General features: G+C 61.0%; 52 protein-coding genes (2 of these 52 cut by a window edge). 21 read left to right on the top strand and 31 right to left on the bottom strand.

What is annotated here, in order from left to right; translation table 11 throughout:
• Positions 1-12: the 5' end (the start) of a homogentisate 1,2-dioxygenase gene (hmgA, locus tag Q1B40_RS07170; RefSeq protein ID WP_299811862.1), read on the bottom strand. The gene continues 1,374 nt to the left of window position 1, outside the view; the window shows 12 of its 1,386 coding nt (coding positions 1-12); the start codon lies at positions 10-12; its stop codon lies off the left edge, out of view.
• Between the two features lie 270 nt (positions 13-282).
• On the opposite strand from hmgA, the gene Q1B40_RS07165 reads away from it, so the two are divergent.
• Positions 283-588, top strand: coding sequence for a hypothetical protein (locus tag Q1B40_RS07165; RefSeq protein ID WP_299811860.1), 306 nt, complete (start codon positions 283-285; stop codon positions 586-588).
• 64 nt (positions 589-652) lie between these two features.
• Positions 653-1,054 carry a GFA family protein gene (locus tag Q1B40_RS07160; RefSeq protein ID WP_299811858.1) on the top strand — a complete coding sequence of 134 codons (402 nt, stop codon included), beginning with the start codon at positions 653-655 and terminating at the stop codon, positions 1,052-1,054.
• 30 nt (positions 1,055-1,084) lie between these two features.
• Here the strand turns inward: Q1B40_RS07160 and Q1B40_RS07155 are convergent, their stop codons facing one another.
• Positions 1,085-2,560 (bottom strand): ATP-binding protein, encoded by a 1,476-nt coding sequence (locus Q1B40_RS07155; RefSeq protein WP_299811856.1) that lies wholly within the window; start codon positions 2,558-2,560, stop codon positions 1,085-1,087.
• Between the two features lie 273 nt (positions 2,561-2,833).
• On the opposite strand from Q1B40_RS07155, the gene Q1B40_RS07150 reads away from it, so the two are divergent.
• The gene (locus Q1B40_RS07150) at positions 2,834-3,499 is read left to right on the top strand and encodes a cupin domain-containing protein (RefSeq protein ID WP_299811854.1); all 666 of its coding nucleotides are present in this window, start codon (positions 2,834-2,836) and stop codon (positions 3,497-3,499) included.
• Here Q1B40_RS07150 and Q1B40_RS07145 read toward each other — a convergent pair.
• A complete protein-coding gene (locus Q1B40_RS07145; RefSeq protein ID WP_299811852.1) occupies positions 3,458-4,012 on the bottom strand; it encodes a DUF2867 domain-containing protein in 555 nt (184 codons plus the stop codon). The genes Q1B40_RS07150 and Q1B40_RS07145 overlap by 42 nt on opposite strands.
• A gap of 109 nt (positions 4,013-4,121) precedes the next feature.
• Positions 4,122-4,706 carry a nitroreductase family protein gene (locus Q1B40_RS07140; protein WP_299811851.1) on the bottom strand — a complete coding sequence of 195 codons (585 nt, stop codon included), beginning with the start codon at positions 4,704-4,706 and terminating at the stop codon, positions 4,122-4,124.
• Positions 4,707-5,043: 337 nt separating this feature from the next.
• On the opposite strand from Q1B40_RS07140, the gene Q1B40_RS07135 reads away from it, so the two are divergent.
• Positions 5,044-5,673, top strand: coding sequence for a hemolysin III family protein (locus tag Q1B40_RS07135; protein ID WP_299811849.1), 630 nt, complete (start codon positions 5,044-5,046; stop codon positions 5,671-5,673).
• Positions 5,674-5,870: 197 nt separating this feature from the next.
• On the opposite strand, the gene Q1B40_RS07130 is transcribed toward Q1B40_RS07135, so the two are convergent.
• Positions 5,871-6,602 carry a L,D-transpeptidase gene (locus tag Q1B40_RS07130; protein WP_299811847.1) on the bottom strand — a complete coding sequence of 244 codons (732 nt, stop codon included), beginning with the start codon at positions 6,600-6,602 and terminating at the stop codon, positions 5,871-5,873.
• Positions 6,603-6,752: 150 nt separating this feature from the next.
• On the opposite strand from Q1B40_RS07130, the gene Q1B40_RS07125 reads away from it, so the two are divergent.
• Complete coding sequence (locus Q1B40_RS07125; protein ID WP_299811845.1) at positions 6,753-7,820, top strand: dipeptidase; 1,068 nt, start codon at positions 6,753-6,755, stop codon at positions 7,818-7,820.
• 500 nt (positions 7,821-8,320) lie between these two features.
• Positions 8,321-9,088 carry a GntR family transcriptional regulator gene (locus tag Q1B40_RS07120; RefSeq protein WP_299811843.1) on the top strand — a complete coding sequence of 256 codons (768 nt, stop codon included), beginning with the start codon at positions 8,321-8,323 and terminating at the stop codon, positions 9,086-9,088.
• A 27-nt stretch (positions 9,089-9,115) separates the two neighbouring features.
• Here the strand turns inward: Q1B40_RS07120 and Q1B40_RS07115 are convergent, their stop codons facing one another.
• The 5 genes from Q1B40_RS07115 to Q1B40_RS07095 all read right to left on the bottom strand — a co-directional run bounded on the left by Q1B40_RS07115 (position 9,116) and on the right by Q1B40_RS07095 (position 15,236).
• The gene (locus Q1B40_RS07115) at positions 9,116-10,741 is read right to left on the bottom strand and encodes an ABC transporter ATP-binding protein (protein ID WP_299811841.1); all 1,626 of its coding nucleotides are present in this window, start codon (positions 10,739-10,741) and stop codon (positions 9,116-9,118) included.
• 10 nt (positions 10,742-10,751) lie between these two features.
• Entirely contained in the window at positions 10,752-11,870 is a 1,119-nt protein-coding gene (locus Q1B40_RS07110; protein ID WP_299812573.1) for an ABC transporter permease subunit, read from the bottom strand.
• A gap of 21 nt (positions 11,871-11,891) precedes the next feature.
• The gene (gene oppB / locus Q1B40_RS07105) at positions 11,892-12,815 is read right to left on the bottom strand and encodes an oligopeptide ABC transporter permease OppB (RefSeq protein ID WP_299811839.1); all 924 of its coding nucleotides are present in this window, start codon (positions 12,813-12,815) and stop codon (positions 11,892-11,894) included.
• 88 nt (positions 12,816-12,903) lie between these two features.
• Complete coding sequence (locus Q1B40_RS07100) at positions 12,904-14,490, bottom strand: peptide ABC transporter substrate-binding protein (RefSeq protein ID WP_299811837.1); 1,587 nt, start codon at positions 14,488-14,490, stop codon at positions 12,904-12,906.
• 221 nt (positions 14,491-14,711) lie between these two features.
• Positions 14,712-15,236, bottom strand: coding sequence for a BA14K family protein (locus Q1B40_RS07095; protein WP_299811835.1), 525 nt, complete (start codon positions 15,234-15,236; stop codon positions 14,712-14,714).
• 216 nt (positions 15,237-15,452) lie between these two features.
• Between Q1B40_RS07095 and Q1B40_RS07090 the strand changes: the two genes are divergently transcribed.
• Together Q1B40_RS07090 and Q1B40_RS07085 are read left to right on the top strand one after the other, a co-directional pair.
• Positions 15,453-17,264 (top strand): ABC-F family ATP-binding cassette domain-containing protein, encoded by a 1,812-nt coding sequence (locus tag Q1B40_RS07090; RefSeq protein WP_299811833.1) that lies wholly within the window; start codon positions 15,453-15,455, stop codon positions 17,262-17,264.
• A 391-nt stretch (positions 17,265-17,655) separates the two neighbouring features.
• Positions 17,656-18,318, top strand: coding sequence for an FAD-binding oxidoreductase (locus Q1B40_RS07085; RefSeq protein WP_299811831.1), 663 nt, complete (start codon positions 17,656-17,658; stop codon positions 18,316-18,318).
• Between the two features lie 613 nt (positions 18,319-18,931).
• Here the strand turns inward: Q1B40_RS07085 and Q1B40_RS07080 are convergent.
• The 4 genes from Q1B40_RS07080 to Q1B40_RS07065 all read right to left on the bottom strand — a co-directional run bounded on the left by Q1B40_RS07080 (position 18,932) and on the right by Q1B40_RS07065 (position 22,269).
• Positions 18,932-19,495, bottom strand: coding sequence for a GNAT family N-acetyltransferase (locus tag Q1B40_RS07080; protein WP_299811829.1), 564 nt, complete (start codon positions 19,493-19,495; stop codon positions 18,932-18,934).
• On the bottom strand, positions 19,492-20,049 hold the full coding sequence (locus Q1B40_RS07075; protein ID WP_299811827.1) for a helix-turn-helix domain-containing protein: 558 nt from the start codon (positions 20,047-20,049) through the stop codon (positions 19,492-19,494). Before Q1B40_RS07075 ends, Q1B40_RS07080 begins: the two co-directional genes overlap by 4 nt.
• 435 nt (positions 20,050-20,484) lie before the next feature.
• Positions 20,485-21,747, bottom strand: coding sequence for a beta-ketoacyl-ACP synthase II (gene fabF / locus Q1B40_RS07070; protein WP_299811825.1), 1,263 nt, complete (start codon positions 21,745-21,747; stop codon positions 20,485-20,487).
• 102 nt (positions 21,748-21,849) lie between these two features.
• Positions 21,850-22,269, bottom strand: a complete 420-nt coding sequence (locus Q1B40_RS07065) for a MarR family winged helix-turn-helix transcriptional regulator (protein ID WP_299811823.1) — start codon at positions 22,267-22,269, stop codon at positions 21,850-21,852.
• Positions 22,270-22,406: 137 nt separating this feature from the next.
• Between Q1B40_RS07065 and Q1B40_RS07060 the strand changes: the two genes are divergently transcribed.
• The gene (locus tag Q1B40_RS07060) at positions 22,407-22,970 is read left to right on the top strand and encodes an HdeD family acid-resistance protein (protein WP_299811821.1); all 564 of its coding nucleotides are present in this window, start codon (positions 22,407-22,409) and stop codon (positions 22,968-22,970) included.
• Positions 22,971-23,236: 266 nt separating this feature from the next.
• A complete protein-coding gene (locus Q1B40_RS07055) occupies positions 23,237-24,358 on the top strand; it encodes a TauD/TfdA family dioxygenase (RefSeq protein WP_299811819.1) in 1,122 nt (373 codons plus the stop codon).
• Positions 24,359-24,493: 135 nt separating this feature from the next.
• Here Q1B40_RS07055 and Q1B40_RS07050 read toward each other — a convergent pair whose 3' ends face one another.
• From Q1B40_RS07050 to katG, 7 genes are all read right to left on the bottom strand, one after another.
• Positions 24,494-25,198 carry a pseudouridine synthase gene (locus tag Q1B40_RS07050; RefSeq protein WP_299811817.1) on the bottom strand — a complete coding sequence of 235 codons (705 nt, stop codon included), beginning with the start codon at positions 25,196-25,198 and terminating at the stop codon, positions 24,494-24,496.
• A 1-nt stretch (position 25,199) separates the two neighbouring features.
• Positions 25,200-26,243: a class I SAM-dependent methyltransferase gene (locus tag Q1B40_RS07045; protein ID WP_299811815.1), complete on the bottom strand. Its 1,044-nt coding sequence runs from the start codon at positions 26,241-26,243 to the stop codon at positions 25,200-25,202.
• 58 nt (positions 26,244-26,301) lie between these two features.
• Entirely contained in the window at positions 26,302-26,880 is a 579-nt protein-coding gene (locus Q1B40_RS07040; protein ID WP_299811813.1) for a GDYXXLXY domain-containing protein, read from the bottom strand.
• Complete coding sequence (locus Q1B40_RS07035; protein WP_299811810.1) at positions 26,877-28,238, bottom strand: DUF2157 domain-containing protein; 1,362 nt, start codon at positions 28,236-28,238, stop codon at positions 26,877-26,879. The genes Q1B40_RS07040 and Q1B40_RS07035 overlap by 4 nt, the downstream gene beginning before the upstream one ends.
• A 322-nt stretch (positions 28,239-28,560) precedes the next feature.
• Entirely contained in the window at positions 28,561-31,221 is a 2,661-nt protein-coding gene (locus tag Q1B40_RS07030) for a DUF3141 domain-containing protein (RefSeq protein WP_299811808.1), read from the bottom strand.
• Between the two features lie 9 nt (positions 31,222-31,230).
• The gene (gene fabI / locus Q1B40_RS07025) at positions 31,231-31,995 is read right to left on the bottom strand and encodes an enoyl-ACP reductase FabI (RefSeq protein ID WP_299811806.1); all 765 of its coding nucleotides are present in this window, start codon (positions 31,993-31,995) and stop codon (positions 31,231-31,233) included.
• A 444-nt stretch (positions 31,996-32,439) separates the two neighbouring features.
• Positions 32,440-34,617, bottom strand: a complete 2,178-nt coding sequence (katG, locus tag Q1B40_RS07020) for a catalase/peroxidase HPI (protein ID WP_299811804.1) — start codon at positions 34,615-34,617, stop codon at positions 32,440-32,442.
• A gap of 275 nt (positions 34,618-34,892) precedes the next feature.
• Here katG and Q1B40_RS07015 point away from each other — a divergent pair, with 275 nt between their 5' ends.
• The gene (locus Q1B40_RS07015) at positions 34,893-35,837 is read left to right on the top strand and encodes a hydrogen peroxide-inducible genes activator (RefSeq protein ID WP_299811802.1); all 945 of its coding nucleotides are present in this window, start codon (positions 34,893-34,895) and stop codon (positions 35,835-35,837) included.
• A 6-nt stretch (positions 35,838-35,843) separates the two neighbouring features.
• Here Q1B40_RS07015 and Q1B40_RS07010 read toward each other — a convergent pair whose 3' ends face one another.
• Complete coding sequence (locus Q1B40_RS07010) at positions 35,844-37,010, bottom strand: MFS transporter (RefSeq protein WP_299811800.1); 1,167 nt, start codon at positions 37,008-37,010, stop codon at positions 35,844-35,846.
• A 129-nt stretch (positions 37,011-37,139) separates the two neighbouring features.
• Positions 37,140-37,787, bottom strand: coding sequence for a bifunctional 2-polyprenyl-6-hydroxyphenol methylase/3-demethylubiquinol 3-O-methyltransferase UbiG (locus tag Q1B40_RS07005; RefSeq protein ID WP_299811798.1), 648 nt, complete (start codon positions 37,785-37,787; stop codon positions 37,140-37,142).
• Positions 37,788-37,881: 94 nt separating this feature from the next.
• Between Q1B40_RS07005 and Q1B40_RS07000 the strand changes: the two genes are divergently transcribed.
• Positions 37,882-38,793: a LysR family transcriptional regulator gene (locus Q1B40_RS07000; RefSeq protein WP_299811797.1), complete on the top strand. Its 912-nt coding sequence runs from the start codon at positions 37,882-37,884 to the stop codon at positions 38,791-38,793.
• Positions 38,794-38,909: 116 nt separating this feature from the next.
• Here the strand turns inward: Q1B40_RS07000 and Q1B40_RS06995 are convergent, their stop codons facing one another.
• Positions 38,910-39,818, bottom strand: coding sequence for an alpha/beta hydrolase (locus Q1B40_RS06995; protein WP_299811795.1), 909 nt, complete (start codon positions 39,816-39,818; stop codon positions 38,910-38,912).
• 425 nt (positions 39,819-40,243) lie between these two features.
• Between Q1B40_RS06995 and Q1B40_RS06990 the strand changes: the two genes are divergently transcribed.
• From Q1B40_RS06990 to Q1B40_RS06975, 4 genes are all read left to right on the top strand, one after another.
• Positions 40,244-40,948 (top strand): ParA family protein, encoded by a 705-nt coding sequence (locus tag Q1B40_RS06990; protein WP_299811793.1) that lies wholly within the window; start codon positions 40,244-40,246, stop codon positions 40,946-40,948.
• Positions 40,949-41,279: 331 nt separating this feature from the next.
• Positions 41,280-42,236 (top strand): HlyD family efflux transporter periplasmic adaptor subunit, encoded by a 957-nt coding sequence (locus Q1B40_RS06985; protein ID WP_299811791.1) that lies wholly within the window; start codon positions 41,280-41,282, stop codon positions 42,234-42,236.
• A gap of 8 nt (positions 42,237-42,244) precedes the next feature.
• Positions 42,245-43,171 carry an ABC transporter ATP-binding protein gene (locus Q1B40_RS06980; RefSeq protein WP_299811789.1) on the top strand — a complete coding sequence of 309 codons (927 nt, stop codon included), beginning with the start codon at positions 42,245-42,247 and terminating at the stop codon, positions 43,169-43,171.
• On the top strand, positions 43,168-44,313 hold the full coding sequence (locus Q1B40_RS06975; RefSeq protein WP_299811787.1) for an ABC transporter permease: 1,146 nt from the start codon (positions 43,168-43,170) through the stop codon (positions 44,311-44,313). Before Q1B40_RS06980 ends, Q1B40_RS06975 begins: the two co-directional genes overlap by 4 nt.
• A gap of 36 nt (positions 44,314-44,349) precedes the next feature.
• On the opposite strand, the gene Q1B40_RS06970 is transcribed toward Q1B40_RS06975, so the two are convergent.
• From Q1B40_RS06970 to phnD, 5 genes are all read right to left on the bottom strand, one after another.
• Positions 44,350-45,270, bottom strand: coding sequence for a DMT family transporter (locus Q1B40_RS06970; protein WP_299811785.1), 921 nt, complete (start codon positions 45,268-45,270; stop codon positions 44,350-44,352).
• A 330-nt stretch (positions 45,271-45,600) separates the two neighbouring features.
• Positions 45,601-46,398 (bottom strand): phosphonate ABC transporter, permease protein PhnE, encoded by a 798-nt coding sequence (phnE, locus tag Q1B40_RS06965; RefSeq protein ID WP_299811783.1) that lies wholly within the window; start codon positions 46,396-46,398, stop codon positions 45,601-45,603.
• Complete coding sequence (phnE, locus tag Q1B40_RS06960; RefSeq protein ID WP_299811781.1) at positions 46,398-47,192, bottom strand: phosphonate ABC transporter, permease protein PhnE; 795 nt, start codon at positions 47,190-47,192, stop codon at positions 46,398-46,400. The genes phnE (Q1B40_RS06965) and phnE (Q1B40_RS06960) overlap by 1 nt, the downstream gene beginning before the upstream one ends.
• Positions 47,189-47,962, bottom strand: a complete 774-nt coding sequence (phnC, locus tag Q1B40_RS06955; protein WP_299811779.1) for a phosphonate ABC transporter ATP-binding protein — start codon at positions 47,960-47,962, stop codon at positions 47,189-47,191. The genes phnE (Q1B40_RS06960) and phnC overlap by 4 nt, the downstream gene beginning before the upstream one ends.
• 62 nt (positions 47,963-48,024) lie before the next feature.
• Complete coding sequence (phnD, locus tag Q1B40_RS06950; RefSeq protein ID WP_299811778.1) at positions 48,025-49,002, bottom strand: phosphate/phosphite/phosphonate ABC transporter substrate-binding protein; 978 nt, start codon at positions 49,000-49,002, stop codon at positions 48,025-48,027.
• 351 nt (positions 49,003-49,353) lie between these two features.
• Here phnD and Q1B40_RS06945 point away from each other — a divergent pair, with 351 nt between their 5' ends.
• Positions 49,354-50,085 (top strand): response regulator, encoded by a 732-nt coding sequence (locus Q1B40_RS06945; RefSeq protein ID WP_299811776.1) that lies wholly within the window; start codon positions 49,354-49,356, stop codon positions 50,083-50,085.
• Complete coding sequence (locus Q1B40_RS06940) at positions 50,082-52,595, top strand: ATP-binding protein (RefSeq protein ID WP_299811774.1); 2,514 nt, start codon at positions 50,082-50,084, stop codon at positions 52,593-52,595. Before Q1B40_RS06945 ends, Q1B40_RS06940 begins: the two co-directional genes overlap by 4 nt.
• Before the next feature lie 21 nt (positions 52,596-52,616).
• Here the strand turns inward: Q1B40_RS06940 and Q1B40_RS06935 are convergent, their stop codons facing one another.
• Entirely contained in the window at positions 52,617-52,982 is a 366-nt protein-coding gene (locus tag Q1B40_RS06935; RefSeq protein ID WP_299811772.1) for a hypothetical protein, read from the bottom strand.
• Between the two features lie 309 nt (positions 52,983-53,291).
• Here Q1B40_RS06935 and minC point away from each other — a divergent pair, with 309 nt between their 5' ends.
• The 3 genes from minC to minE are packed head-to-tail and all read left to right on the top strand — an operon-like array spanning position 53,292 to position 55,251.
• Positions 53,292-54,116, top strand: coding sequence for a septum site-determining protein MinC (minC, locus tag Q1B40_RS06930; protein WP_299811770.1), 825 nt, complete (start codon positions 53,292-53,294; stop codon positions 54,114-54,116).
• A gap of 56 nt (positions 54,117-54,172) precedes the next feature.
• Positions 54,173-54,994 (top strand): septum site-determining protein MinD, encoded by an 822-nt coding sequence (gene minD / locus Q1B40_RS06925; protein ID WP_299811768.1) that lies wholly within the window; start codon positions 54,173-54,175, stop codon positions 54,992-54,994.
• Positions 54,991-55,251: a cell division topological specificity factor MinE gene (gene minE / locus Q1B40_RS06920; protein WP_068413226.1), complete on the top strand. Its 261-nt coding sequence runs from the start codon at positions 54,991-54,993 to the stop codon at positions 55,249-55,251. Before minD ends, minE begins: the two co-directional genes overlap by 4 nt.
• A gap of 204 nt (positions 55,252-55,455) precedes the next feature.
• On the opposite strand, the gene Q1B40_RS06915 is transcribed toward minE, so the two are convergent.
• Positions 55,456-55,639, bottom strand: the 3' portion of a protein-coding gene (locus Q1B40_RS06915; RefSeq protein WP_299811763.1) for an MFS transporter. Its footprint extends 1,007 nt past the window's final position; the window shows 184 of its 1,191 coding nt (coding positions 1,008-1,191); its start codon lies off the right edge, out of view; its stop codon occupies positions 55,456-55,458.

Here is a 55,639-nt window from a genome sequence, read left to right as displayed (position 1 = left end):
TCTCTGGTCCATGATGTCCTCCCGGTCCGGAGAAATAATTAGTTACAGATGTAACTTTTTGCCTTTTGATCGTCAAGACGGTTTCAGCCCAGCTCTCCGTTGTGTTCCCGCTTGGATGCTAACGCATTATGAAACTTGAACTTTCTGGATTCGCTCCAGGAATCTTCAGAGAAGAACCAACTCTGTTGGCACCCGACTTTCCCGTTGAAGCGGAATCCGGCTTGCACCAAGGGCAACAGACTGATACAAACAAGAACATAACATGAACATTTGAGGTTTCCGATGCGGCTGGCCGACCCCACTCTTGAGCAGTCTTCTGTGGCGCTGTCGTCATCCTCCCCCTCACCGGAGGCGCGGGAGACGGATGTCACGCCGGAAGACGTACGCACCATGACACAATACCTGCGCAAGGCGCGCGACCGCGCCATCGACATCCGTGAGCGGTCTCCAGCGGGCAGCTATCTTGAAAGCGTCCTGACCCGCACGATCGACAGTCTGACGCTGGAATTGTCGCAGCTCGACTACCTTTTGACGTCCAAACCCGTGAACGTGGTGATGCACACGCGGCGGATGCGGCCGGCGATCTGATCGATTGGCGAAGTGACGGTGCCGTGTTAGATCATGGCCCTTTCCAAACGCAGGGTTGACGACCATGACCGCACATTCCGGTTCCTGTCTTTGTGGCGCAGTAAAGTTCCGTATCAACGGCGCATTCGAGGGTTTCTTCCTGTGCCATTGCTCCCGGTGCAGGCAATCCAGCGGATCGGCGCATGCCTCCAACCTGTTCTCGCCCGATGGCACAATCGATTGGGTTTCCGGCCGAGAAAACGTCAAGGTCTATCGTCTGCCGGACACCCGCTTCGGCAAGAGTTTCTGTTCGACCTGTGGCTGCGCACTTCCCAGGGAAAGTGCAAGCGGTACGGGGCTGGTGGTTCCGGCAGGCTGCCTGACGACTCCGGTTGCGATGAAGCCCAACGCACATATCTTTACGGCCAGCCGGGCGGATTGGGATCACGATCTGGAAACCGTTCCGTCTTTCGACGAGCTCCCCTGACACTTCAAATCACGAAAAAACAGGCAGGAACTAAGCCGCAGCCTCGTCGCCCGGCGCGGTCTGCCAGCCGAGGTCCGTGAGGGTCACGATGCGATTGCCGCGCAGGTCGGTGGCGCAGACGAGAAAGCCGCGCTCTTCCATATGGCTCAGAAGCCAGCGCGCCCGGCCGGGGGAGCGGGTGCCATAGGCGGTGGCGATTTCCAGGTTGCCGGGACAAGCCGCCTTGCCGAGCGCTGCCTTGGCAAGCAGCAGGTAAACGCCACGCATGTCCTGAGGCAATTCGGCGGCGATCAGTTCGGCCTGCGCCCAGGCACCGTCATCCATCTCGCCTTTTTCGACGCCCGCCCGGGCGACGGAGAGCTTTTCGCGGAAAACCTGAAGATCGGGCGCACCGCCGGGCAGTTTGGCAATCCGGCAGCGGACCTGGAAGTCCTGATAGAGCGTTGCGATCGGCTGAAAGGCGGCGTCTTCTTCGCTGAGGATTTCCGCGATGATCCCGGCAATCTTCTCTTCCCGCTCACCGAAGTCCAGAAGGCTTTCCGCCTGAGGTTCTGCCTCTTCCCCTGCCCTTTGCGCGCTCGAAAGCTGGTCGAGAACCTCGCCCGTCGACATCACAGGCTCGGCGAAACGCTGGCGGACCGGCTGCACTTCGTCGGTGCCAGGCGTGAAAATGAGATCCATCGCATCCTGTTTGGGCTGCTCCGGCAAGGGCATCAGCTTCGGGCTGCCACCCCGGCCCATCGTCTCGACGGGACCGATCTTGACCGGCACTGGCCGCCGGGAGAGCGCCGGGCCGAGAGCGATGAAATGACCGCGGTCGAGATTACGGAAGCTTTCCGCCTGACGGCGCTCCATGCCGAGCAGGTCCGCCGCGCGGGCCATGTCGATATCAAGGAAGGTCCGGCCCATCAGGAAGTTCGACGCTTCGGCGGCGACGTTCTTGGCGAGCTTCGCCAGACGCTGCGTCGCGATAATGCCGGCAAGGCCGCGCTTGCGGCCACGGCACATCAGGTTCGTCATGGCGCCGAGCGAGCGTCGCCGGGCTTCCTCGGTCACCTCGCCGGCGGCGGAGGGGGCAAAAAGCTGCGCCTCGTCCACAACCACGACCATCGGATACCACAGGTCCCGATCCGCATCGAAAAGCCCGTCCAGAAACGTGGCCGCGGCTTTCATCTGGCGGTCGGCATCGAGCCCTTCCAGGTTCAGCACGACCGAGACCCGGTGCTGGCGGACCCTGGCGGCGATCATCTGCAGGTCTTTTTCCGTGCCCACGGCATCGACCACCACATGTCCGAACTTGTCGGCCAGCGAGACGAAATCGCCTTCCGGATCGATGATCGCCTGCTGCACCCAATTGGCGGACTGTTCCAGAAGACGCCGCAACAGATGCGATTTTCCCGAGCCTGAATTGCCCTGTACCAGAAGCCGCGTGGCCAGAAGCTCTTCAAGGTCGAGCCCGGCCCGCGCGCCGCTTGTCAATTCTCCGATGTCAATCTGTACCGTCATGCAACCACTTCTGGCACGGCCTTGCGCCGTGCGGCGAAAACTCCGTCATGTGAATTCGTGCAGTGCGGTAGTCAGCATGATTCCTCGCCTCATGCAAAGCTGCCGGCGCCGCATATCCAGGTTTTCCCGGAAATCCACCGGTCGGCAAGCAAGGCCCAGCCCACTTCGAACGGCAATTCAGAGCTTTTTACTTCATTTACCGGTCCGGCACACCATTTCTGGAAACAGGACTTTTCAGATGGCTTATAAGTATTCTGGAACGGGAGAGACAGAATGAAAATTCATGCGGACCTGACACAGCGTGTCGTTGTCGACAGCACCGAACTCGATTGGGTGCCCTCTCCCATGGCAGGGGTAGAACGGCGCATGCTGGAAAGGGACGGTGAAGAAGTGGCCCGGGCAACCAGCCTGGTGCGGTATGCGCCAGGATCCGCCTTTTCCAGCCACAACCATGATCTGGGTGAGGAATTTCTGGTTCTCGACGGGGTATTTTCAGACGAGACCGGAGACTTTCCCAAAGGCATGTATGTGCGCAATCCACCCGGTTCACATCACGTGCCCTCCAGCGAACCGGGAGCCGTCATTCTCGTCAAGCTGCGCCAAATGCGCCCGGACGACGATACATTCGTGAGGGTCAACACGCTTGACCCGACCGGCTGGCAGGCCGGCCGGCCCGGCGAGAGCATCCTGCCGCTTCACGTGCGCCCGGACGAGGAAGTCGTAATGCTCGATTGGGAGCGCGGGACACGCTTCGCGGAACAGGACTTTCCCGGAGGAGCAGAGTACTTCGTCGTCGAAGGCAGCTTCGAGGACAAGGACGGGCGCTACGAGCAGGGCACCTGGATGCGCCTGCCGCCGGGAAGCCGGCAGAAGATCGAGACAGCCAGCGGGGCGCGCCTATGGCGCAAGACCGGGCATCTGGACACCCCGGACCGGTGATCCGACAGCCGTGTCCAACACCGTGGTCACGATCTTCCTGTGAAATGGCAGGATCAGCGCAAGGTACAGATAGCCGAAGGCATTGTGCCGCTTGCAGCAGGTCGCCGCGAAAATCCGGGGCCGGTCTCCTGACGTGCGGAAGATCGACAGACGGAAATCCTGATGCCAGTCGTTCTCACCGAGAACAATCTCTTCCTCGCGAATGTCATAGACCTTGAAGAATCCGATCCTGTCTCCGGCGTGTCTTTCGCTAACCGGACCGGCCCGCTGATCGCGGGCAAGGTCAGCCGTGGTCTTCATGCCGAGAGGCGCCGCCATCTTGTCGCGCATCGCGAGCAACGACTTCATCCAGCCGATGTCTGCATTGAGCATATGATCGGCCACGACCCGCATGTCGGCTGTCTGTAGATCCGTTCGCCCTTCAAGCGAAACGGAAAACACATCCAGATAGTCTCCTGACGCGATATACGCGTGGAGGAGGCTTTCCTCCGGTAGTTCGTCACTCTTGCTCATGGGACGCTCCGCCAATCCTGTGCGGACAGCTTGCGCCGGTCTCGAGAAAAACGCACCGCGCGGATTGCCGCAGCAGCGCGTCCCTCGTTGCGGATCCGCCAATTTGCGGTCAGTCCCAGTTGCCAGCAAAGGCAATCTCGTCAAGTGGCTTGCGCGGGCTCGGGACTTCCCGGGCCTGCAATGCCTCGTTCAGCGCCGCGGCATCACCGCGCCTGCCGACAACAAACGCAAGTTCGACCTTGAAGCGGGCCGGGACGCCGAGTTTCTCATGAACCTCCTCCTTCAGAACCCCCGCCATAGCGTGGCTGTGATAGCCGAGAATCGACGCCTGCAGGGCCGCCTGGGCCCAGGCGGCTCCGGCATCCAGGGAATGCGTTCCGCTTGGCCGGTTGGGATCCCCGTCCTTGCCGTCGATTTCGGTGTCCGAGAAAAGAAAGACGAGCGCGGAGGCGTGCTGCGCCCAGCCCAAGTTGAACGGGTTCAGCAGTTCCAGCAGCTTGCCCCAGTTGTCGTCGTCACGGCGCGCATAGACAAAACGCCACGGCTGAATGTTGAAAGCCGACGGTGCCCAGCGCGCGGCCTCCAGAATGGTCTTCAGATCCGTCTCGGGCATGTCCGAGCCATCGAAGGCGCGCGGCGACCAGCGATTGACGAACAACTCGTTGACGGGATGATCTGGTTTACGGGAAGTCATAATCTATCTCCAAAAATCCGGACATCAGATTGCCCTGTCGCGCCGGACATAGGTTATATTTATCTTTATATCAAGATAGTTTCGTTTGATGATGATGTTGTCCGCCCGAACCGGCCTTCAAGATCGCACTGTCATAAGCCCGCACAGGTCTGTATAGGTCAGGCGATGGGCTTTGAGTGTCGTCCGTCGCCATGCCCTGTCCATAATTCGCAGGCTTCATGCCGGTGACAGGCACGACACAAGTTGCCTGAAATTCCGTTCGGACAGCAAGATCGTCAGACCCAGAACAATGCACAGCAATCCAGACAAGCCCCGTTCGACAACAACAGCCAGACCCTTGAGCCTCGCTGAATTCGTAGCCGACGGCGCCATACACGTTGTCGGGGTCGGCCTCGGAGCGACCGCGACAGTGATCCTGGCGGCTACACTTTGGAACAGCGATGACCCGGCGCGGCAGATTTCCGTGATGATCTATGCGGCGTGCCTGATGACGATGCTGATCTGCTCGGCGCTCTACAACATGCTGGCGAAAGATCACAAGAGCGGCCTTCTCAGGCGGTTTGACCATGCCGCCATCTTCCTGATGATCGCCGGCACCTACACGCCGCTCGCGGCCATCATCATCGGCGGCTGGACCGGCGGAATCATTCTGGCCATCGTCTGGACCGGCGCCCTGACGGGAGCGATCGTCAGGCTGGCCCATCTGAGCGGCCTTGAGCGCCTCTCCGTTCCGATTTATCTGGCGCTCGGCTGGGTGGTCGTATTCGCGATCGAGCCCCTGATCGAACGCGCCTCGACATTCGGATTTTTCATGATTCTGGCGGGCGGGCTTCTCTACACGGTCGGCACCCTGTTTTATGCCTGGAAGCGCCTGCCTTTCCAGAACGCGATCTGGCATGCGTTCGTGCTTGCCGCCGCCATCTGCCATTTCGGCGCCGTGTTTCATGACGTCGCCCGGCCGCTCTGAAAAACTGAAATTATTGAGGTTGCCGGGCTTTGTCGAAGCTCGGCCCGTTGAACCGGCCCGCCGATGAACGCACGCATGCGTCCATCGGGCTTATGTTCTTCGCATTCAGGAAGACGCGTCAAAGGGACAACGCTTCCTGTCGGCGGAATGTATCAGCTCAACGAATGCCGTCTGCAACGGAACGCCGCGCGCGCACGTCACGCCTCGGCGTTCGGATCTTTTGCAAGAACGATCACCTTGGTCCGCAGGGGCACCCTGTTGAACAGGTCGATCACGTCCTGCTGCCACATGCGGATACAGCCGGAAGAGACGCTCTTGCCGATGGAAGTCGGCTGGTTGGTGCCATGAATCCGGTAGAGCGTATCGGTCGCGCCCTGCCAGAGATCCATTGCGCGCGCGCCGAGCGGATTTCTCAGGCCGGCCGGATAGCCCTTCTCCCAGTAGCGTTCCAGCGAAGGCTTGCGGGCGATCATTTCCCGTGGAGGGCGCCAGATCGGATGTTCCCGCTTGACGCGGATCAGCGCATCGCCGGACCAGGCAAACCCGGCCTTGCCGACGCCGATGCCGTAGCGCAGCGCCTTCTTGTTGCCGAGCGTCCAGTAGAGAAAATTATTGTAGGGATCGACGATGATCGTGCCAGGCTTCTCGCGCGTCTTGTACTCGACCACCTGCCGCCAGTACTGGCGATCGAAGCTCTTGTAGTTGATCGCCGGCCAGGTGTAATCGCCGTCGGGCAAAGCCGCATAAGCCGCCGCGTAATCGAACTCCTCATCGGGCAGTTCGGCCTGGTCCGGCAACCCCGGATAGGTCTGGCAGCCTGCCAGCGAAGCTCCGGCCAGGAGCAGCCCACCGGCCAGAAACATGCGACGATCCAGCTGACGGTCTTTCTCATCGGGAACTTGTTCGAACGGCATTTCGTGGCGCTTCATGGAACCTCCGGAAGTTTCGGCTCTTTCTTGGGGCAGCTTTTCAACAGTTGCAAGTCACATTCAGCAGAAGTGCCTTACATTCTTTGCCGGAATACCTAGATTAGTCGACGGCAAACACCCGGCGACTGCCTGTTTCTTCAAGGAAAATTCGTGCAAAACGAGACGATCAAATCCCCGTTTCCCGTGTTCGACGGCCACAACGATACGCTTCTCAAGCTGGAAATCGAGGCCATAAGGGGGACCGAACGCAGCTTTTTCGACCGGTCGGACAACGGCCATCTGGATTTTGTGCGGGCACAGGAAGCCGGATTTGCCGGCGGGTTGTTCGCCATGTTCGTTCCTTCCAATCCGCAGCAGGATTTCTCCCGGCCCTTCAATCCCAAGGATGCGGTCAATTTCCAGGCGGTTCCGCAAAAGCTGGCCTTCGATTTCACCATGAGGCTTCTGGAGCGCGCGGAAGGAATCGCAGCGGATTCAAATGGCGCCGTCGTGATCTGCCGGACACCTGAAGAAAACCTGTCGGCCATAGAAAACGACCAGCTTGCCATCAGTCTTCACATTGAAGGTGCCGAAGCCATCGATCCGCAGTTCTATGCGCTGGAAGACCTGCACAAGCGCGGACTGCGTTCGCTCGGGCTTGTCTGGAGCCGGGAGAATGCCTTCGGATACGGCGTTCCAATGGCTCATCCCTCCTCCCCGGACATCGGTCCGGGCCTGACCGGGGCCGGCCGGGATCTCGTGCGGGCCTGCAACAGGCTCGGTATCATGCTCGATCTTTCCCACCTCAACGAAAAGGGTTTCTGGGATGTGGCGCGCATTACCGAACGGCCGATTGTCGCCAGCCACTCCAACGCCCATTCAATCTGCGCCAGCAGCCGCAACCTGACGGACAAGCAGCTTGACGCCATCAAGGAAAGCGGCGGGCTCGTGGGCATTAATTTCCACGTTGCGTTCCTGCGGCCGGACGGAGGCTTTTCCCGCGATACGTCTCTGGAGGTTCTCGCCGATCACGCGGCTTATCTCCTGGACCGGATGGGAGAGGATTGCGTGGCGCTCGGGTCGGATTTCGATGGCTGCATGCTGCCCGGGGATATCGGCGACGTAACCGGTCTCGCCCGCCTCATGGAGGTGCTGGACGCCAGGGGATTCAGTTCGCAGGTGCTGGAAAAAATCGCCTTCAGGAACTGGATGGCTGCCCTGGAAAGGGCGGTTGCGTAAAAGACATGTTTGCACATGGCGAGGCAGGCGCCGGAAAGCGCAGGCCGGCCTGACTGCTTGCCGGCTTCCATCCTGACCTCAGGACGTGCGCAAAAAAACGGAACCGGAAAGAGATGCCGGTGTCCGGAAAAGCCGCAAGCCGGTCTTCATGCTCGCAAACTTGTTACTAAAAGTTTCGAATAAACAATTGCTTTTGGTTGAACGGCCATAAACAATGCATTCATTGTGATATTGGTCAGCCGCTGGACTTTCCGAGCCCGGTTTGGTCACTGAGCTGTGCATATGTTTGAGACGCCGTTTTCGGCCGGAAAAGACACAGGCAGGGACTTAAACCCGGGAAAGTGGCTGGATTAGAGTAGCGCGCCCCAACGACCGCTTCTTCCCTCTTGAAGGAAAGAACGGATGAAGACGAATAGCAGCCTGCAGCCCGCGCGATGGTTCTCCAGCTGCATATTCGTCGGGTCTTGCCGCTCAAAATTGGTATTGTCGGGGGCAAAGGCGTGAACATACATCATTCTGCGAACAAGGATTTGCAGACCAGTCTGAAAGCCGGAGACAAGCGGCCACGTAAATCCGACTCAGTCTATCAGGACCTCAAGCGCAAGATCCTGACCGGTGAAATGACCTCGCACAGCCCGATAACCGAACAGTCGCTCGCTCATGACTATGGCTGCTCCCAGGGTACGATCCGCGAAGCGCTGATGCAGCTTCAGCAATATGGTCTGGTCATCCGGCGCGGTTACCAGGGAACCTATGTCACGGACCCGAGCCTGCTGGAGGCACGCCTGCTTCTCAAGCTGCGCATCGACATCGAAGCCACAGGTGTTACCGAGGCGGTCAAGCGCGTCACGCCCGGCCAGTTGTCCGAACTGCGCGAGCTCGACCGCAAGTTCGAGGAATGCCGCATGCAGCGGGACGTCTTCGGGTGTGCGGAAGTGGACAGGTGCCTGCACCTCAAGCTTTTTCAGATTGCCGAGATGCCGATCCTGGAACCCATGCTCGTCAGAACCACGATGATCCTGCAACGTGTCATGCTGCCGACACCCCGCCCGGCGGCGTCCTGGGCTCAGCCTCCCGTCACCCGGCATCGCGCCATTTTCGACGCGCTGGAAACACGGGATGTCCACCAGACAATCGATGCGCTCAAGGCCCATATCCTGTCGAGCGCCATTCTGCTGGCACCCCATTTCTACGGCCGGGACCTTGTTCATCTGCGGGATGAATATGACAACGCCCTCATCGGGACGACCGGTCTGTCCGGTCACTGACTGCAGACACGCCCTGACAACCAGATGTCAGGCGGTTTCCATCATCTGCCGCTGAGTCAGCATGGCCGCGCCGATCAGCTCCCTGGTGTAGTCGCTCTTCGGTGCTTCGAAAATCGCATCCACGGTTCCCGCTTCCACGACCTTGCCCCGCTGCATGACCATCACCGTATCGGCGATGGCACGCACGACCGCAAGGTCATGGCTGATGAAGAGATAGGTCAGGCCATAGGCCTTCTGCAGGTCCCTGAGCAGTTCCACGACCTGTTTCTGGATCGTGCGGTCCAGGGCCGATGTCGGCTCGTCCAGCACCACGAGCTCCGGCTTGAGCACCATGGTGCGGGCGATGGCGATGCGCTGGCGCTGCCCGCCTGAAAACTCGTGCGGATAGCGGTTGCGCATCGCCGGGTCCAGCGACACTTCTTCCAGCGCCTGACACGCCCGCGCATCTCGGTCCTTGGCCGTCAGGGACGGCTCGTGCACCAGCAGGCCTTCCGAGATCACCTGTCCGACGGTCATGCGCGGGCTGAGGGAGCCGAAAGGATCCTGGAAAATGAGCTGCATGTCCTTGCGAACCGCCCGCATGGCCGCCCTGTCCCGGCCCGAAATCTGCTGCCCCTTGAAGACAACCCGCCCTGTTGCCGGGAGCAGGTTGAGGACCGCCCGGCCGAGCGTCGACTTGCCGGACCCGCTTTCACCGACAATCCCCAGCGTCTGGCCCTTGCGCAGCGAGAAGCTGATATCGTCGACCGCCCGCAGAATGTGTTTCGGCTGCAGGAACCCGCTGTCGAACTCGAACTCGACCTTGATCTTCTGTGCTTCCAGAAGAACGGCCGTGCTGTCGGGAACCGGCAACTTGTGGCCCGTCGGTTCGGCATCCAGAAGCATCCAGGTATAGGGGTGTTCGGGTTTAGTGAAGAGTGCTGCGGTCTCGCCGCTTTCGACCACCTCCCCGGTTTTCATCACATAGACCCGGTCGGCGATGCGCCGGACGATGCCGAGATCGTGGGTGATGAAGACGACCGACATGCCGAGGCGTTTCTGCAGATCGGCAAGCAGATCGAGGATCTGGGCCTGCGTGGTCACATCAAGCGCCGTTGTCGGCTCATCGGCGATCAGCACATCCGGATCGTTGGCCAACGCCATGGCGATCATCACGCGCTGACGCTGACCGCCCGACATCTCGTAAGGATAGGACTTTATCTTGCGCTCCGGCTCGGGAATGTTCACGAGCTTCAAAAGCTCCAGCGCCCTCGCCCTTGCCGCCTTCCACGAAAGCCCGCCATGCACCACCAGCGGTTCGGCAAGTTGCCGGCCGATCGTATAAAGAGGATCGAGAGAGGTCATAGGTTCCTGAAAGATCATGGTGATCTTCCTGCCGCGCACCGCGTTGAGCTTGCTTATCGGCAGCCCGAGGATATTGCGGTCCTCGTATATGACTTCGCCGCTTGCGCGCCCGTTGGAGGCCAGCAGGCCCATCGCCGCCATCATGGCCTGGCTCTTTCCGGACCCGCTTTCGCCGACGATGGCGACCGTCTCGCCCGAATTCACGTGGATATCGACGCCCCGGACGGCGTTCACCGTCCCCGTCGCAGTTTCGAAATCGACGGTCAGGTTGCTGATGGCGAGGACCGGTGTCTTGCTTTGCGTGCTCATGATCCGCTCCTTACCGGTCTTTCGGGTCCAGCGCATCGCGCAGCCCGTCGCCGATGAAGTTCAGCGCGAACAATGTCGATGTCAGGAAGATTGACGGGAAGATGAGCATCCATGCAGCCCCTTGCAGGTTGCGTGCGCCTTCGGAAATCAGAACGCCCCAGCTTGTCATCGGCTCCTGGATGCCCAGCCCCAGGAAGGACAGGAAGCTTTCCAGAAGGATGACCTTGGGCACCAGCAGGGTCATGTAGACCACCACCGGGCCGAGGGTGTTCGGAATGATGTGCCGGCGCACGATGCCGCGGTCCGAAACGCCCAGGGCTTCCGCCGCCTGGACGTATTCCTGGCGCTTGATGGTAAGCGTCTGGCCGCGCACGATACGCGCCATGTCGAGCCACTCCACCGCGCCGACCGCGATGAACATCAGAATGAAGTTGCGGCCGAAGAACACCACCAGCATGATCACGAAGAAGATGAAGGGCAGCGAATAGAGGATATCCACGACCCGCATCATCATCTGATCGATCCGGCCGCCGAGATAGCCGGACGTCGCCCCGTAAAGCACGCCGATCGAGATCGCGACGACCGTCGCCAGCAGCCCGATGGTCAGCGAAACACGGCCGGCGATGAACGTCCGGGTCATCATGTCCCGGCCATTGGCGTCGGTGCCGAAGTAAAAATGCATGAAGTTGATGTCGGCGCTCAGCGTCGCGGATTTGCCGTCGGCGGACAGACCCGTCAGTTCGGCATTCGTGAACAGATCGCTGCGGTCGATATAGCGCACGGAGCGCGGATCGATCTCGCGGCTGGAGGTGATCTTCGCGATCACCTTGTCGCCGTCACGCTCGTAGCTTTCCACGCTCACGCGGGCCCGGCGGGCGGCGGACAGGAAGCCCGGCTCGATCTGGTCGGCGCGCGGATAGGCTTCAAGGCTCGCCGGAACTTTCACGTAGTCGCGGTAGACGGTGTCGAAATTGTGCGGCGACAGGATCGGTCCGAAGACGGAAACAAGAGCGATGAAGGCCAGCACGATCAGGCTGGCAACCGCCGCGCGGTTCGCCATAAGCCGGTCCCGGGCATCGTCCCACAGGGAGCGCCCCTTGGCGGGCGCTTCAGTGTTTGTCACGGTCAGGGTCACGGGTCAGGCTCCTCCTCAATCGTAGCGCACACGCGGATCGAGCAGCGCATACAGCAGATCCACGATGAGGTTGAACAGGATGACGAAACAGGCAACGACCACGACGGTTCCCATCACCAGCGTATAGTCGCGGTTGAGGGCGCCCTGCACGAAGTAGCGGCCGATGCCCGGAATGCCGAAAATGGTTTCGATCACCACGGAGCCCGTCAGGAGAGCCGCCGCCGCAGGGCCGAGATAGGAGACCACGGGCAGGATCGCCCCCCTGAGCGCATGCACAACAACGACCATGAAGCTCGTCAGCCCGTAGGCCCTTGCGGTGCGCACGTGGTTGGAGCGCAGAGCCTCGATCATCGAGCCGCGTGTCAGACGCGCGACCACTGCAATCTGCGGCAGTGCCAGCGTGACGACGGGCAGGATTACGTTGACGAACTTGCCGCCGTTCCAGCCGCCGACCGGCAGCCAGCCGAGCCAGACGCCGAGGATCAGGGTGAGGATCGGGGCAACGACGAAATTCGGTACGGTCACGCCGAGGGTTGCCGCCGCCATGACCGCATAATCAGCCGACTGATTCTGGCGCAGCGCGGCGAAGACACCCATCGTTCCACCGGCGACCAGCGCCAGACAGAGCGCCGACAGGCCCAGCTGGATCGAGATCGGCAGGCTTTGCGCGAACAGTTCGTTGATGGTGAAATCGCGGAAATAGAAACTCGGGCCAAAATCCAGCTGCGCGACACTTTTCAGATAGAGCAGGTACTGGTTCCAGAGCGGTTCATTGAGGTGGTAGATCTTGTTCAGATTCTCCATCACCTTGGCCTCGAGAGGCCGCTCCAGATCGAACGGACCGCCCGGGGCGATGCGGATCAGGAAGAAGGAGATGGTTACGATCAGAAAGATGGTCGGGATTGCGCCGAGCAATCGACCGAGCACGTAGCGCAGCATAGGCGTTGCCCCTATTGTTCCACGGCGGTCTTGCAACGCCGCCTTGCCGGAACCGGCAGGTCTCGCCTGCCGGTCCGGTGGTCTCAGGTCATTCGGAGATGGTCATCCAGCGGCTCGGGTGGATATTGAGGAGGTTGTCCTCAAATCCCGCGACCTTGTCGGAAACAAGGTTCATGGAGCCGTAGTACATCATCGGAATGAAGGGCAGATCCCGCATGAAGATCTCCTCGGCCTTTTTCAGGACCTCGGCGCGTTTTTCCAGATCGACCGTCACAGCGGCCTCATCCATCAGCGCGTCATACTCGGGATTGTTGTAGCGGGCGTAGTTGAAGCCGTCATTGTCGCTTTCGACCATGAACAGGAAGTTCTGCGGATCGGAGTAGTCGCCGATCCAGCCTGCACGGGCAACATCGAAATCCTGACGGTCACGCAGCATGGCGTAATGCGTCTTGGTGTCGGTGTTGACCAGCGAGACATCGACACCCAGCGGCTTCCACATGTCGGCAACGGCAACAGCCGTGTTCTTGTGGTTTTCGGAGGTATTGTAGTTGATGGTCAGCTGGAAGGGATTGTCCGGACCGTAACCGGCGTTCTCAAGCAGCTCGAGCGCTTTCTCTTCGCGGTCGATCTGGGACATGTCCTTGTAGTCGGCAAAAGCCGGATCGCCGTAGTTGCCGATCCCCGGCGGCACGAAGGAATAGCCGGCAACCATGGTGGAGCCCCAGATTTCGTCGGCCAGGAATTCCCGGTCGATGGACATGGACAGGGCCTGGCGGACGTCCGGATTGCTCAGCGCCTCGTCTTCATGGTTCAGGGCGTAGTAGTAGGTGCCAAGATAGGGTGCGACACGGAACTGCTCGCCCAGGTTTTCGCGCATGAAGGCGACCTGTTCGGTCGGTGCATCGTTGTTGGTGTGCAGTTCGCCTGCCTGGAAACGGCGCAGCGCTGCGCCCCGATCCTCGGTCGGATGGAAATAGATCGTGTCGATCGTCACCTTGTCGGCATCATGGAAATGCGGGTTCTTGACCGCCTTTACATGCGCGTTCGGCACGAACTCGGCCAGGGTGAACGGCCCGTTGGTGACGATGTTTTCCGCCTTGACGAAGTCGGACCCGAATTTTTCAACGGAGGCCGGGTGTACCGGCAGACCGGTCTGGTGACCGAGCAGATCGATGAAATAAGGGGTCGGCGAGGCGAGCGTGATTTCCAGCGTGTGATCGTCGAGCGCCTTGACGCCCAGATCTTCCGGCTTCATGTCGCCCTTGTTGACGGCCTCGGCATTGAGGATCGGATAGAGAACGTTGGCGTATTTGGCGCCTGTTTCCGGGTTCATGATGCGATGCAGGGAATAGACGAAATCGCCAGCAACGACCGGGTCGCCGTTGGACCATTTGGCATCGTCACGCAATGTGAAAGTGTAGACCTTGCCGTCGTCGGAGACGCTCCAGTCGCTGGCGACACCCGGAATGATCTTGCCGGCGGCGCTATAGGCGACGAGACCTTCGTAAAGGTCCCGCAGAATATGCGACTCATAGACCGTCGAGGTCTTGTGCTGGTCCAGGGTTTCCGGATCGGCGGTGTTGCCGCGGTGGTAGACCACCTCCGCAGCGGCGGTCAGTGTAGTGGCGGCCATAAGAACGGCTGCGAGCGCGGTGATGCGCATGGACTTGGACATATCGCTCTCCCCTCCAGGGTTATTGTTGACATTCAGGAACGATGGGTCAGAAGATTCCACGCTCTTTACGTGCAATCAAGCATTCCCCAACGACACATTCCGTTCACACCCTCAAAAAGGCGATGTTATTGCCGCTCTTCCGGGTTAGTGGGAATAATTTTCCCCGCCACTGCCATCTAACCCGTTTTCTTTTCCTGGTTGCAAGAAATTATATTTCAATTTTAACGGCAAAAACGATATTTTCCGCTGTAGGCGAGATATGTCCCTGTATTGGGATTGAAGGATTTGAATTTTCGCGCGCAATAAGCCGTCCAGGCAGGCGTGAATGGAGCCAGTCCGGTCTTGGTGTAGGGAACACGCACGGGCTGCCTGCCGCGATAGTTTCCGCGCCGGGGCGGATTGACATAGACGCGGGACCGGTAGGGATAGGCGCGCGAGTCATAGGGGTGATAATAATAGGGAGCGCCGTAGGGACGGTAGGGCGGGCCGTAGAAACCGACCGGCCCGTTGAAATAGGCACCGCGAAATCCCCGGGTTCCGATCCCGATGCTGAAGCCGTTGCCGCTGAAGTAAATTCCGTCGGCCCGGGCCTGACCCGGTGAGGTCAGAGCGATGACGCCGCTGGCTGCGACGCACAGCAGTACTGCTGCGGCGAAAGATTTAAGGAACCGCGACAGGCGCGCCGCTCCGGCCGGGCGCAGGACTTCCCCTGCGGCCTTGTCGATCCGTTTCATCTGATCAGGCATGGTGCTTCCTCCTGACAGCCGGGGATCGCCCCGGACTGCGCTGTGGTGATCGGCCCCTGTCCACGTTGAGGGATCATACCCGATTAATTTGCGAAAATCTCCAAGGCGCCGATCAAAAAAACCGGCACGCCTCACCAACACGCTTGCGCGGTTCCGGTCCGGCCAGTACACCGGGCGCCGATCCGATCCGCTGTCCAAGCCACCAGCAAGGCACTCATGGCCCCGCCCCTTCTCATCCTGCGCGACATTCATCTGACGTTCGGCGGCACGCCGCTCCTCACCGGAGCGGAGCTTTCCGTCTCCGAGGGCGATCGCCTGGGTCTCGTGGGCCGCAACGGCTCCGGTAAATCGACGCTTTTGAAGATCGCCGCCGGCATGGTGGAGATGGACAGCGGCGAGCGGTTCCTCCAGCCGGGCCGCACCCTGCGCTATCTGCCGCAGGACCCGGACCTTTCCGCCTATGCGACCACCCTCGATTACGTCAACGAGGGCCTGACGGAAGGCGACGACCCCTACCGGGGCGCCTACCTGCTGGACGTGCTCGGCCTGACAGGCCAGGAAGACCCGAATTCGCTGTCAGGCGGCGAGGCCCGCCGCGCGGCGCTCGCCCGCTGCCTTGCGCCGGAACCGGACATCCTGCTGCTCGACGAGCCGACCAACCACCTGGATCTTCCGGCCATCGAATGGCTGGAAGAGGAGTTGAAGAGCCTGAAATCCGCCCTGGTGCTGATTTCCCACGACCGGCGCTTCCTGGAAAACCTGTCGCGGGCCACGGTGTGGATCGACAGGGGCACCTGCCGGCGCATGGACAAGGGGTTCGCCCATTTCGAAACCTGGCGCGACGAGGTCTTCGAGCAGGAAGAGGTCGACCAGCAGAAGCTCGCCCAGAAGATCAAGCGCGAAGAACACTGGATGACCTACGGCGTCACCGCGCGCCGCAAACGCAACATGCGCCGGGTGCGCGAACTGGCGGACCTGCGCAAACAGAAGCGCGAGCATCGCGGTCCGCAGGGCACGGCGAAACTCAGCGCCACGGAGGCCGAGGTCTCCGGCAAGCTGGTGATCGAGGCCAAGGGGATTTCCAAGACCTATGGCACGCGGGAGATCGTCAAGGATTTTTCCACCCGCATCCAGCGCGGCGACCGGGTCGGCTTCGTCGGCCCGAACGGCGCGGGCAAGACCACGCTCCTGAAAATGCTGACCGGCGAGCTCGCCCCGGACACCGGCTCCGTGCGGCTCGGCACCAACCTGGAAATGGTCACGCTCGACCAGAACCGCGAGAACCTCGACCTCGATGACACGCTCGCCTCCGTTCTGACCGGCGGGCGCGGCGACACGGTGGTCATCGGCGCGGAAACCAAACACGTGATGTCCTACATGAAGGATTTCCTGTTTTCGCCGGAACAGGCGCGCACACCTGTCGGTGCGCTTTCAGGCGGCGAACGCGCCCGCGCCATGCTCGCCCGGGCGCTTGCCAACAGCTCCAACCTGATGGTGCTCGACGAGCCGACCAACGATCTCGACCTGGAGACCCTTGACCTGCTGCAGGAACTGCTGGCCGATTATCCCGGCACCGCGCTGATCGTCTCGCACGACCGCGACTTCCTCGACCGGGTTGCGACCTCCGTCATCGTCGCCGAGGACGACGGCCTGTGGCGAGAATATGCCGGCGGCTATACGGACATGCTCGCCCAGCGCGGCGAAGGTGTCACCGCCCGCAAGATCGACAAGGCTGCAGCGCCTGCAAGGAAGGAAAAGCCTGCTGCGTCAAACGCTTCGGCGCAAAAATCGCAGCAGAAATCCAAACTCAGCTTCACCCAGCAGCATCTTCTGAAGACGCTGCCCGACCAGATCGAAAAAATTGAGGCAAAGCTTGAAGCCCTGCGCGGCGAGATGAACGACCCGCAGCTTTATGTGAAGAACCCCGACAAATTTGCCAAGCTTTCGCAGCAAATCACTGATTTGACGAAAGAAAAGGGTTCAGCCGAGGAGCAGTGGCTGGAGCTGGAGATGCTGAACGAGGCGTGACAAGCACACGCAAGGAACGCCGCTCTTCACATTCTGATTCAACTGCCGACACTGCCGCGAGCCGCTGACAAAAAGCCTCTCAACGGAGTCATTCCGGGCATGATCCGGGATCCATTGGCCTACCTGTCCGCGCGTCCACGACCTTGCAGCCGATCCTTCTGTGAGCCGCACACTCGTGCTCAAGCCCACCGGCTCTGGGAACGAGTGGCCCCCGGCTCGGGGGCCGGGATGACATCGAGGGTGGAGCGGCGCTTGTGCCCAGAAGGCGAAGGTCGGCGGGCGCAGGAGGCTGCTTTGCACTCCGAACGCTGTCCCCGCCCGCAGCAGGTGTCCAGCCGGAACTCTCCCCCTGCCTCTGGCGTTCTCCTTTCGAGAGATAAAGGAGACTGCCATGCACAAGACGAACATTTTGAAGATCGACAAGGTGACCCATGATGTAAAGCGGTTCCGGATCGCGGAGCCGGAGGATTTCGAGTTCAACGTCGGCGACGCGACGGAGATTGCGCTGGACGAGGACGGCTGGCGGGACGAAAAGCGGCCATTCACGATGACCTCGCTGCCGGAGGAAAAGTCGCTTGAATTCACGATCAAGGGCTATCCGGAGCATGACGGTGTCACCGAGAAGCTGCATAAGCTGAAGGAAGGCGACACGGTGCTGATCGCCGAGCCGTTCAAGACTTTTCGCTATGAGGAACCGGGTGTTTTCATCGCCGGCGGTGCAGGCATCACGCCGTTCATGGCGATCTTCCGCCACCTCGACAAGGAGGGCAAGCTCGCCGGCAACCAGTTGATCTTCGCCAACAAGACGTGCGCGGACATCATCTACAAGGATGAGCTGGAGGCGATGAACGGCCTGAAGGTGGATCATGTTCTTTCCGACGAAGACACGGCCGGAACCCATCACGGCGAGATCGACGCGGATCTTCTGAAGGATCTGGTGCCCGATCTCGACAAGCGCTTCTACCTTTGCGGCCCGCCGCCGATGATGGAGGCTCTGGAAGATGTTCTGAAAAGTCTCGACGTGGAGCCGGATTCGGTCGATTTCAGTGAGTGAGCTCCGAAGGAACTTAGGCGGTCGAAAAACTCTGAAATCGTTCCGGGCAGTGTGATGCGCGGCGTGATCGCGTGACTCAGAGATCAGCGATCGCTTGTTAGCGCCAGCCGGCAGATCGTGACCTGGTCAGGGGCAACGTGCGCCTGCGGCGCAGAATATGCCTGGATTCCGGATGGGCGCTCGACTTGCGTCTCACTGGTCCGGAATGAGGAAATCGGGGTTGGTGGGCTCCAACTGAGGTCGCAGTTTACTGCCCCCCCACCAGAGCGTCGTCCCGGACGCAGCGCAGCGAAGATCCGGGACCGGTGAGCCGTGAGCTATCGATACAGGATGCCGGCATCGCAAAGAATGTGGCTCTCCGATCCCGGCTCGCGCTGCGCTTGGCCGGGATGACTGCCGAGGGTGGTATTCGGCTTCTCAGTTCACTCAACAGAGTTGATGACGACGGCGGGGTGTGGCGCAGTTAATTGGGGAGAAATCCGTCCTTCCGTCATGCAGCTATCGTCGGCCTGCCCCATCCACGGCGCCGCCCCGGTCTTGAACCGGAGCCTTTGAAGGTGGATCGTAAACAGGTCCCGGATCAGGTCCGGGACGGCGTGGGGGTACCAGGGGCTTACCCGCGAAGGTCCTTGTAGAACACGGTCGTCGCGTCGAGATGGCCGTGGCTGTTGAAGGCGAAATCGGGAATGACGCCGACTTTGCTGTAGCCGCAGGCGGGGTAGAGCTTTTCCGCGCGGTCTCCGGTGACCGTGTCAAGCACCAGCAGCCAGCGCTCCTGCGCGCGGGCAAGACCGTCGATTGCTGTCATGAGCTTGCGGGCGAGACCTTTTCTGCGGTGGCGGGGATGGACCATCAGCTTGGCGACTTCCGCCCGGTGGCGGCCGTTGTCCTGGCCGGCCAGCATCAGCATGACGACACCGGCGATCTCCTCCCCCTCTTTCGCAGCCATGAGAAAGGCCTCTCCGCTTTCCAGGAGCGGCAGGCGGCTTTGCCAGAAGCCTTCAGCCTTTTCCTGAGGCAGAGGCAGAATGAAGCCGATGCCCGCGCCGTCCTCCACACAGGCTTTCAGAAGGTTTCCGAGCTGCGGCAGCGCGGCGCGGGCCTCTTCGGGAGACAGCAGGGAAACCGGTGGTTGGGGACGGAATTCGGACCGGGTGGCGAGTGTGGAAGGGTTCATGGGGTGATCACCGTCAGGATATAGCGTGCCGGCGCATCGCCGGAGGCGTGATAGCTGTTGGGGGCGTTGAGGTGGAAGCGCAAAGCGTCGCCGGGGGCAAGGTCGTAGATATCCGGCCCGAGGGTGAAGCGCAGGCTGCCTTCGAGAAGCACGAGATGGTGTTCAAGATCCGGAATGGGCGGCGCGGCATAGGCGACCGTCGCACCCGGCGGCAGACTGCCCTCGATGACCGAGCCCCTGTAACCGCCGGCGGCGGGTGTCAACGCCCGGCGCTGGAACCCGGTCTCGGGGTCCTTCCAGACAAGCTGCGAAGCCCTGGGGATGTGACGCTCGACCAGACCGGACGCCGCGCCGAAGAGTTCGGCCATGGACAGACCGAAGGCGCCGGCGAGCCTGCCGAGCACGTTTGCCGTCGGGCTGGTGTCGCCGCGCTCGATGCGCGACAGCGTCGCCCGGCTGATGCCGGTCTTTTCCGCCAGCTCTTCCAGCGGCCAGCCCCGCGCCCGGCGCAGCTCCGTCAGGCGGCGGGCAAGATCCTGTTCAAGGTTCGTCATGCAATTTCCCATATTTGAGAATTATCTCATATACAGGAAATGCGGTGTTGCCAAGATTTGTTTTTGACGTGAAACGCAGCCGCCTGCCGCGTCGCTACAGGCTTGTCGCACTGATGTCCGGTTTGAACGATATTTTGTGAGGGAACCTGCGGCTTGCACCCCTCTCCCCCCTTGAGGGGGAGATGTCTCCGTCAGGAGACAGAGGGGGGTACAAATGTCTCGGAACAGTTCGGCATTTCCGAAATTCGTCGCGCCGCTTCACCCCCCTCTGTCAGCAAAGCTGACATCTCCCCCTCAAGGGGGGAGAGGGGTGGAGGGCGAAGCTCTGCCTAAAACATCAGATACTGCGGGGAGCAGAAACGCTTTGCTTTTCTGCCCCTAGCAGCTTTCCGAGAATGCTGTTCCGGACACAAGGGATGACGAGATCAGCCCCGGTCAGATCTTCGAGAACACCGCGCTGGCATTCACACCGCCGAAGCCGAAGCCGTTGGTGAGGACGTGGGAGACTTCGCGGGCGATGGCCTTGCCGGGGATCATCTCGAAGCGCGCCATTGCCTCGTCGGGGTTTTCAAGATTGCGCGAGGGAGGCAGCATGCCGCTTGTCAGGGCCTTGACGCAGGCGATTGCCTCGACCGCGCCGGCAGCGCCGAGCAGGTGGCCGAACATGGATTTGGACGAGGAGACAGCCAGGTCCTTGCCGCGCTCGGCAAACACCGTCGTCAGGGCCGCGATTTCGGCGGCATCTCCCACCGGTGTCGAGGTGGAATGGGCGTTGACATAGCCGATATCGGCCTGAGTGAGACCGGCAGTTGCCAGTGCCTGGCGGATGGCCCGCAGGCCGCCCTCGCCGTCCGCCGGCGAGGCGGTGACGTGATAGGCATCGGCACTGGTGCCGTAGCCGGAGACTTCCGCCAGAATGGTCGCGCCGCGGGCCTTGGCGTGTTCATACTCTTCCAGAATGAGAATTCCGGCACCCTCGCCCATGATGAAGCCGTCGCGGTCCTGATCGAAGGGACGCGAGGCGTGGGCCGGATCGTCATTACGTTTGGAGGACATTGCCTTGGCGGCGCAGAAACCGGCGTAGGAGACCTTGTCGATGCAGGCTTCCGCCCCGCCGGCCACCATGACTTCAGCTTCGCCCGCGCGGATGATCCGTGCCGCGTCGCCAAGGGCCTGAAGGCTTGCGGCGCAGGCCGTCACCGGCGCCCCGAGCGGGCCCTTGAGGCCATGACGGATGGAGACCTGACCGGCAGCCAGATTGGCGAGGAAGGACGGCACCAGGAAAGGCGACGCGCGGCGCGGGCCTTTTTCGTCCACGAGGCGCGTTCCGGCGGTCATGGCCGGGAAGCCGCCGACACCGGTTCCGATGATCGTGCCGGTGCGTTCCTTTTCCCGGTCGCTCTTCGGCGCCCAGCCTGCGTTTTCCAGAGCTTCCTGCGCAGCGCCCATGGCGAGGTGAATGAAGCGGTCGGAGCGGCGCTGTTCGCGCGGGTCCATCACCGCGTCGACATCGAAGCCGTGTTCGTCTTCTTCTCTGGTCGGCACTTCGCCGGCGATCTGGCAGGCAAGCTCGCCGGCGTCAAACCGGGTGATGCCGCGAATGCCGTTTGCCCCATCGCTGACCCGCTGCCAGAAAGCCTCCACGCCGGTTCCGACCGGTGAAACAACCCCCATTCCCGTCACTACTACACGCCGCATTTTCAACCTCATCAAGTTTGCGTCCGGCCTTCACTCAGCCGGCAGTTAATGTCTGTTCAGGCGAATTGCCAGGGTGTTCAGCCAGAGCATGAAACCCTTCGATCAGATTTGCGAAAGTCTTTTCAAGGCATTGATCGTCTTGAGGAATTCATCGCTGCCCAGATGTCCCTTTACATCGTTTTGCGCCTGTCTCCAAAGCGGCATGGCGTCTTCCAGCAATGCCGCGCCGCGCTCCGTCAACCGGTGGCTCTTGCCTCTGGTCTTTCCGGAAACCGAAGATTTTACGAAGCCTTTCCTCTCCAGAAGCGCGACATTGCGCACCAGCGTGGTCCGCTCCATGGAGAGCCGGTCCGCCAGTTCACCGGTGGTCCTGCGCTCCATCTGGGCGATCGCAGCGAGGACCGAAAACTGCGCCGCCGTGATGCCCATGCTGCGTGCCAGCCGGTCGTAGTGCCGGCTGACCGCGCGGGCGGCCTTGCGGGCATTGTCCAGCACGCAGAGCGACAGGTCGTCTTTTTCCATACCCTCTTGTGTGCATATACACACCACATGTCAACCCGCTGTTTCGAAAGCCAACCTTGCAGGAATTGCCAAGTCCATTTAGCGTCGTCCCCGATTCGGTTACATTTGCGCAAGACAACCGAAGTGAGGAGATCGATATGTCAGATGCGGTACAGGCAATGGAAGATATGAAAGCAAAGATCCAGGAGAACTGGGGCTGGTTTCTGGCGCTCGGGATCGCCCTTGTCATTGGCGGCCTGATCCTGATCGCCGCCCCCCTTGCGACGTCCATCGCGGTGACGATCCTGATCGCCGTCATCCTGTTTGTCGGCGGTCTGGTGCAGATCTACAACGCGTTCAAGACCAAGGGCACCTCCAGCTTCTTCTGGCATCTCATCACCGGCATCATCGCGGTGATCGGCGGTATCGTGATCTACGTGAACCCGCTGGCCGGAACCTTCGCGCTGACACTGGTAATCGCGGCGATCTTTATCGCCCAGGGCATCAGCCAGATCCTCATGGCCTTCAAGCTGCGTCCCCATGAGGGCTGGGTGTGGGTGCTGATCGCCGGCATCGTCTCGCTGGCGGCCGGTGTCATGATCTGGATGGACCTGCCAAGCTCGGCCGCATGGGCGCTCGGCCTGATCGCCGGGATCTCGGTGCTCGTCAACGGCTGGAGTTACATCGCCATTGCCCTCGCGGCGCGAGCTGCAAAAGCCTGATACGGGCTCGCCCTACTAACAGACGTTCTTTCCCACCCGGCAGATTTCCTTTTGCCGGGTGGTTTTTTTGAGGTAATTTTTCAAAGACGTTCCACAGCACGCAGTGCTTTGCCAAAGGCTTGAAGCCGGATGTTCGCAATCCTCGGGCGCAATCCCGGAAATCCGCATAACAAAGCCTATTGGTGGTGGCCGCCCCCTGCCAGCCGTTGATGCGCGCGCCTTCGGGCGTGTTCCCTTTTTCCAAAGACATCGACGGACGTTTTCATATGACACAGCTCGACCTGCGCGGTGATGACCGCGTGCTTCATGTTGCCTGGCCGGACGGGACCAGCGCCGAATTTCCTTTCCTCTGGCTCAGGGACAACTGCCCGAGCGGCTTTCACCCGCAGACCCGGGAACGGGAATTCGACCTGACCGGCGTCCCGGCTGACATCGCAATCACCCAAGCCCGCATGGACGACGGCACGATCGTCCTGACGTGGAATGACGACGGTCACATCAGCCGCTATGACCCTGCGTGGCTGCATGGCCACCAGCCCGGCATCGGTCTTGCGGATCCCGCCCGCATCGAGGCTATCCTGTGGCGCGGCGACCTTGCGCCGGAGAGCCTGCCGCGCGCCGCGGCGAACAGCCTGATGTCCAGCGACGATGCCCTGCTGGAGTTCCTGATCGAAACCAAAAAGACCGGCCTTGCCGTTGTCGACGGCATGGCGAATGACAAGGACGCCGGCATGGCCATGGCGCGGCGTGTCGGGTTCCTGCGCGAAACCAATTTCGGCACCACATTCGAGGTGATGTCGAAGCCGAACCCCAACAATCTGGCCTATACGTCGCACGCCCTGCCGCTGCATACGGATCTTGCCAACCAGGAGCTGCCACCGGGCTTTCAGTTCCTGCATTTTCTCGCCAATGAAGCACAGGGAGGCGGCTCGACGTTCTGTGACGGGTTCGCCGTTGCAAGCGATCTCAGGGAAGATGACCTGGAAGCCTTTGAACTTCTGTCGGCAACGCCCGTGCCGTTCCGGTTTCAGGACGAGGATTACGACATCCGCCGCCATCACACGGTGATCGACCTCGACCCGTTCGGAAACCTGCAGGAGCTGCATTTGAACGCCCATCTGGCGGGGATCTTCGACCTGCCGGCGGAGCGGATGGAGGCCTACTACCGGGCCTACAGAAAAATCATGCAGATGACCCGGTCGAAAAGCCACGTGATGACGACACGCCTCGAGAGCGGCGAGATGGTCATCTTCGACAACCGGCGGGTTCTGCACGGGCGGACCGCGTTTGACCCGAACACCGGCTTCCGCCACCTGCGCGGCTGCTACGTGGACCGCGGCGAATTCGACAGCCGCATCCGCGTGCTCAGCCGAAAGAAGACGGGATAGAAACGCAGAAGCCTTTTGCCCGGGAGGCTGCCCGATAGACCCACCGGCTGTCCCGGCCTTGAGCCGGGACCATAACCAAGGCCCCGGCTCAAGGCCGGGGCGGCGCACCGTTGAATTTCGGGTGCGTTCAAAAACTCATTCGGCGGCGAAAATCAGCGCCTTCTCGTCTTCCGACAGAACCTTCCAGTTGCCTTCTTCCAGACCGTCGAGGCCGAGGACGCCGATGCGGCTGCGGACAAGCGCAGTGACGTGGTTTCCGGTTGCGGCAAACATGCGCCGGGCCTGATGATAGCGGCCCTCGTGCAGGGTCAGGCGGGCATGGGTTTCGTCCAGCACCTCAAGGCCCGCAGGCTTCAACGGCTTGATCTCGCTTTCCAGCATCATCCCGCCCGAGGCAAACAACGTGACTTCGTCGCCCTTCATCGGGCGGTCCAGCGTGACCTCATAAACCTTCGGGACTTCCGCCTTGGGCGAAATCACCTTGTGCAGGAATGTTCCGTCGTCGGTGAAAAGCAGCGCGCCGGCGGTTTCCTTGTCGAGCCGGCCGATGGTGGACAACACCGGCTTGCGCATGCGGAAGCGGTCCGGCAGGAGATCATAGACCAGCCGCCCCTGATCCTTGACGGAGCAGGTATAGCCGAGCGGCTTGTTCATCAGCAGAACCACACCCTGCGCCGGGTCGAGCGGCTCGTCGTCGAAGAGAATGTCCTCATGCGCGGCCGGACTGTCCGCCTTCAGCCGGTTTCCCTGCCGGTCGGTCACCCAGCCGTTACGGATCGCGGTCTGCATTTCCTTGCGGCTGCCATATCCGAGATTGGCGAGAAGCTTTACCAGCCGCATGTCAGCGTCCTCCCTTCGCCTTGACCGCGCGGATCACCTTGTAACCGCCCTCGTCGGCCAGTTGGGTGATGTTGGCGAAGACTTCACCGAGCGTCTTCTCGTAGGGCAGATGCCGGTTGGCGACCATGTAGAAATCGCCGCCGGGCCTGAGACCGGCTGCAGCGGCACGAATGAAGCCCTGGCCGACATCAGTACGCTCGGCCCTGCCCGCCTGATGGAACGGCGGGTTGGAAACGATGAAATCATAGGGGCCCTCAATGCCCCTGGTCACATCGGACCAGATGCCGGTCATCGGCTTTTGTCCCTTGAAGGCGGCAAGGTTCTGCTCCGCCAGATCGAGCGCGCGCTTTTCGGCTTCATAGAGATCCAGGGAGGTAACCTTGGGAGCTTTTTCAAGAACAGCGCGGGCGAGGTAGCCGAAACCTGCGCCCAGATCGGCGCCGCGTCCCTTCAGGGTCTCCGGCAACAGGCCGGCCAGCAGTTTCGAAGCCGGATCGATCCGGTCCCAGGCGAAAATGCCGGGACGGCTGATATAGCTGCCTTCCAGAACCGGCCGCGGCGCATCGAGCCCCCGCCAGTCTTCCAGCAGGTCCCTGTTCAGGGCGTCTGCTTCGACACGATGCCAGGCAACGCGGCATTTGTTCTTGGAAAGCTTTTCCGATCCGCCCATGAGGTCGGCCAGATCGCTTTCCAGGGTCTTCGCGCCTTCCGTGTTGGGTGCGCAGGCGATGACCAGCCCACCTTCCCTTGCGCTGGAAACGGCCTTCGCAAGTTGCGCCCGGGCCTCCTGGCGCTGGCGTCCGGGCAGAAGCAGCACCGCGTCGAAGCCGTCCTCGTCCGTTTCAGCTTCCACACGGAAACCCGCTTTCACTAGGGCATCCCGGTCCGGCGCGAAACTCTGGACGCACAGCGTCTCAAGGTACTGCAAAGCGGCGAGCGCCCGGCCCGCGCGGGCGCGCAGGAACAAGACCTTCGAGCCGGCGGCAAGCTCAACGGCTTCGGTTTCTAAAGGCAGCAAAAGCGTTTCGAGCGCTGGATCGGACATTTCATACCCTGGACGGAGGAAAGAGCTGCAGCGCTCATACCGCCAGACGAGGCATCCGTCAAAATATGCTGTCGGAGCGGAAGGCTTTTCCGTCGACAAGCAGGGTCAGCGGCAGGGATCGCCCGTCTTCGGCGACAGAGACTTGCAGAAGCACGCGTTTCGTGTCCAGCCGTTCGATGATCCGGCCCTCGCCTTCCGGCAAAAAGAAGGCGTCGATGCCGTAATCGATGCGAAGGGTTTCTCCAGTCGTGCTCCGAACCGTCCCGGCAATCGCCAAAGGGCCCGCGCTGTCCCGGCTTTTTGCAATGAGGACGGGGCGTGCAACGCCGCCGTCGTCCGCCGAAAGCCCGACATAGACCCTGTCGCCGGATCGCAATCCGTCGCTCCCCGGAAGATCTGTTGAAACGCTGGTGATTGCGAGATTGATGACGACATAGTCACCGCGCAGGAGGTCGCGCGGATCGACCGGAACCGTTTCCAGTTGAACGACCTTTCCCGTCAACAGGACTTGAAGCCGGTCGACAAGCGGAATGGAAATCAGGCCGAGCTGAATGAGCGCAAGCAGCCCCCAGCGCAGGTAGATCGCGCGAATGGAAAACAGCTTGGTTGAAGGGATCGCATCGGCAGACTGTGTCATGAGCGGGTCTCCCGGGCGTTCTCCGGGTTCTCGGGAAGGGTCTGCTTCTTGCGGAATACCCGTGCAAGCCAGATCGCCATGGCGAGCAGAAGAAGGCCCGCGACCAGGAAGAACAGCGACTGGCCGAGCAGCGATCCGATCGTGACCTGCAACAGCCAGAGAGCAACCGCCGTCAGGCCGAGATAGGCACACAGCATCCAGAAGCGGTTGTTGTACCAGGTCCCCAGCGCGCAGAGAGCCGTCAGCACCGCCAGGCACATCGCGGCCCGAACCGGAACGCTGGCCGTCGCGAGCGGCGCCAGAAGTGTCAGCAGAACGAGCCCGGCAGCGGCAAACAGCGCCATCGATTTCGTGGATTTGAAAGACAGCACCAGCCCCGTGGCACACAGGAGAACCGCCAGCCCCAGGGGCAGCAGGCCCGGCAAGGCCAGCATGCCGCGCGCGTAGTGGTTGCCGTGGAATTCGGGCTCGAGAACCAGGGCGAGCACGATCAGGGCGCACAGCACCAGAAGTCCGGCATCCTGCAGCGAACGTGTCATCAGCCAGTGGCCGTGGCGCCGCAAGGGCCTGCCGCTGGACCACTTGACGAACAGGTCCGCGACAGGGTCAAGCTGAAGCAGGATAGCCGCAAGACCGCCGGCGCCGACCAGCGCCATGGCCGATATGGCATCGTCACCGCCGCCCAACAGATCCGCCGTATCGCCAAACCAGCGGCCATAGGTCACCCAAAGCAGGCTGATTGCCGCCCAGCGCGACAGGCGGGCGGGATAAACGACGGCATGGGCAGCGACGGCCACCAGAAACACGAGCCCTATGAGATCCTGCAGCGGATCGGACGCACCGATATCCGACCGGGTCACCTGCCAGGTAATGGCAGCGGCGCAAGCAACAACGAGCGAGGTTTTCGACCCGGTCAGCCAGGCGGCGGCAAGACCGCCGATAACGACAAGGAAAGCCCCGCCGGCCCAGTCCGACGGCAAATGGAAGATCTGGCCGACCAGCGCCATGCCACCGACGAACACAAGCGTCGCAAACCCGGTCGCCAGGTCCGAGATGCCCTTGCGCCCCCTCGCGGCAGCCGCGGCCGCCAGCCAGTGGCTGCCTGCGACCAGAACGGCAATTCCCGCCAGCTTCACGAATTTCGGGATCGCTTCCCAATTCGCCGCGACAAAGGCAAAAACAGCAAGCGCAACACACACCATGCCGATGCCCGCAAGAGCCATGGGCAACCGCGAGCGGCCATCCTCGCCCTCCTGGTCCCTGAAAATGGCTGCCGCCCCCTCGGAGGTCACCCAGCCATTCGCGACCCATGTTTCGAGATCGTCTTTCAGGCGTTTCCTGTAGGCCCAGTCAAACATGTAGAATGGTTCCGCCTTAATGTGGCACTTCGGTGGTTTTCACCTTTGGCCAAATGTTGCGTGCGGCGCAATACCGATTTAAGGGAATTCCGGCCGGAACGGACTTGCCGTATCCGGCGTTATCGCTATTCTGGCATAGGTAATTTTACCGTTGCCTGAACAGATATGGCGGACGGGCAAGCCGCACCCCGCCAAATGCACAGAAAACGGCATATTTTTCAGATCAGAGCCTAACTCCAATAAAATCCAGAGGGGCTCTGGGGGCGTTCGAGAGGCCCGAACGCCCCACTTATCCTTGTTCGGTGTTCCTTTCCACCCTTCCCTATTCGGCAGGCTCTTCCGAAGTCTTTTCCGCGCTGCGCCGCTTGCGCGCAGCAGCAGCAGGTTTCGCAGCCGCCGGCCTGGCCGTCTTGCGAGCAGGCGCCTTGCTTCCTGCCTGTTTGCGGGCGGAGGTTTTCCTGGGTGCAGGAGATGCGGAAGCTGCCTTCGCGTCCGTTTTGTCGGCCACCTCGTTCACGGACGTGCCGGATGTTTCCTGAAGCCGATCCGGCTGGCGTACCGTTTGCGCGGCGCCTTTCGGAGTGGCCGAGTGGAGCGGATCTTCGGTGATGTCTCCCGAGACGGGCGGAAGGCCCAGAACACGATTGAACGTCTTCAGCAATTCCAGGGTGTGGGGCGCCATCTCGTCGATGATACCCGGCACGTAGCGCACCACCTTTGACGCCAGTTCACGGTCTTCCCTGGTCCTGAGGAGTTTGGGCAGAGTTTCTATTGCCTGATCTCGGGCAAATTCCACGATCAGGGTCTGCTCACGAAGCATGAAGCTGCGTTCGTCCGGCTTCAACGACTTGAACGGCTCGTCCTGGTTCAACACCCGCGCGGAGCGTTCCAGCCGGTCGCGGCGAACCGTGCCACGGCTTTCGGCCAGAAGGATCAGCATGCGGATTACCGCTTCGCAAAACCCGCCTTCCTCGATATGCATCAGGGCGGCCTGCACGGGCGGCAGGCTGCGCATTTCATCCTTGCCTCTCAGTGTCCTGCCCGGCTGTCTGGGACGGCCGAACCAGCGCATGTAGGGTGAGCCCCAGATGGTGAAAAAGAGGTTCTCGTACATCGTGTCGCGCAGGTCCCGATAAAGGTCCATCGATTGCTCGAGCAAGGCCGCGTTGACATGCTGAAGTTCGACGAACGGGTTGTCCGGCGCCGCCGGCGTTCTTTCCTGACGTGCACGCTCGGCCCAGCCCGGCAGCCCGCTCAGGAAGGGATTGAGACTTGAAAACGATGCCCGCTGAACTCTCAGCGGGTGCGTCTTGCGGCGCAGATCGGCACTCTGTTCGGTGACACCTGCCTGTACGAAAGGCCGGACGCAGACATCGTAGAATTCTGCCTGCTGTTTGGAGGCCCGGGCGACGGCGGCAAAGGGGATTTCATCGTCCCGGCCATCGTCGATCAGCTTCAGGTCGTCCATCGTGCGTTCATGGAAACTGACCGTGAATTCGCGTTCCAGAAGGTCGCCTTCGTAATCGTCGATGGTCATTTCATAAAGGCCCGGCGCCAGGGCCTCGATGGTTTTCAGGGTCGATGTGACTTCGGTGTGTTCCTTTTTGGCGATCTTCGACGATACGAAGATGCCGAGGTGACCGACCTGGTCATGGATCATGTAGATGATCCGCTGCCCGCGGATGGCGATTTCCCGCTCGTCCGTATAGGTGTCCATGATCCAGTTGATCGCCTGCTGCGGCGGGGTGATGTTGTCGCCCCAGCTGGTAAAGACGATGATGGGCGCGCGGATCCTCCTGATGTCGATATTGACGCCCGGTTCCAGCTGAGCCTCGTTCTTCGACAGCCGGTTGCCGACGAAGAGCTGCTCTACGATCCACCTCATTTCCGCTTCGTTGAACAGGAAATAGCCGCCCCACCAGCGTTCGAATTCCAGGAACCGCGGGGGCTCGGTGTCGACCTTGACGTAAAGGTCGTAATATTTGCCGAAATAGTTTCGCGACGGGTTGAGCAGTTCGAAATTCTGGACAATGTCCGCACCGTCGAAAATGCCGTGGCCGAGATCCGAATAGTACATTGCGTTCCAGGTCCCGCCCAGAACGCCCGCATTGTAGCGCATGGGGTTCTCGCCCACCCGTCCGGACCAGGTGGACACCGGGGCTCCGTTCAGCAGGATCGGTCCCGCCAGGTCCGGGTTCATCGCCGCCAGGATCAGCGTTGCCCAGCCGCCCTGACAGTTGCCGGTGATGATCGGATGGGGCGCATCCGGATGCAGTTCCATCACCTTGCGGACTAAGGCCGCCTCGGACCGAGTGACATCCGCGATTGTCTGACCTTTTTCCGGCATGCGGCTGAAAGCGACGAAATAGACCGGATGGCCGTCACGCAGGGCGACGCCGACCTGACTGTCCGGTTTGAACCCACCGATGCCGGAGCCGTGGCCGGCGCGTGGATCGATGATGATATAGGGGCGTTTCCACGGCTTGTGCTCGCGGCAGTGCGCATCCCTGGGAGGCGCGATCCTCAGCAGCGTATAGCAGCTCGGATGCGGCAGATCCGCTCCATCCAGGACCACTTCATAGTCGTATTTGAGAACCGGCGGACACCCTGCCTCTTCATGCTCGATAAAATTGTCGCCGCGCTGGCGCAGGGTGTCCATCGTCAGGACCATGCGCTGGGAAGTATCCTTCCAGTAGTCTTCCCAGGCGCTGAAAAGTCCGCCGGATTTCTCGGTCCCGCCCATGTTCTCCATGACCCGGTTGAAGTCCGACAGGCTCTTCTGCCAGCGCTCCTTGTGGGTTTCAGTGATCTTGCTCAGGTTCTTGCCCAGCCCGCGACCCATCAGTTCGGCAAGATTGGAAAGTTCCGTCGCCTGGGCCTGCAGGGCCGTGAAACGCTCGGATGGCGTCCATGCCGTGCTGTCGCTGAGCGCATTCAGAAACTCGTTATGGCCTTTTTCGAAAGCGTCAAACATGTCCTTCATCGGGACCTCCTATCCAAGAATGCTGTAACCGCCGTCGATCGGGTGAACGACGCCGGTCACGTTGAAAGCCTCCCGGCTGGCAAGAAACGCCGCGTAGGCGCCTACATCGTCAATCGTTGCGAGTTGATGGGTTGGAGCACGTTCGGCGGCGTCGTTAAGCAGCGCGTCGAACGCCGCAATTCCCGAGGCAGCGCGTGTTCTCAAAGGGCCCGGCGACAGGGCATGAACGGATATGCCCTTCGGGCCCAGTTCCACGGCGGCGTAGCGGGTCACGGCTTCAAGCGCGGCCTTGACCGGGCCCATCACACCGTAATTGTCGACCACCTTCTGCGCGCCCATGAAGGAGACCGTCATACAAGTGCCGCCCTGGCTCATCAGGAGCTCCGCCTTGCGGATCATGCGCAGGAAGGAATGCACGGAAATGTCCATCGCTTCACCAAATCCATCGGCGGAGCAATCGATCACCCGGCCGTGGAGATCTTCCTTCCTGGAATAGGCAATGGAATGCAGCAGCGTATCCAGCCTGCCCCATTTTCCGGCGATTTGAGCGAAAAGCGCGTCGAGCTGTGTTTCGTCGCGAACATCCAGCGGGGCAATGATTTGCGCACCCAGCACCTCTGCAAGCGGACGAACATGCGGCTCGGCCTTTTCGTTCAGATAAGTCACGGCGAGATCGGCGCCCTGGGCCCTGAAAGCCCTCGCGCATCCGTAGGCAATGGACTGATCGTTGGCGACCCCGACAACCAGGGCTTTCTGGCCCGTCAAATCGAACATTCGCATACTGCTCCAAAACTGCCTGGCAGACCTTTCGGCCAGCCCCGCCCCAGGCGATTACACGCACAGCCCGAGGTCAGTTTGCAGTGCAGCATGATCCTTGTGACGGAACAATGACCTTTTTGAGAAATACGGGATAGTCCTGATGTCCAACCGATGTTGCATTGCGAGCAGAACCTCCCGCAAAGGCAACGCTCTGGCAGGGTTTCACCTGCGGAATAGCTGTGGCGATTTGAAGCTTGCCGGCGTCCCGGAAGCAGCACCCGGCGCAGAAGCGAACAAGGAAAAGGCTTCGGACCATCCGAGTGTGGCTCGCTGGTAAGAAAATCATGCCTTCGCAGTCGGCAGCCCCGGTTTGCAGACGCTTTGAGAATTTTTTTCAAAAAAAAAACGGCGCTCCGGAGATCCGGAGCGCCGTTTCGAATTTTACCGGGTTGGCTGCAGTCAGTGCAGGTCGAACCGGTCCGCGTTCATGACTTTCGTCCAGGCGGCGACGAAGTCCTTGACGAACTTCTCCTTGTTGTCGTCCTGGGCATAAACCTCGGCATAGGCCCGCAGGATCGAGTTCGAGCCGAACACGAGATCCGCGCTTGTCGCTGTCCACTCCAGGGTGTTCAGCTTGCGGTCACGGATTTCATAGATGCCGTCCACGACAGGGAGCCAGCTGTACTTCATGTCGGTCAGGTTGACGAAGAAGTCCGTGGTCAGGGCCCCTTCCCGATCCGTGAAAACGCCGTGCTTGCTGCCACCGTAGTTGGTGCCCAGAACGCGCAGACCGCCGACCAGAGCTGTCATTTCCCGCGCGGTCAGACCCAGAAGCTGTGCCCGGTCGAGCATCATCTCTTCGGCGCTGACAGCGTATTTCTCCTTCTGCCAGTTGCGGAAGCCGTCGGCGAGAGGCTCCATGACATCAAAGGATTCCGCGTCGGTCTGTTCGGCCGTGGCATCGCCGCGTCCCGGCGCAAACGGAACGGCCACGTCGAAACCGGCAGCCTTGATACCCTGTTCCACACCGACATTGCCCGCCAGAACGATCACGTCGGCAACCGATGCGCCGGTTTCCGCTGCGATCTGCACGAGTTTGTCCAGAACCTTGGCCAGACGCTCCGGCTCATTGCCTTCCCAGTCCTTTTGCGGAGCCAGACGGATGCGCGCGCCGTTGGCGCCGCCCCGCTTGTCGGAGCCACGGAAGGTACGGGCACTGTCCCATGCGGTTGCGATCATTTCCGAAGCGGAGAGACCGCTTGCGGCGATCTTCGCCTTGACCGCATCGACGTCATAAGACGTGGATCCTTCGGGAATCGGGTCCTGCCAGATCAGGTCCTCGGCCGGAACGTCCGGACCGATGTAGTTGACCTTCGGCCCCATGTCGCGGTGGGTCAGCTTGAACCAGGCGCGGGCGAATGTGTCGCGGAAATACGCCTCGTCGGCCATGAATTTCCGGCAGATCTCGTTGTAGACCGGATCCACTTTCATGCCCATGTCGGCATCGGTCATGATCGGGTTGCGGCGGATCGAAGGATCGGTCGGATCGACCGGCTTCTTGTCTTCCGGCATGTTCACCGGTTCCCACTGATAGGCACCGGCCGGAGACTTCTTCAGTTCCCAGTCGTAGTTGAACAGGTAGTCGAAATAACCCATGTCGAACTGGATCGGATGCTGCGTCCAGGCTCCCTCGATGCCCGAAGTGAAGGCGTTTGCTGCCTTGCCTTCCTGGCCCGGGTTGGCCCAGCCGAAGCCCTGCGCCTCGACACCGCCGGCTTCCGGCTCGACGCCGATGTTCTCGAATGCGCCCTGACCGCCGCCATGGCACTTGCCGACCGTGTGGCCGCCGCATGTCAGCGCAGCGGTTTCCTCATCGTTCATCGCCATACGGCGGAAGGTTTCGCGGACGTGCTTTGCCGTCCGGGCCGGGTCCGGCGTACCGTCGACACCTTCCGGGTTGACGTAGATCAGCCCCATGTGCACCGCGGCCAGCGGGTTTTCCAGGCTTGCCGCGTCTTCTGCGTTGCCGTAGCGGTTTTCGGAAGGCGCGAGCCATTCCTTCTCGGAGCCCCAGTAGACGTCTGTCTCCGGACCCCAGATGTCCTCGCGGCCGAAGCCGAAGCCGAACGGCTTGAGACCCATGGAATCATAAGCCATGTTGCCAGCGAGAATGATGAGGTCGGCCCATGAAAGCGCGTTGCCGTATTTCTTTTTCACCGGCCAGAGCAGACGGCGAGCCTTGTCGAGGCTGGCATTGTCCGGCCAGGAATTCAGCGGTGCAAACCGGATGTTGCCTGAGCCCGCGCCACCTCGGCCGTCCTGCATGCGGTAGGACCCGGCGGAATGCCACGCCAGACGGATCATGAGACCGCCATAGTGCCCCCAGTCGGCCGGCCACCAGTCCTGGCTTTCGGTCATCAGGGCGCGGACGTCGGCCTTGACCGCTTCATGGTCCAGACCCTTGACGGCTTCCTGATAGTCGAAGTCCGGATCCATCGGGTTGGTGCGCGCACCGCCCTGGTGGAGGATGTCTAGGTTCAGCGCGTTGGGCCACCACTTGGTGACCGATTTGTCCATCGCTGTGTTACCGCCGTGCATGACAGGACAACCACCTGTCTTTTCCACTTTAGCGTCCATTTCCCTCTCCAATTCATTTTAGGGTGCCTGGCACCAATCCGCGCAGCTCTGAACTCTGCCGTTCCACACCATGGAGGTAATCCTCGATGAGGCACTCCGGCGGTTTCAGCTCTGACGAAAGACCCAAGAATTTCAAATTTCGGATGGAAGAAGCCAAAATTCCTGACACCGGCGAACCGGTGACCGCATCCTTTCAGCCTATCCTGAAAACACATTAGCAAAATGGCTCCATCAGAGGAAGTTGAATTTACTGATATCTTTGATAAGATATTCTTATGATCAACATCACACTCAAACAACTCCGCTATTTCGAGGCCCTCGCCCGCCACAGACATTTTGGCCGGGCCGCGGAAGCCTGTGCGATATCCCAGCCCGCCCTCTCCATGCAGATCAAGGATATGGAAGAGGCGCTTGGGGCGGCACTGTTCGAACGCGGCGCCCGGCAGGTGCGACTGACCCATTTTGGCGAGATCGCCGCCGAACGGGCCCGCGACATTCTTCGGTCCGCCGATGAACTGGGCGACCTTGCCCGCGCCTCGCGCGAGCGGCTGGTCGGCAGGTTGCGCATCGGCGTCATTCCGACAGTTGCCCCCTACCTGTTGCCAAAAGTGGTCGGCGAGCTGACCGCGCGTTTTCCCGGCCTCGACATCCACGTGCGCGAGACGGTGACACCGAAACTTATCCAGGAACTCACCGACGGCCGTCTGGACACGGCGATCGTCGCCCTCCCCGTTTCGGAACCCTCGCTGGAAGAAACGCCCCTGTTCGAGGAACCGTTCGTCCTCGTCCGCTCTGCCCGGGAAGCAAACGCCCCGTTGCCGAGTGCAGACAGCTTGCGTGAAATGCGGCTGCTGTTGCTGGAAGAAGGGCATTGTTTCCGCGATCAGGCCCTGTCGTTCTGCAATCTGCCCTCGGGACCGCCGCGAGAGGTGCTCGATGCAAGCTCCCTGTCCACGCTGGTGCAGATGGTCAGCGCAGGGATGGGCGTCACCCTTATTCCGGAAATGGCCGTGCCGGTGGAAACGCGCTCCGCGTCCGTCGCCATTTCCCGTTTCGAGGGTCCGGAGCCGAAACGCACCGTCGGCATGGTGTGGCGCAAGTCCAGCCCGCTGGCGAACCAACTGTCGGAAATCGCGGAGATCGTTCGCGAGGCGGGCGACAATGCCGGAAGGAAACCGGAGCCTTTCAGCACGCAAACCAATGACAACCTGCTGACCTGACAGCACCTAACTCCGCCGGAAGGTCAGGCCTCCCAGAACCGCCATGACCGCCGCCAGCCCGAGAAGCACGACCCTGGCATCGTCACCGGCGGCAAAGAGCGCAACGACGAGGCCCGCCAGAGGCTGGGAGAGATTGTTGAGGCAGATGATGACGCCGGTGGTCTTACCGAAATCCTCCGGCGGGATGATTTCCTTGCGCAGCGTGCGCACGTAGATGTTGAACATCTTGTCGAAGCCGGCAATCAGCAGGAAACCGGCAGCGTAGACGAGAGGATGAGCGCCGAGGCCGGTCAGGACCGCCCCGACGCAGATCAACGCATAGGCGGTGCGGCCAAGGGTGTTGAGACCGAGATGCACATGGGCGGTCAGGCTGAGGACCGCGAGCGTCGCCATGGCACCGCCAACCTGCAGCCATGCATAGGTCTGTTCGCTCTGCGCAAAAAAGCCGGTCATCATCGCCGCCGCCGTGGCGAGCGTGGCGCCGATGATCAGGTTGACGCCGGAGGCCTGCAGGATGGCCCGCATAAGGCCCGGCAGACGCCAGACAAGCAGCAGCGCGTGCTTTAGATCCGCCACGGGATGGCGCTGCTCACGCGCCGGAGGCAGGGATTCCATGCGAGCCTGGCCCGGCCAAAAAACAAAAGCGACATCGGCGAGAACGAAAAGCCCCGTCGCGACAACCACCACGGCCTCCCACGGCCAGAAGATCATCAGGTAAGCGGCGACCAGCGGGGCCAGCATTACGCCCATCTGCGAGGCCAACTGGCCGTAGCTTGCCACCTTTTCGAACCGCTGGTCGGAAAAAGCCCGTACCAGCACCATTTCCAGGGCGAGCATGCCTTGCGTCGTCAGGACGCCCACCACCGCCGACAGACCTATCAGCCACCAGACCCCGCCGAACACCACCTGCCCGGTTATGCCGATGACGCAAGCGGCGGCCCTCAGGAGACGGCTGACGCGCAACAGCATGACAGGCGGAAACCGGTCGCACAGGATCCCGGCGACGGGAAAGGTGAGATAGCGCGGCAGCGTTTCGAAAAAGAACGCCAGACCCGACCAGGCGACATTGCCGGTAATCTGGAAAATGACCAACGGCACAAGGAAAAGCAGGATCTGGTCTGCCAGGACCGTCAGGAACATGGACGCGAAAAACGCGCGGTCGCGAACCAGCATCTAGAGGCTTTCGGAGACAGGACAACGGAAGGGCCTGTATTGGTAGCATCCGCCTTACGACGCAACAAGCGCTCCGGTCAGGTCGAACCGGCGGGCGCCCCCTCCGGCCACCGCCGAAAACCGGCGGCATCACACCTTCCGGGCCACCACGAACCGGCTGCGCGGCTCCGGGTAGTTGCCGGTCTCGATGATTTCGAACCCGGACTTGCGGATCGTCTCTTCCAGCGACCGGATAGACAGCATGTTGACGTAAGGCGCCTTGCCGATCAGCTGCATGATGGCGATGAGCGGGGCGAACAGCCAGGCCCGGTCCTTCAGGCAGACCGTCTTGGAAATGTAAAGCCCACCGGGCTTGAGCAGGGCATGGACCCGGGCCAGCAGATCGTCCGGCTCATCGACCAGATGGAAGAAATTGTAGGCAAGAACCGCATCGTAACCCGGTTTTCCGCCCGCCGGCATCACCTGCTCGTCGAAAGCATCGGCCACGAGAAACCCCAGACCTTCATGCGCCGTTCCCTGCTGCCGTTGTTCGGCAAGCCTTTCCTCGGCGATCTCGATCATGCCGCCGGCGAAATCGGTTGCCAGGTAGGATTTGACGTCGCCGGCCAGACGCATCGCCGTGGTGCCCGTGCCGCATCCAAGCTCCAGGACCGCATCATCCGGGCCGAGATGTTCAAGGGTGCGGGCGAGCGTCTTTTCATAGGCTGCTTCATCCTTGATCGGATGGGCGGCATATTTGCGGGAAAGCCGGGTCCAGAATTTTGCGTTTTTGTTCATCGTGTCCTGCAGGTCAAAAGCTGATGGCTCTTCATATCGATACGTTTTTCGAAGGTAAATTGCGTAAATTTGTCTGACTGATATACATATATGCATGAACTGGCAGAGTATCACCTTCGACTGGAATCAGGCCCGCGCCTTTCTCGTGACCGCTGAAGAGGGGACGCTTTCGGCGGCGGCCCGTGCCCTTGGCCTTACCCAGCCGACCCTGAGCCGACAGGTCGCCGCACTGGAGGAAGCGCTTGGCGTGACGCTGTTCGAGCGGGTCGCCAAATCACTCGTCCTGACCGAAGCTGGCCTGGAACTTGTCGAGCATGTGCGCACCATGGGCGACGCAGCCAGCCGGGTTTCGCTGTCCGCCTCCGGCCAGTCGCAGCAGATCGAGGGCCTGGTGACGATTTCGGCAACCGATCTCATGGCCGCGCATGTGCTTCCCGATATCCTGGCCGACCTGCGCCAGAAGGCGCCCGGTGTGGAGATCAGGCTCCTGTGCACCAACAGTCTCAGCGATCTGCGCCGACGCGAGGCGGACATCGCTGTACGCCACGTGCAACCGGACCATCCGGACCTTTACGCCCGCAAGATACGCGAGGCCCCTGCCCGGATCTTCGGCGCCCGCTCATTTGTGGAAGGCCACGGCCGGAAGCTCACCAGAGTCGACGCCTCGACACTCGATTTCATCGGCTTCGACAACAATGAGGAACTGGTCGTCTACCTGCGCGCCCTCGGCCTTGATGTCAGCGAGGCCAATATCCGGCTGAGTTCCCCCAATGGGGTGGTCGCCTGGGAATTGGTGCGACAGGGCTTCGGTCTGTCCATCATGGCCGACGAGATCGCCGCGCGATTTCCCGACATCGTGCCCGCCTTCGAAGATGTCGACCCGATCACTTTCCCGATCTGGCTGGTCACCCACCGGGAACTGCACACCAGCCGACGGATCAGGACCGTGTTCGATCATCTGGCGGAGGGGTTGCTGCGGGTGAGGCCGGACAGACGCGCTCGATAACCCGGATCGCGCCAGATCACTTATCCTTCGCCGATCCGCCTTGAGCTGGAAGCAGGTCCCGGCTCAGGCCTGGGACAGCGTGGTGTGGTGCCGACCTACTCGGTATACTCGGAAACTCACCTGAGCATCCAGTTGAGCACCAGCCGCCAGTCGGTCATGCGGATGGGGGTGCCGTGGGTGCCGGTGTCAAAGAGCGTGAACCAGATCGGGTAGTTCGGCGCGGCCGACTTGATCTGCTTGAAGAAATTCGCCTGGGTTTCCCAGTTGTAGACGCTGTCCAGGGTGCCGTAGCCCATGTAGATGGGCACGTTGCGCGAGAGCGCGCCGGAAGAGAGAAAACCGGGATCCTTTGGCGAGCCGAGCAGCAGGACGCCGTTCAGCATCCGGGCGGTATTGCTGTTTTTCAGAAGGTTCCAGCAGATGATGCCCCCCATGGAACCGCAGGCGACCACGACCTTCGCCCGGGGCGACAGCTGTTTCTGGTGCTGGATCAGCGCGGCCACATCGCCCGTGCCCCGGCCATCGAAGTCCTTGACGTCGACGGTGAGATAGGCGCCGCCATTGCGGGCCATCAGGTTCTGGATACGGTTGAAATTGCCACCGAAGGAAACATCGTTCATGCCTTGGAAGCGGTTGCCGCCCTGGCCGTGCACGTAGATGACGATGGTATTGGCGCCGCCCTTCCAATTGCCGCTGCCCATATAGCTTACCGTCCGCCCGTTGGCGGTCAGCTCTGCGCTGCCCCGCCCCCGCTTGGGGCGATAGGAGACGTAATTGCCGAACACCTTGCGTTCGTCGACCTCGTCCCGGTCACGCAGGTCGCGCTGCTTGGAATATTCCACGACAATAAAGGCGCCGTCATAGAGGCTTTCGGTGACGTTCTTGTAGCGGAAAAGCCGGTCCTTGTAGGGCTTCAGGGCTTCAGCCTCGGCTGCCCCGAGGGTTCCCACAATCAGGACGGCGGCCGCCAGAAAAAGGTTCCGGACGAGACGGACGGGGCTGGCAGCCGGAAACCGGTGCAACATGAAACATCCTTTGTCGAAGCAGATCAGGGGATCGATCCCGTTTGGCAACAGCCTACGCGGCACCCCAGGTTCATGCAATCGGAAGAGATGCGGTAATCCACGCACATTCTGGTCCCGGCTTACATGGAAGCTCCGGCTCCAGATGCCAGGCGGGCCGATTCAATTGCCGTCCAGCCGGGCGGTGTTTCACGGCATGTCCCTGCTTCCCAAACCTCAATGAGTTCAATCATCAACCGCCAGGCCTTGCGATTTTTCGCCAGGAAATTCCGCCGCATTTGCCGAAAGTCCTAAGACTTTCTGAATAAGCGGTCCCCAATATGCGAATTTAAGGATTTGGTAACCATAAACTTCCAAGACTGCCAGACAGACGGGTCCGATAAAGGCCATATCGCAAGACGATGCTCGGCAAGTTCAGGAGAACCAAAATGCCAGTCATTTCCTTCGCAAACGCAAAGGGCGGCGCCGGAAAAACCACCGCCGCATTGCTGCTGGCGACAGAAGTTGCCGCACGGGGAAAGCGCGTGACCATTTTCGATGCCGACCCGCAGAAATGGATCTCCAGGTGGCATGAGTTGCCCCTGCATTGCCCGGGCATCACGGTTGTCAACCAGATCTCCCCGGCGTCGATCACCGAGCAGATCACCTTTGCCGCCACAAACTCCGACTACGTCATTGTCGACCTTGAGGGCACCGAGAACCTGATCGTCGCCAACGCGCTTTCGGTTTCCGACCTTGTGGTGGTGCCGATCCAGGGATCTTCCATGGATGCCCGCGGCGGCGCAAAGATCCTGACCCTGATCAAGAAACTGGAAAAAATAGTCCGCCACGACATCAAGCATTGCGTGGTCCTCACCCGCACCAATGCCGCTGTGACGACGCGGGCGATGAAAGCCGTGCAGGATTTCCTCTGCGCCCAGAACATCGATGTTCTTATGACGCCGATCGTCGAACGCGCGGCTTTCCGCGACCTGTTCGAATTCGGCGGCGGGCTGGCCGACCTCAATCCCTCGCAGGTATCCGGTGTGGCCAAGGCGAAGGAAAACGCCTCGCTCTATGCCGCCGAACTGCTGGAGCGGGCAATCGCCGTGCCTCAGAAGCGCTGGTACAACGTCTTCAAGCGCGCCAGCTGAGGACGCTCGAGAGCGTTCTCCTTTTCCGCCGCCTGGTGAGTGGCCGGGCGAGCGGGCACGAGATCGCGGACCTGACACGTTTCAGATAGTTGCAGCCTTGCACAGCAAAGGACCTGCCCCTGCAATCCACGCGTAGCCTGCCCTGAAAGATCGCGTCCGCTCGCCCGCGAGCTCTGCAACGTTGATGCCGGGGCAAGCCATGGCAGGGCCTGGAACTGCTTTTCTCCTCCCGCCTTTTGCGTTTTCAGTGATGGTGCCGACCCGGCAAGCACGCTAGAGTTACGGTGAGTCTTCTGCTCCCGCGAACGCGTCACACCTCAGGGAGGTCTTCATGCCGTCACCCCTTCTGGGCCCTGCCCTTGCCGTTTCCGCCTGTCTCCTGCTGCTCGCCTGCAATGGCGAAGACGGCGATGTCGCGTTGGGCACGCTGGAACGGGACAGGGTGGCGCTGACGGCGACCGCAAACCAGGTCCTGATCGACCTGCCCGTCGCCCAGGGAACCTTCGTGAAGAAAGGAACCGTTCTGGCCCAGCTCGATCCGGCGGAGCAGCAGGCCATGGTCAATCAGGCCCGTGCGGAAGTGCAGAAGGCGAAGGCCAACCTGGACAAGCTGGAAAACGGCGCCCGCGATGAGGTGATTGCCAAGGCAAGGGCGGACGTCGCCGGAGCCAAGGCGGAACTGCTCGATGCGCAAAGCACCTTCGACCGGGTCAAGGACCTGACCGGGCGCGGCACCACCAGCCAGGCCCAGCTCGACAGCGCCCGTGCCACCCGCGACGCCGCGGAGGCCACATTGCAGAGTGCCGAAGAGCAGTTGAAGGAACTGATCGCGGGCACGCGCGCGGAAGACCTCGCCATCGCCCGCGCGGAACTCGCGGCGGCGGAAGCCAACCTCCAGACCCGGGAAACGATCCTCGCCGAACTGACGATCACCGCATCGCGCGACGGTTTGCTCGACAATCTGCCGTGGAACCTCGGTGAGCGGGTGACAATCGGCAGTCCGGTTGCGGTCATGCTGGCGGGTGCCGCGCCCTATGCGCGCGTCTACGTCCCCGAGCCCTACCGCGTGAAGGTCAAGGAGGGCGACAAGCTGCAGGTGCGCGTCGATGGCCTGGAGGAGCCCATCGAGGGGTCCGTGCGCTGGATCAGCTCGGAGCCTTCCTTCACGCCTTATTACGCCCTCAACCAGACGGAACGCGCCCGGCTGATGTATGTCGCGGAGGTTCAACTGCCGGACAGTGCGGCGGATCTGCCGAACGGCGTTCCGGCGCAGGTCGTGCTGCCGTGAGTGCGGACATGCCGGATGTTGTTGTCCGGGCGGAAGGCCTCGTCAAAAAATTCAAGGATTTCAGCGCTGTCGATGGCCTGGACCTGACCATTGAACGCGGCATGATCTACGGTTTTCTCGGTCCCAACGGCAGCGGCAAGACCACCGCGATGCGCATGCTCACCGGCCTGCTCACCCCGACGGAGGGCACGGTCGAGGTTCTGGGCCTGTCCGTGCCCAAAGACGCCGAAACGCTGAAATACAAGATCGGTTACATGACCCAGACCTTCTCGCTCTACGGCGATCTGACGGTCAGGGAGAACCTCCGTTTCATGGCGACGATCTACGGTCTTTCCGGCAAGAAACGGAAACAGCGGATCGGCGAAGTGATGGAACGCTATGAACTGACCGACCTCCAGGACCGCTTTGCCGGCAAGATGAGCGGTGGGCAGCGCCAGCGCCTGGCCCTTGCGGCCGCCGTCCTGCACGAACCGCCGCTGCTGTTCCTGGACGAGCCGACCTCTGCCGTCGATCCGGAATCGCGCCGCCACTTCTGGGAACAGCTTTTCGATCTCGTCGAGGACGGAACCTCGATTGTCGTCACCACCCATTTCATGGACGAGGCCGAGCGCTGTCACAGGATCGCGATCATGGAAGCGGGACAGAAGCGCGCCGACGGTTCGCCCAAGGAGCTGATGGCCGCCATGGGTGCCAATGTGGTTGAAATCGAAGGTCCAAACCTGCACGAGATCCGCCGGAGACTTCTGGGAGCCACGGGGATCGTGGCTGCCGCCCAGCTGGGCGCGCGTCTGCGGGTGCTCGTCAAGGACGACATCGCCGATCCGGAAGGCTTCCTGAAGTCCATGCCGGAGACCGCCGGTGCCAGCCTGATCGAACGCGTGCGTCCCAATCTGGAAGACGTTTTTGTCACCTCGACGGGAGCAGGCCGCCAATGAGATCGTTGTCACGCATCGCCGCGATCTTCTTCAAGGAGCTGGCCCAGCTGCGCCGCGACCGGATGACGTTCGGAATGGTGATCATGATCCCGCTGATCCAGCTCGTCCTGTTCGGCTATGCCATCAACACCAATATCCGCGACATCCCGGTCGCTGTCGTCAACCAGGACCAGACAGCCATCAGCCGCATCCTGATCCAGATGGTCGAAGCCACCCGGGTGGTCGAGGTCACCGAGCGCTACAATTCGATCGAAGAGGCGGAGGCGGCCATCAAGTCGGCGCGCGTGCGGGCTGCCTTCATATTGCCCGACGATCTGGCCCAGCGCATCGTGCGCTCCCCTGCGACAGGGTTCGGGACCCCGCCCTCGACCGATGAGGAAACCAGCCGGCCGGTTGCGCAATGGATCGTGGACGGTTCCGACACGATGATCGCCGGGGCCATCAAGGGTCTGCGCAACATGCCGCTTTCCGAGATGTTCCGGCAAGCGCCGAACCGGTCCACACCGACCTTCGAGGTTGCTCTGCTCTTCAATCCGGAACAGCGGACGGCCGTCAACATCGTGCCGGGGCTGGTGGGTATCATTCTCACCATGACAATGATCATGTTCACCTCCGCCGCCATCGTGCGCGAGCGTGAGCGCGGCAACATGGAAATGCTGATCAACACCCCGGTCCGTCCGATAGAGCTGATGATCGGCAAGATCATCCCCTATATCTTCATCGGCCTGTTGCAGACCGCGATCATCCTGGGGCTCGGCTATCTCCTGTTCAATGTTCCCCTGGGCGACAGGCCGTTCGATCTTCTCGTCGGAACGCTGCTGTTCATCGGCGCCAGCCTGTCGCTGGGGCTCGTGTTCTCGACCATTGCCCAGACCCAGTTGCAGGCTACGCAGATGACGATTTTCGTGCTGATGCCGTCGATCCTTCTGTCCGGCTTCATGTTCCCTTACGAAGGCATGCCGCTGATCGCCCAGTATATCGCCGAGGTACTTCCGGCGACCCACTTCATGCGCATGGTTCGTGGGTTCGTGCTGCGCGATGCCGGCCTTCTCGACATGCAGCGGGACATTCTGTGGATGTGCGGTTTCTTCGTGCTCGGACTGGCGGTTGCCGCCTTCAGGTTCAAGAAACGGCTGGACTGATACGTCCCCGTCTGCCCGGCGACACGCTCCCTGGCTTTACTTCGGCTGCGGGCCGGTGTCGAAGCGCGGGTTGGCGGTCCGCAGAACCGGGGTCTGCATGGAGACGTTTTCCCGACTTTCCCGCCAGACGACGAAGATGCCGGAGGCGATGATTATCGACGAGCCGACGGCCACATAGATGTCGGGTATTTCTGCGAAAAACAGCATCCCGAACAAGCTCGCCCAAAGGATCTGGCTGTATTGCAAAGGCGCGACCACGGCGGCGGGCGCCGCCCGGTAGGCACCGATGATGAAGATCTGGGCCACCACCGAAAGGAAGCCGATGGTCGCCATCAGGCCGAGGTCGGGCAGGTCGACGGGCACATAGACGAACGGCAGGGTGAGCGACATTGCGACCATCGACAGGATCATCGGATAGAGGATCAGCACCGCGGAGCGTTCCTGCCCACCGAGCTTGCGGATCAGGATGGTCGCCAGGGAGTTGGCGCAGGCAGCCGTCAGAGCTGCCAGATGCCCCAGCGACATGGATACCATGCCGGGCCTGAGGACGATCAGCACGCCGATCAGCCCGACGACAACCGCAGCCCAGCGCTGCGCCCTCACGGTCTCGCCAAGCAGAGGCACGGAGAAGGCGGTGATCAGCAGAGGCATCGTGAACAGGAGTCCATAGACCTCGGCCAGCGGCAGCGTGGTGAAGGCATAGAAACCGCAGGACATCGACAGGATGGTCAGGCAGGAGCGCAGCAGAACGAGCCAGGGATGGCGCGGGCGGAAGTTGTCGACCACCTTGTCCGCCAGCATCAGCATCGACATCGGCACGAAAGCAAACAGCATCGAAAAGAAGATGATCTGGAAGACCGGATAGGCCCCACCGAGCGACTTGATGATGGCGTCGTGACTGGAAAAAATGGCGAAGGCCACGAGCGCCGCAACCAGTCCCTTCAGCGTTTCACTCATGGCGGTGCCTTCTCGGGTTTAGAGCGGACCGGGCGCGGATCCTGAACGTCTGGCCGGGGCGCAGGACGGCAAGAACAGGCAGCCCATCGCTTCGTGCAAGATCAACGGATCGCACCGCCGATTCTCAAGATCATCGCTGAAAAGGAAAAAACTTCAAGAAAGCCGGGTCTGTTTCCGGGCGTTTTTCTGTGTGCGAATGCGCGCCTTTTTTTTGAAAAAACAAACAGCGGGGAAGATTACCTCCCCCGCTGCCGCGCAATCCGTCTGATCAGGTCCTGCGACCGGAAAGCCTTGAACCGATCCGGTCTGGAGATTTCACGCCTCCGGCGCCTACAGTATCCTGCGCCGCAAATACGAGGCGACGACCTCGCCGGTAACCACCAGGACGATGATGGCGATAAGCACCGTGGACACTTCCTGCCAGTTGAACGTGTCGATGGCGCCTTGCAGGATGACACCGATGCCACCGGCGCCGACAAGTCCGAGAACCGTCGATTCACGCAGGTTGATATCCCAGCGCAGGATGCTGACGGCAAAGAAGGTCGGCATTACCTGGGGCACGATGGCATAGAGCACGACCTTGAAATGGGACGCGCCGCAGGCCTGCAGGGCTTCGACCGGCCGGGGATCGATTTCCTCGATGGCTTCGCCCAGCAGCTTGCCGAGAAAACCGATCGACCGGAACATGATGGCGACAATGCCCGCGACGATGCCGGGACCGAAAATCGCCACGAAAAGCAGAGCCCAGATGATCGTGTTGACCGAGCGGGAGGAAACCAGGATGAACCGGCCGATCCACAAGGTGACCGCATTCGGCGTGGTGTTCTGGGCGGCGATATAGGCGACCGGCAGTGACAGCACCACCGCAAGCGCCGTCGCAATCGTCGCAAGGTTGACTGTGTCCAGCAAGGCGCTGAGGATCTGGTCCAGATTGGCCGGATCGGGTGGCACCATGCGGCTGAAAAGATCGCCCATCTGGTTCGGTGCGTCCCACACCCAGGCCCAGACAATGTTGACGCTGCCCAGCGCCCAGGCGACGACCAGCGTCGCCAGGGCAAAACATGCGTAGCGCTGAAACCGCTGTCGCGGCGTGTAGCGCGACCACTCGTGCAAACTTAGCTGTTCCATTACGCTATCCGCTTCCTGATTGCGCCGCTGATGGCTTCGGAAATCAGGATGACCCCGACGATGACCATCGTAATGGCGAGGGCGAAATCGTAGTCGTAGCGGCCGAAGGCGTTGGCCAGTGTGGCGCCAATGCCACCGGCGCCCACGATGCCGACAACCGCTGATGCCCTGAGATTGCTGTCGAGCTGATAGATGCTCAAGCCGATCTGACGCTGCATGATCTGCGGAAAGACGGCATAGATCAGGACGGAAAGGAAGGGCGCACCCGCCGACTTCATAGCCTCCACGGGACCGGGATCGATCTCCTCGATCCGTTCGGCCAGAAGCTTCGCCACGAAACCGATGGAATAGACCACGAGGGTCAGAACACCGGCGAAGGGACCGAAGCCGACAGCCTTCACGAAGACGATGGCGACAATCACCGGATGAAAGCTGCGCGCAACGATGATGATGCCCCGGCCAAGATAGTAGACTGGCAGAGGTGCTATGTTCCTGGCGGCCATGAAGGCAATGGGGATCGACAGGAAAACCCCGCCCACGGTTGCCAGAAGCGCGATCTTGAGGCTCTCGAGAAAGCCGTCGATGAGCAGTCCGCTGCGCTGGAAACTTGGCGGAAACGCACCGCCGAATATGCGGCCCGCGCGTTCCAGCCCCTGCGACACGCGCGCCCAGTCGATTGGCAGCGTTGCCACCGTCACACCGATATAAACGATCACTGCCGCGTAAAGGCCGTAGCGCAACAGCGGACTGGCGATAAAGGGCTGCTTGCGCCAATGATCCCTGACCGCCGTCATGCCGCTTCGCCTTCGACCTGCCGGTCCGCATGCGGGATGCCCGCATAGATTTCGTGCATGGCCTCGTCGGTCAGCGCCTTGGGCAGGTCGTCGAAAATGATGCGTCCGTAGCGCATGCCGACGATCCGGTCGCTGAATTCCTTGGCTTCGTGCACGTTGTGAATGTTGATGATGACCGGCAGCTTCAGTTCGCTCGCCAGATCGCGCAGCAGCATCATGATCTGCTCGGACGTCTTGGGATCGAGCGATGCCGTCGGTTCGTCGGCCAGCAGGATTTCCGGCTGCTGCATCAGCGCCCGGATGACGCCGACACGCTGGCGTTCGCCGCCGGACAGTTCGTCGGCGCGCTTGTCTGCATAATGAGCGATGCCGACGCGTTCCATCAGTTCAAACGCACGCCGGATATCCTCTTTCGGATAGCGGCGGGTCAGGGCTGCCCAGGTCGAAATGTAACCGAGCCGGCCGCTCTGCACGTTTTCCATGACCGTGAGACGGTCGATCAGATTGAAACTCTGGAAAACCATCCCGACCCGGCGTCTGGCGATGCGAAGGTCGCGTCTGCCGAGGGCGGTGAAATCGGTCCCGTTCAGCGTGATTGTTCCCGAGGTGGGTTCGACCAGACGGTTGATACAGCGCAACAGCGTACTCTTGCCCGCACCGGAAGAACCGATGACCGAAACGACCTGGTCGCCCTCGATCTCGAGGTTGAGATCCTTGAGCACCGGATCCCCTGCCCCGTATCGTTTTACAAGGCTTTTGATTTTAAGCATGTCTTTCCCCAGATGAAGCGGCCCGCTGTCCGGAAGACAGCGGGCCGTGAAGGCAGGAGACCTTATTTGGCAAGGCCCTGAGGGGTGTATTCGACACCGTTGCTGGCCTGGATCTGCCGGATGACGGCCCACTGATCCTTGTAGGTGATGGGGATGAACTTGCTCACACCCTCAAACTCCTCGCCGAGCTTGTTGCCCTTGAAGTCGAAGCTGAAGAAAGCTTCCTTGACCTTTTCAACCAGTGCCGGATCAAGATCGTGGGCGTAGTTGAACGACGTGGTCGGGAACGGATCGCTTTCCCAGATAAGACGGACGTCCGCAGGATCGTAGAGGCCGCGGTCGGCCATGCGTTCCACGACTTCGGAAGCCACGGGAGCGGCATCGTAGTCACCGGCAACGACTCCAAGCATCGACTGGTCGTGCGAGCCGGAATAGATGACTTCGTAGTCTTCGTCCGGCACGACGCCGAGCGCGGGGAACAGGGCGCGGGGTGCCTGGTTGCCGGAATTGGACGTCGGCGACGTATGGGCAATGCGCTTACCGGCCATATCGGCAGGTGTCTTGATGTCCGAGTCGGCCTGGGTGAAGACCTGCAGGCGGTAACCGAACTGGCCGTCATCCCCGCCCATGATCGCGAACGGCACGGCTCCGGCGAGGTTCACCGCGAAAGGGGTCGGCCCCGTGGAGAAGCCGGCGATGTGCAGACGGCCGGACCGCATGGCTTCAACTTCGGCGGAGTTCGACTGCACGGCGAAGAACTGGACATCCTTGCCGGTGACATTTTCCAGATGCTCGATGAAGGGCGCCCAGATGTCCGCATAGACCGCGGGGTCTTCAACGGGCGTATAGGCGAAGACCAGTGTGTCGGGATTGCTCAGTTTGGCCGGATCCGTCGGTGCATCGGCAACGAGGTCTCCGTTTGCATCGCAATAGATGCTGTCGAGTGCACCCTGATTGGCGCAATCGGCGGCATGTGCCGCCGTCAGGGCAAAACCGGCCACGAAAGCCACGGATCCGAGCCGGGCCAACAAATTTCTCATATTTTCCTCCCATTATGGATCGATCCTGCCCGGCAGAGGCTGCAAGGCACCTTGAAAGATCGCCTTCAGGCTAGCGACAGGAAACGGAGGAAAGCGAGAGGAGATATGTTAACAGACCACAGGCATCCGGCCTTTTTTGTTAACAGTGTTACAGCGCCGGGTTGGCTACTGAAACAAATGTAACGAAATTCCCTCCTCCGCCTTCCGATCTTCATGCTAGGTCTCGGACACAGAAATGACTATGAAACGGCATGAGAATGGCAGAATTCCGCGAGAATAACGCGTGTGCAACGGGCTATTCGCCCGATCAGACGCGCTGACGACCTCAGGGAATTGCAGAAGAGCAATGCTATGGATGCAAGCGCGACACGACCGGTAATCGCCATCGTCGACGACGATGCAGATGTGCGTGAGACCCTTTCCGCATTGATGGAGACCAGCGGCTTTGCACCGGTCGCGTTTTCCGACAGCGCCGGGTTCAAGGCCTTCGGCAATCCGGAAAATTTCGACCTTGCGCTGATCGACCTGCGCCTGAAGGGCGAATCCGGTCTGTCGCTGGCAATCCACATCCGCGAATTTCACGAACTGCCCATCGTTATGCTGACGGGTGTCGGCGATGAGATCGACCAGATCATCGGGCTGGAAACGGGCGCCGACGACTATCTGATGAAACCGTTCAACCCGCGCGAACTTGTGGCGCGTATCCGGGCGGTTCTTCGCCGCTACGGGCACGGGCTGTCCTCAAGCCCCAAAGCCGGCAAGGATCAGGAGATCGCCTTCGGCGACAAGCGGGTCAACCTCAAACGCCGGGAACTTCTTGACCGCAACGGCGACGAGATCCCGCTCACCAATGCGGAATACGTGCTGCTTGAGTATTTCGTCAAAAACCCCGAGCGCATCATCCCCCGCATCGAGTTGATGCAGGAGATCGGCAGCGACATGCAGCGCTATGTGGACCGGACCATCGACGTGCTGATCCTGCGGCTGCGCCGCAAGATAGAGAACGTGCCTTCCAAACCCGTCCATCTGCAGACCCGCAGAGGGCAAGGCTACATCTTCGTGCTCCAGGCCGAGGGATCATGAAGGCGGCCCGCATCAGGCAGCCGAGTATCCGGCTGCTGCTGCTTTCGGCAATCGGCCTCCTGCTGGTTGTCATCATGGTGATCGGGACAATTGCCCTGATGACCCTGAACAGTGCGGAGGACCGGCTGGCGACGTTTCATGACCAGACGCTGATCGAGGTGTCCGATGCGCTTGAACTTTCCGGCAATGCGTCCGAGCTGGCGACCTCCGCTCCCTTTCTGATGACCTTGAGCCCGAGTTTCCAGCTGGAAAGCGAGGCCGAGGAAATCCTTCAGACACTGGAACACATACAGGAGCTGGGCGGCGGCGATCCTGAAGTGGCCATGCCGCTCGCCCGGATCCGTGCCGCCATAGACGATCTCGTCCGGGCCATGGCCCCGCAGGTGAAATACGCGGCAACCCTTGCGCTGATCGATCAGGATCTCGAACGCCTGCAAAGGCGCTTCCGTACTCTTGCACAGGCCTCTGCGGCATCGCCGCAGGAGCGTCAGGCCTGGTCATCGCTGCAACAGCTCGTCATGGCCGCCATCGGCGCCCTGCGCAGCCGCGAGCTGATCAAGGTCGGCGAACACCAGAGCAACTATCGCCGCCTCCGCCAGGAAATCGACGCCGATCCGCCCCGTTATGTGAACACGGCGCTGGCGGAGGTCGAGGATGCCGTGCGCAGCAGGGGCGACCTCTTTTCGCTCCGCTACTCCGAACTTGCGGCGAAGCTGGATGCGGAAAACGCGCTTTTCCGCATCCGTACGGAAGTCGCCCAGGTGAACGCCTATGCGCTGCAGAAGGTCACGGACGCCAAGGTGAGACTGCAGGCATCGCGTGAGCGGACAACCACGAGCATCACCTTCGCCAAGGCCGTGATCGTGGTGCTCACCGCGATCAGCATGATCGTCGCCGCGGTCTCGGCCCTGTTCGTTTCACGATATGTGACCGCAAATCTTCACCGGATCACCGATGTCATGCGGCGTCTGGCCGCCGGCGACCTGAAGGCGCGGCTTCCGAAGAAAAGCAGTTCTTCGGACGAAATCGGGCAATTGTCCGAAGCGTTCCGAAAGTTCCGCTCCAACGCCCTGCGCCTGGAACGCAAGACCAGGGAGGTCTGGCAGCGCAACGAGCTTTTCATCACGGTGTTTCAGAACATCAGCGACGGTGTCGCCGTGTTGTCACCCACGGGGCAGATCCTGGCGGAGAACAGCCGGGTACGCGAACTTCTGAGGCTGGAGCCGGCCCGCGAGGACGGCCGCCTCACGCTGCATGAGCTGATCGGGAAATCCGCCTTCCAGCGGCGCGCGAACGAGAACGACCGCGCAGGCTTCGGCGAATATGCCGATGCCTCCGGGCACGTTCTGGAAGTCCGCCAGTCTCCGCTGCCCGACGGCGGTTCCGTGTGGCTGTTTTCGGAGACCACCGAACGCAAGCGCATCGATGAACGCCTTGAGGAAATCCGGCGCGTGGAAAGCCTGGGCAAGGTTACCGGCGAAGTGGCGCATGACTTCGGCAACATCCTGTCCACCATTTCCGGCAATCTGCACATGCTGGAAGGCGAGTTGTCGCCAAAAGCGTCGGTCCTGCGCGCCCGCATCAACGATGCGGTCGAACTCGGCGTGTCGCTGATCGAACGCCTGCTGGCCTTCGCCCGCAAGCAGCATCTGGAGCCGCAACAGACCGATATCGCCGCCATCGCCGAAGGAATGGAGGATCTTCTGTCCATGGCGCTGCCGGAAACGGTTGCGCTGTCCATCGCATGCGATGACGGGCCGATGTTTGCCCGCATCGACCCGGGACAGCTGGAAAGCGCCATCCTGAACCTTTGCGTCAATGCAGGCCAGGCGATCAAGGTTCGCGGCGAGATCGAGATCGGCGTCGCCAGACAGGCGGACGGGAGGATTGCGCTTTCCGTCAGGGACGACGGCTGCGGGATGGACATGGACACCCTCCGGCAGGCCGCCGAACCGTTTTTCACCGCCCGCTCCGATGGCGAAGGGACGGGTCTTGGTTTGTCCATGGTGCATGGGTTCGTGCATCAGTCCGGCGGCTCGATCAGGATCGACTCCACCCCCGGACAGGGAACCTGCGTCACCCTGCTGTTTCCGGAGCAGACCGCCCCTTGCGAAGAACGCCCCCGCCCTTCCCTTAAGGAGCAGGTGCTTGTTGTCGATGACGACGTGACGTCGGCCGGGGCAATCACCAGGCTCATGGAAGGTTTCGGCTATTCGGTGGTCACCGCGCATTCGTTCAACGATGCAATGGTTCAGGTCCGGTCCGACATGCCGCTTTCGGCCGTCATAACAGATCTGCAACTCGACGACGGACATTCCGGCTGGTCGCTCGTGCAGGAGGCGCTAGAAACGCGCCAGGGCTGCAGGGTCGTGGCTGTTTCCGGGCACCTGCCGGACAAGGATCCGGTTGCATATGCTTATCGCGACCGGTTCGCCAAACTCCCGAAGCCGGTTACCGCTGAAGCCCTTGGAGGGCATCTGGGTATCGGCTGCGAAATTTCTTCAAGCTGACCGGAATGCTTGGACTGTCGTTTAGACGAAGACGCGAGCCAGGGCCGCAACGGCCAAGGCGGTCGCGGCGCGCTTGGGGCCTGCGAACTCGGATGCCGCCTGCCCGGGAACCATCAATATGACCCGATTGAGATCGGACGCGTCGAGGTGATCCAGATCGGCGGATTTCGCAGCTTCTTCGGCGGAAAAACGGATTTCGTCGAGCATTTTCACCAGCCCCTGCCAGATATGCAGCGGCGGCGCTTCACTCGTATTGCACCAGCGAACAATATCATCTTCCGATACATTCAACGCCGCTGCAGCCTCTTCGGAACTGAGGCCAATATAGCTCATCATATCGCTGAAATTGCTCATTAATTTTCCCAGACGCCTATGCGTCACCGACATTCAAAAAACTATATTGCACTGCAATATGGCAAATTTCCAGCCCTTTACAAGAATTAAGTTAACTCCTGCACCGGCAAACGAGCGGTGCGTGGCCGGAACCCGCGATTCTCGCGCATCGTCCCGGCATTTCTGCCAAGGACCTGTTCGGTCAATGTCTGAAGGGAGCTGTTGGTTCCACCAATCACATGAAATACCTGAATAAAATCGATATCGGTGGAAAACGGATGCCGGCCCGATTGTCCGGTTCGGTTAATGATACGTTTACGGGAGCAAATCAACCTGACTTTTCGCGTGCCGCCGGACCTCTGAATGAAGTTCAAGGGAAAATCCTTCATCGCAATCGTTCTGACACCTGAACCGCCCTTTCCGGACTGGTTCAAGGAGATCGATCGCATAATTGCGCGCTCGCCCGGGTTTTTCATCGACCGGCCCATCATTCTGGATGTGCGCGGCAGCAAGATCCCGATCGATGAACTTGAAGAGCTGCTCGCGGGCCTGACGGAAAGATCCGTCCGGGTGATGGGCATCGACGGGGTTGCCGGAACCCGGCTGAAACCCGGCATGCCGCCGAGCTTTTCCGGCGGCCGCCTGGCTTCGGATGTGGACGTCCCCGACCCTTCGGGCGAAGCGGACAAAAAGAGCAACGGCACATCGGAAACCGTTTCGGGGGGTAAGACATCTGCCAAGGGTGACGGAAAACCGGAAAAACCCGGCTCCGAAGCTCCAAAAACAAACGGCAAGTCCAAAGGCGACGGTGGCGAAACGGACAGCGACACGCTCTCCGGACCGACAGGTCTCGCGGACGGGTCGTCCATCGTCATCACCGAACCGGTCCGTTCGGGACAGAGCATTCTGCATCCAGATGGCGACGTGACGGTGATCGGCTCCGTAAGTTCCGGCGCGGAGATCATCGCCGGAGGTTCGATCCACGTTTACGGCGCCTTGCGCGGTCGGGCGCTTGCCGGGGTTTCGGGCAAGGACAGCGCCCGCATCTTCTGCTCGAAGCTGGATGCGGAACTTGTCTCCATAAACGGCCTTTACAAGGTCGCTGACGATTTTGACGGAACGCTTCGCAACGCGCCGGCGCAAATCCGGTTCGAAAACGAAACGCTGGTCTTCGAAGAACTGACTTAACACCGCGCCGGTTTTCCGGAAGGGGCCGGCGGCGACAACAAAAACAGGACAGACACATGAGCAACGCCACAGTCGTCGTGGTCACGTCAGGCAAGGGAGGCGTGGGCAAAACCACCTCCACCGCCGCCATTGCCTCGGCGCTTGCCAAGGAAGGCTATCAGGTCTGCGCGGTCGATTTCGACGTCGGTCTGCGCAATCTCGACTTGATCATGGGCGCCGAGCGACGGGTCGTGTTCGACCTGGTCAATGTGGTGCGCGGTGAAGCCTCCATCAAACAGGCTCTGGTGCGCGACAAGAAGCTCGACAATCTGTTTTTGCTGCCTGCCTCGCAGACCCGCGACAAGGATGCCCTGACCGAAGAAGGCGTCGCCAGCGTCATCAACGAGTTGCGCATGTATTTCGACTGGGTGATCTGTGACAGCCCTGCCGGCATCGAGCGCGGTGCGACGCTTGCCATGCGATACGCCGACGAGGCGATCATCGTCTCCAACCCGGAAGTTTCTTCGGTGCGTGACTGCGACCGGATCATCGGCCTGCTGGACGCCAAGACAAAGCTTGCCGAAAGCGGCGAACGCATGCCCAAGCATCTGCTTATCACCCGTTACGACGTCGAGCGCGCGAAGGCCGGCGACATGCTGGCGACCGACGATGTCGTGGATATTCTCTCCGTACCGCTGATCGGGGTCGTTCCGGAAAGCAAGGACGTTCTGAAAGCTTCGAACGTCGGTGTGCCGGTTACCGTGTCGGACGAAAACTCCCCGGCCGCGAAGGCCTATACGGAGGCGACCCGTCGGCTTCTGGGCGAGAATATTCCGGTGACCATTCCCGAAGAGAAGAAGAGCCTGCTCGGCAAATTCTTCAAAGGGAGGGCCGCATGAATATCCTGAGCTTCTTCGGCAAAAGGGATGAGAGCGCTTCGGTTGCCAAAAACCGTCTGCAGATCCTCTTGGCTCACGAACGGGCGGATGACGGTTCCGACGCGTTGCTGATTTCAAGCCTGAGGGAAGACATCCTCGCCGTGGTCGCCAAGCGCGTCGACATCGACCCGGATTCTGTGCGGCTCGAAATGGACCGGACGGGCGATGTCACCACGCTGGGGATCGACATCGAACTGCCCGCCGCGCGGGCATCCTGAGCGGTCAAAACCGCCGGACGCGCTGCCTGTCCGCTTGCGGCTGAACGCAGGGTGATCCGGCACGCTGAAATCAACCGACCGACAGCTCTCGAATCTCTTTCGATTGGAAGGGCTGTCGGCCGGGTTCACGTGCCCGGCGCAGGCTTGTCAGCGCCGCCCTCCTGACGGGCAGGGGCTGACCTTCAGAAATCGAACACGCCCTTCTCATTCGAAAGACATTCGTTGGCGGCTTTTGGTAAAATCCAGCCAGAGAATGGCTGCTGCGAGGCAGGGAACGATTGAAGCAAACGTCAGTGCGAGCAGAGTGCCCTGTGTCCCGAACCGATCGATGAGAACGGATCCGATCAGAGGTGCTACGGCGGCCGCTATCAGCATCGGCATCGCCAGA

It is taken from the genome of uncultured Roseibium sp. (assembly GCF_947496995.1).
Lineage (GTDB): Bacteria > Pseudomonadota > Alphaproteobacteria > Rhizobiales > Stappiaceae > Roseibium.
This window is presented reverse-complemented; position numbering and strand designations above follow the sequence as displayed.

What these genes read in the sequence shown, in the direction of transcription:
- Q1B40_RS07165 (WP_299811860.1), top strand. Translation starts at nt 283, where the DNA reads ATGCGGCTGGCCGACCCCACTCTTGAGCAGTCTTCTGTGGCGCTGTCG.
- Q1B40_RS07160 (WP_299811858.1), top strand. Translation starts at nt 653, where the DNA reads ATGACCGCACATTCCGGTTCCTGTCTTTGTGGCGCAGTAAAGTTCCGT.
- Q1B40_RS07155 (WP_299811856.1), bottom strand. Translation starts at nt 2,560, where the DNA reads ATGACGGTACAGATTGACATCGGAGAATTGACAAGCGGCGCGCGGGCC.
- Q1B40_RS07150 (WP_299811854.1), top strand. Translation starts at nt 2,834, where the DNA reads ATGAAAATTCATGCGGACCTGACACAGCGTGTCGTTGTCGACAGCACC.
- Q1B40_RS07145 (WP_299811852.1), bottom strand. Translation starts at nt 4,012, where the DNA reads ATGAGCAAGAGTGACGAACTACCGGAGGAAAGCCTCCTCCACGCGTAT.
- Q1B40_RS07140 (WP_299811851.1), bottom strand. Translation starts at nt 4,706, where the DNA reads ATGACTTCCCGTAAACCAGATCATCCCGTCAACGAGTTGTTCGTCAAT.
- Q1B40_RS07130 (WP_299811847.1), bottom strand. Translation starts at nt 6,602, where the DNA reads ATGAAGCGCCACGAAATGCCGTTCGAACAAGTTCCCGATGAGAAAGAC.
- Q1B40_RS07115 (WP_299811841.1), bottom strand. Translation starts at nt 10,741, where the DNA reads ATGAGCACGCAAAGCAAGACACCGGTCCTCGCCATCAGCAACCTGACC.
- oppB (WP_299811839.1), bottom strand. Translation starts at nt 12,815, where the DNA reads ATGCTGCGCTACGTGCTCGGTCGATTGCTCGGCGCAATCCCGACCATC.
- Q1B40_RS07100 (WP_299811837.1), bottom strand. Translation starts at nt 14,490, where the DNA reads ATGTCCAAGTCCATGCGCATCACCGCGCTCGCAGCCGTTCTTATGGCC.
- Q1B40_RS07095 (WP_299811835.1), bottom strand. Translation starts at nt 15,236, where the DNA reads ATGCCTGATCAGATGAAACGGATCGACAAGGCCGCAGGGGAAGTCCTG.
- Q1B40_RS07090 (WP_299811833.1), top strand. Translation starts at nt 15,453, where the DNA reads ATGGCCCCGCCCCTTCTCATCCTGCGCGACATTCATCTGACGTTCGGC.
- Q1B40_RS07085 (WP_299811831.1), top strand. Translation starts at nt 17,656, where the DNA reads ATGCACAAGACGAACATTTTGAAGATCGACAAGGTGACCCATGATGTA.
- Q1B40_RS07080 (WP_299811829.1), bottom strand. Translation starts at nt 19,495, where the DNA reads ATGAACCCTTCCACACTCGCCACCCGGTCCGAATTCCGTCCCCAACCA.
- Q1B40_RS07075 (WP_299811827.1), bottom strand. Translation starts at nt 20,049, where the DNA reads ATGACGAACCTTGAACAGGATCTTGCCCGCCGCCTGACGGAGCTGCGC.
- fabF (WP_299811825.1), bottom strand. Translation starts at nt 21,747, where the DNA reads ATGCGGCGTGTAGTAGTGACGGGAATGGGGGTTGTTTCACCGGTCGGA.
- Q1B40_RS07065 (WP_299811823.1), bottom strand. Translation starts at nt 22,269, where the DNA reads ATGGAAAAAGACGACCTGTCGCTCTGCGTGCTGGACAATGCCCGCAAG.
- Q1B40_RS07060 (WP_299811821.1), top strand. Translation starts at nt 22,407, where the DNA reads ATGTCAGATGCGGTACAGGCAATGGAAGATATGAAAGCAAAGATCCAG.
- Q1B40_RS07055 (WP_299811819.1), top strand. Translation starts at nt 23,237, where the DNA reads ATGACACAGCTCGACCTGCGCGGTGATGACCGCGTGCTTCATGTTGCC.
- Q1B40_RS07050 (WP_299811817.1), bottom strand. Translation starts at nt 25,198, where the DNA reads ATGCGGCTGGTAAAGCTTCTCGCCAATCTCGGATATGGCAGCCGCAAG.
- Q1B40_RS07045 (WP_299811815.1), bottom strand. Translation starts at nt 26,243, where the DNA reads ATGTCCGATCCAGCGCTCGAAACGCTTTTGCTGCCTTTAGAAACCGAA.
- Q1B40_RS07040 (WP_299811813.1), bottom strand. Translation starts at nt 26,880, where the DNA reads ATGACACAGTCTGCCGATGCGATCCCTTCAACCAAGCTGTTTTCCATT.
- Q1B40_RS07035 (WP_299811810.1), bottom strand. Translation starts at nt 28,238, where the DNA reads ATGTTTGACTGGGCCTACAGGAAACGCCTGAAAGACGATCTCGAAACA.
- Q1B40_RS07030 (WP_299811808.1), bottom strand. Translation starts at nt 31,221, where the DNA reads ATGAAGGACATGTTTGACGCTTTCGAAAAAGGCCATAACGAGTTTCTG.
- fabI (WP_299811806.1), bottom strand. Translation starts at nt 31,995, where the DNA reads ATGTTCGATTTGACGGGCCAGAAAGCCCTGGTTGTCGGGGTCGCCAAC.
- katG (WP_299811804.1), bottom strand. Translation starts at nt 34,617, where the DNA reads ATGGACGCTAAAGTGGAAAAGACAGGTGGTTGTCCTGTCATGCACGGC.
- Q1B40_RS07015 (WP_299811802.1), top strand. Translation starts at nt 34,893, where the DNA reads ATGATCAACATCACACTCAAACAACTCCGCTATTTCGAGGCCCTCGCC.
- Q1B40_RS07010 (WP_299811800.1), bottom strand. Translation starts at nt 37,010, where the DNA reads ATGCTGGTTCGCGACCGCGCGTTTTTCGCGTCCATGTTCCTGACGGTC.
- Q1B40_RS07005 (WP_299811798.1), bottom strand. Translation starts at nt 37,787, where the DNA reads ATGAACAAAAACGCAAAATTCTGGACCCGGCTTTCCCGCAAATATGCC.
- Q1B40_RS07000 (WP_299811797.1), top strand. Translation starts at nt 37,882, where the DNA reads ATGAACTGGCAGAGTATCACCTTCGACTGGAATCAGGCCCGCGCCTTT.
- Q1B40_RS06995 (WP_299811795.1), bottom strand. Translation starts at nt 39,818, where the DNA reads ATGTTGCACCGGTTTCCGGCTGCCAGCCCCGTCCGTCTCGTCCGGAAC.
- Q1B40_RS06990 (WP_299811793.1), top strand. Translation starts at nt 40,244, where the DNA reads ATGCCAGTCATTTCCTTCGCAAACGCAAAGGGCGGCGCCGGAAAAACC.
- Q1B40_RS06985 (WP_299811791.1), top strand. Translation starts at nt 41,280, where the DNA reads ATGCCGTCACCCCTTCTGGGCCCTGCCCTTGCCGTTTCCGCCTGTCTC.
- Q1B40_RS06980 (WP_299811789.1), top strand. Translation starts at nt 42,245, where the DNA reads ATGCCGGATGTTGTTGTCCGGGCGGAAGGCCTCGTCAAAAAATTCAAG.
- Q1B40_RS06975 (WP_299811787.1), top strand. Translation starts at nt 43,168, where the DNA reads ATGAGATCGTTGTCACGCATCGCCGCGATCTTCTTCAAGGAGCTGGCC.
- Q1B40_RS06970 (WP_299811785.1), bottom strand. Translation starts at nt 45,270, where the DNA reads ATGAGTGAAACGCTGAAGGGACTGGTTGCGGCGCTCGTGGCCTTCGCC.
- phnE (WP_299811783.1), bottom strand. Translation starts at nt 46,398, where the DNA reads ATGGAACAGCTAAGTTTGCACGAGTGGTCGCGCTACACGCCGCGACAG.
- phnE (WP_299811781.1), bottom strand. Translation starts at nt 47,192, where the DNA reads ATGACGGCGGTCAGGGATCATTGGCGCAAGCAGCCCTTTATCGCCAGT.
- phnC (WP_299811779.1), bottom strand. Translation starts at nt 47,962, where the DNA reads ATGCTTAAAATCAAAAGCCTTGTAAAACGATACGGGGCAGGGGATCCG.
- phnD (WP_299811778.1), bottom strand. Translation starts at nt 49,002, where the DNA reads ATGAGAAATTTGTTGGCCCGGCTCGGATCCGTGGCTTTCGTGGCCGGT.
- Q1B40_RS06945 (WP_299811776.1), top strand. Translation starts at nt 49,354, where the DNA reads ATGGATGCAAGCGCGACACGACCGGTAATCGCCATCGTCGACGACGAT.
- Q1B40_RS06940 (WP_299811774.1), top strand. Translation starts at nt 50,082, where the DNA reads ATGAAGGCGGCCCGCATCAGGCAGCCGAGTATCCGGCTGCTGCTGCTT.
- Q1B40_RS06935 (WP_299811772.1), bottom strand. Translation starts at nt 52,982, where the DNA reads ATGTCGGTGACGCATAGGCGTCTGGGAAAATTAATGAGCAATTTCAGC.
- minC (WP_299811770.1), top strand. Translation starts at nt 53,292, where the DNA reads ATGAAGTTCAAGGGAAAATCCTTCATCGCAATCGTTCTGACACCTGAA.
- minD (WP_299811768.1), top strand. Translation starts at nt 54,173, where the DNA reads ATGAGCAACGCCACAGTCGTCGTGGTCACGTCAGGCAAGGGAGGCGTG.
- minE (WP_068413226.1), top strand. Translation starts at nt 54,991, where the DNA reads ATGAATATCCTGAGCTTCTTCGGCAAAAGGGATGAGAGCGCTTCGGTT.